55 protein-coding genes (1 of these 55 cut by a window edge) are annotated in these 56,118 nt (G+C 67.0%); 28 read left to right on the top strand and 27 right to left on the bottom strand.

The genetic code is table 11. The features are described 5' to 3' along the window. The first annotated feature begins 356 nt into the window (after window positions 1–356). Complete coding sequence (locus tag E3T23_RS02800; protein WP_198416168.1) at window positions 357–1,100, top strand: hypothetical protein; 744 nt, start codon at window positions 357–359, stop codon at window positions 1,098–1,100. A gap of 256 nt (window positions 1,101–1,356) precedes the next feature. Here E3T23_RS02800 and E3T23_RS02795 read toward each other — a convergent pair whose 3' ends face one another. The 3 genes from E3T23_RS02795 to E3T23_RS15945 form a co-directional block, all read right to left on the bottom strand. Then, the gene (locus E3T23_RS02795) at window positions 1,357–2,169 is read right to left on the bottom strand and encodes a GIY-YIG nuclease family protein (RefSeq protein ID WP_134368881.1); all 813 of its coding nucleotides are present in this window, start codon (window positions 2,167–2,169) and stop codon (window positions 1,357–1,359) included. Between the two features lie 230 nt (window positions 2,170–2,399). Further along, window positions 2,400–2,912, bottom strand: a complete 513-nt coding sequence (locus E3T23_RS02790) for a hypothetical protein (RefSeq protein WP_134368880.1) — start codon at window positions 2,910–2,912, stop codon at window positions 2,400–2,402. Between the two features lie 637 nt (window positions 2,913–3,549). After that, complete coding sequence (locus E3T23_RS15945; RefSeq protein ID WP_166806171.1) at window positions 3,550–4,161, bottom strand: helicase associated domain-containing protein; 612 nt, start codon at window positions 4,159–4,161, stop codon at window positions 3,550–3,552. 330 nt (window positions 4,162–4,491) lie between these two features. On the opposite strand from E3T23_RS15945, the gene E3T23_RS02780 reads away from it, so the two are divergent. The 4 genes from E3T23_RS02780 to E3T23_RS02765 are packed head-to-tail and all read left to right on the top strand — an operon-like array spanning window position 4,492 to window position 6,455. Further along, entirely contained in the window at window positions 4,492–4,797 is a 306-nt protein-coding gene (locus tag E3T23_RS02780; protein ID WP_166806170.1) for a hypothetical protein, read from the top strand. Continuing rightward, complete coding sequence (locus tag E3T23_RS02775; protein WP_134368877.1) at window positions 4,794–5,171, top strand: hypothetical protein; 378 nt, start codon at window positions 4,794–4,796, stop codon at window positions 5,169–5,171. The genes E3T23_RS02780 and E3T23_RS02775 overlap by 4 nt, the downstream gene beginning before the upstream one ends. Continuing rightward, window positions 5,168–6,130 (top strand): metallophosphoesterase family protein, encoded by a 963-nt coding sequence (locus E3T23_RS02770; protein WP_134368876.1) that lies wholly within the window; start codon window positions 5,168–5,170, stop codon window positions 6,128–6,130. Before E3T23_RS02775 ends, E3T23_RS02770 begins: the two co-directional genes overlap by 4 nt. After that, entirely contained in the window at window positions 6,111–6,455 is a 345-nt protein-coding gene (locus E3T23_RS02765; RefSeq protein ID WP_134368875.1) for a hypothetical protein, read from the top strand. Before E3T23_RS02770 ends, E3T23_RS02765 begins: the two co-directional genes overlap by 20 nt. Before the next feature lie 596 nt (window positions 6,456–7,051). Here the strand turns inward: E3T23_RS02765 and E3T23_RS02760 are convergent. Further along, window positions 7,052–7,378, bottom strand: coding sequence for a hypothetical protein (locus E3T23_RS02760; protein ID WP_134368874.1), 327 nt, complete (start codon window positions 7,376–7,378; stop codon window positions 7,052–7,054). An 814-nt stretch (window positions 7,379–8,192) separates the two neighbouring features. Between E3T23_RS02760 and E3T23_RS02755 the strand changes: the two genes are divergently transcribed. The 3 genes from E3T23_RS02755 to E3T23_RS15765 all read left to right on the top strand — a co-directional run bounded on the left by E3T23_RS02755 (window position 8,193) and on the right by E3T23_RS15765 (window position 11,620). Next, complete coding sequence (locus E3T23_RS02755; protein WP_134368873.1) at window positions 8,193–8,891, top strand: GntR family transcriptional regulator; 699 nt, start codon at window positions 8,193–8,195, stop codon at window positions 8,889–8,891. Window positions 8,892–9,929: 1,038 nt separating this feature from the next. After that, entirely contained in the window at window positions 9,930–10,523 is a 594-nt protein-coding gene (locus E3T23_RS02750; RefSeq protein WP_134368872.1) for an HIRAN domain-containing protein, read from the top strand. A 968-nt stretch (window positions 10,524–11,491) separates the two neighbouring features. Then, window positions 11,492–11,620, top strand: a complete 129-nt coding sequence (locus tag E3T23_RS15765; RefSeq protein WP_255570615.1) for a hypothetical protein — start codon at window positions 11,492–11,494, stop codon at window positions 11,618–11,620. 1,564 nt (window positions 11,621–13,184) lie between these two features. Here E3T23_RS15765 and E3T23_RS02745 read toward each other — a convergent pair. Beyond that, the gene (locus tag E3T23_RS02745) at window positions 13,185–14,651 is read right to left on the bottom strand and encodes a S8 family serine peptidase (protein WP_134368871.1); all 1,467 of its coding nucleotides are present in this window, start codon (window positions 14,649–14,651) and stop codon (window positions 13,185–13,187) included. Window positions 14,652–14,743: 92 nt separating this feature from the next. Here E3T23_RS02745 and E3T23_RS02740 point away from each other — a divergent pair, with 92 nt between their 5' ends. Both E3T23_RS02740 and E3T23_RS02735 read left to right on the top strand, forming a co-directional pair. Next, window positions 14,744–15,787, top strand: coding sequence for a hypothetical protein (locus tag E3T23_RS02740; RefSeq protein ID WP_134368870.1), 1,044 nt, complete (start codon window positions 14,744–14,746; stop codon window positions 15,785–15,787). Window positions 15,788–16,103: 316 nt separating this feature from the next. Then, window positions 16,104–16,463, top strand: a complete 360-nt coding sequence (locus E3T23_RS02735) for a hypothetical protein (protein WP_134368869.1) — start codon at window positions 16,104–16,106, stop codon at window positions 16,461–16,463. 279 nt (window positions 16,464–16,742) lie between these two features. On the opposite strand, the gene ychF is transcribed toward E3T23_RS02735, so the two are convergent. Beyond that, window positions 16,743–17,831, bottom strand: a complete 1,089-nt coding sequence (gene ychF, locus E3T23_RS02730) for a redox-regulated ATPase YchF (RefSeq protein WP_134368868.1) — start codon at window positions 17,829–17,831, stop codon at window positions 16,743–16,745. Between the two features lie 84 nt (window positions 17,832–17,915). Here ychF and E3T23_RS02725 point away from each other — a divergent pair, with 84 nt between their 5' ends. Both E3T23_RS02725 and E3T23_RS02720 read left to right on the top strand, forming a co-directional pair. Then, window positions 17,916–18,533, top strand: a complete 618-nt coding sequence (locus E3T23_RS02725; protein WP_134368867.1) for an exonuclease domain-containing protein — start codon at window positions 17,916–17,918, stop codon at window positions 18,531–18,533. Between the two features lie 101 nt (window positions 18,534–18,634). Next, window positions 18,635–20,008: a DNA recombination protein RmuC gene (locus tag E3T23_RS02720; RefSeq protein WP_134368866.1), complete on the top strand. Its 1,374-nt coding sequence runs from the start codon at window positions 18,635–18,637 to the stop codon at window positions 20,006–20,008. A gap of 135 nt (window positions 20,009–20,143) precedes the next feature. On the opposite strand, the gene glpX is transcribed toward E3T23_RS02720, so the two are convergent. Further along, window positions 20,144–21,076, bottom strand: coding sequence for a class II fructose-bisphosphatase (glpX, locus tag E3T23_RS02715; RefSeq protein WP_241977548.1), 933 nt, complete (start codon window positions 21,074–21,076; stop codon window positions 20,144–20,146). 243 nt (window positions 21,077–21,319) lie between these two features. Between glpX and fbaA the strand changes: the two genes are divergently transcribed. Genes fbaA through E3T23_RS02700 form a run of 3 tightly spaced genes read left to right on the top strand, consistent with a single transcriptional unit; the run spans window position 21,320 to window position 23,178 of the window. After that, window positions 21,320–22,345 carry a class II fructose-bisphosphate aldolase gene (gene fbaA / locus E3T23_RS02710; RefSeq protein ID WP_134368864.1) on the top strand — a complete coding sequence of 342 codons (1,026 nt, stop codon included), beginning with the start codon at window positions 21,320–21,322 and terminating at the stop codon, window positions 22,343–22,345. 12 nt (window positions 22,346–22,357) lie between these two features. Next, complete coding sequence (locus E3T23_RS02705; protein WP_134368863.1) at window positions 22,358–22,927, top strand: DUF6264 family protein; 570 nt, start codon at window positions 22,358–22,360, stop codon at window positions 22,925–22,927. 53 nt (window positions 22,928–22,980) lie between these two features. Continuing rightward, window positions 22,981–23,178 (top strand): hypothetical protein, encoded by a 198-nt coding sequence (locus E3T23_RS02700; protein WP_134368862.1) that lies wholly within the window; start codon window positions 22,981–22,983, stop codon window positions 23,176–23,178. A 19-nt stretch (window positions 23,179–23,197) separates the two neighbouring features. Here E3T23_RS02700 and E3T23_RS02695 read toward each other — a convergent pair whose 3' ends face one another. Beyond that, window positions 23,198–24,238, bottom strand: a complete 1,041-nt coding sequence (locus E3T23_RS02695) for a 4-hydroxy-3-methylbut-2-enyl diphosphate reductase (protein ID WP_134368907.1) — start codon at window positions 24,236–24,238, stop codon at window positions 23,198–23,200. 88 nt (window positions 24,239–24,326) lie between these two features. Here E3T23_RS02695 and xseA point away from each other — a divergent pair, with 88 nt between their 5' ends. The 5 genes from xseA (at window position 24,327) to E3T23_RS02670 (ending at window position 28,618) form a co-directional block, all read left to right on the top strand. Beyond that, on the top strand, window positions 24,327–25,580 hold the full coding sequence (gene xseA, locus E3T23_RS02690; protein ID WP_134368861.1) for an exodeoxyribonuclease VII large subunit: 1,254 nt from the start codon (window positions 24,327–24,329) through the stop codon (window positions 25,578–25,580). After that, window positions 25,577–25,810, top strand: a complete 234-nt coding sequence (locus E3T23_RS02685) for an exodeoxyribonuclease VII small subunit (protein ID WP_338145409.1) — start codon at window positions 25,577–25,579, stop codon at window positions 25,808–25,810. The genes xseA and E3T23_RS02685 overlap by 4 nt, the downstream gene beginning before the upstream one ends. Next, entirely contained in the window at window positions 25,807–26,466 is a 660-nt protein-coding gene (locus tag E3T23_RS02680; protein WP_134368859.1) for a DUF4245 domain-containing protein, read from the top strand. Before E3T23_RS02685 ends, E3T23_RS02680 begins: the two co-directional genes overlap by 4 nt. A 6-nt stretch (window positions 26,467–26,472) precedes the next feature. Beyond that, the gene (locus tag E3T23_RS02675) at window positions 26,473–27,114 is read left to right on the top strand and encodes a carbonic anhydrase (RefSeq protein ID WP_134368858.1); all 642 of its coding nucleotides are present in this window, start codon (window positions 26,473–26,475) and stop codon (window positions 27,112–27,114) included. A gap of 91 nt (window positions 27,115–27,205) precedes the next feature. Further along, window positions 27,206–28,618 (top strand): class II fumarate hydratase, encoded by a 1,413-nt coding sequence (locus E3T23_RS02670; RefSeq protein WP_420898296.1) that lies wholly within the window; start codon window positions 27,206–27,208, stop codon window positions 28,616–28,618. Window positions 28,619–28,736: 118 nt separating this feature from the next. Here the strand turns inward: E3T23_RS02670 and E3T23_RS02665 are convergent, their stop codons facing one another. The 3 genes from E3T23_RS02665 to E3T23_RS02655 form a co-directional block, all read right to left on the bottom strand. Beyond that, on the bottom strand, window positions 28,737–30,044 hold the full coding sequence (locus E3T23_RS02665) for a PhoH family protein (protein ID WP_134368906.1): 1,308 nt from the start codon (window positions 30,042–30,044) through the stop codon (window positions 28,737–28,739). 224 nt (window positions 30,045–30,268) lie between these two features. Further along, a complete protein-coding gene (locus tag E3T23_RS02660; RefSeq protein ID WP_134368856.1) occupies window positions 30,269–31,390 on the bottom strand; it encodes an aminotransferase class V-fold PLP-dependent enzyme in 1,122 nt (373 codons plus the stop codon). Between the two features lie 10 nt (window positions 31,391–31,400). Continuing rightward, a complete protein-coding gene (locus tag E3T23_RS02655) occupies window positions 31,401–32,186 on the bottom strand; it encodes an isoprenyl transferase (protein WP_134368855.1) in 786 nt (261 codons plus the stop codon). A 70-nt stretch (window positions 32,187–32,256) separates the two neighbouring features. On the opposite strand from E3T23_RS02655, the gene trhA reads away from it, so the two are divergent. Then, on the top strand, window positions 32,257–32,958 hold the full coding sequence (trhA, locus tag E3T23_RS02650; RefSeq protein ID WP_134368854.1) for a PAQR family membrane homeostasis protein TrhA: 702 nt from the start codon (window positions 32,257–32,259) through the stop codon (window positions 32,956–32,958). Window positions 32,959–32,962: 4 nt separating this feature from the next. Here the strand turns inward: trhA and E3T23_RS02645 are convergent, their stop codons facing one another. Together E3T23_RS02645 and mca are read right to left on the bottom strand one after the other, a co-directional pair. Then, a complete protein-coding gene (locus E3T23_RS02645; protein WP_134368853.1) occupies window positions 32,963–33,223 on the bottom strand; it encodes a hypothetical protein in 261 nt (86 codons plus the stop codon). Continuing rightward, window positions 33,220–34,083, bottom strand: a complete 864-nt coding sequence (gene mca / locus E3T23_RS02640; protein ID WP_174843829.1) for a mycothiol conjugate amidase Mca — start codon at window positions 34,081–34,083, stop codon at window positions 33,220–33,222. The genes E3T23_RS02645 and mca overlap by 4 nt, the downstream gene beginning before the upstream one ends. A gap of 70 nt (window positions 34,084–34,153) precedes the next feature. On the opposite strand from mca, the gene E3T23_RS02635 reads away from it, so the two are divergent. Together E3T23_RS02635 and greA are read left to right on the top strand one after the other, a co-directional pair. Then, complete coding sequence (locus E3T23_RS02635; protein ID WP_134368852.1) at window positions 34,154–34,555, top strand: DUF4307 domain-containing protein; 402 nt, start codon at window positions 34,154–34,156, stop codon at window positions 34,553–34,555. A gap of 106 nt (window positions 34,556–34,661) precedes the next feature. Then, window positions 34,662–35,153 (top strand): transcription elongation factor GreA, encoded by a 492-nt coding sequence (gene greA, locus E3T23_RS02630; RefSeq protein ID WP_134368851.1) that lies wholly within the window; start codon window positions 34,662–34,664, stop codon window positions 35,151–35,153. Between the two features lie 81 nt (window positions 35,154–35,234). Here greA and ilvA read toward each other — a convergent pair whose 3' ends face one another. From ilvA to E3T23_RS02600, 6 genes are all read right to left on the bottom strand, one after another. After that, window positions 35,235–36,470 (bottom strand): threonine ammonia-lyase, encoded by a 1,236-nt coding sequence (gene ilvA, locus E3T23_RS02625; RefSeq protein ID WP_134368850.1) that lies wholly within the window; start codon window positions 36,468–36,470, stop codon window positions 35,235–35,237. Then, on the bottom strand, window positions 36,463–37,734 hold the full coding sequence (locus E3T23_RS02620; protein ID WP_241977538.1) for an AI-2E family transporter: 1,272 nt from the start codon (window positions 37,732–37,734) through the stop codon (window positions 36,463–36,465). The genes ilvA and E3T23_RS02620 overlap by 8 nt, the downstream gene beginning before the upstream one ends. 79 nt (window positions 37,735–37,813) lie before the next feature. Further along, the gene (locus tag E3T23_RS02615) at window positions 37,814–38,914 is read right to left on the bottom strand and encodes an ABC transporter ATP-binding protein (protein ID WP_134368849.1); all 1,101 of its coding nucleotides are present in this window, start codon (window positions 38,912–38,914) and stop codon (window positions 37,814–37,816) included. After that, window positions 38,911–39,747, bottom strand: a complete 837-nt coding sequence (locus E3T23_RS02610; protein ID WP_134368848.1) for an ABC transporter permease — start codon at window positions 39,745–39,747, stop codon at window positions 38,911–38,913. Before E3T23_RS02610 ends, E3T23_RS02615 begins: the two co-directional genes overlap by 4 nt. Continuing rightward, the gene (locus tag E3T23_RS02605; protein ID WP_420898295.1) at window positions 39,744–40,544 is read right to left on the bottom strand and encodes an ABC transporter permease; all 801 of its coding nucleotides are present in this window, start codon (window positions 40,542–40,544) and stop codon (window positions 39,744–39,746) included. The genes E3T23_RS02610 and E3T23_RS02605 overlap by 4 nt, the downstream gene beginning before the upstream one ends. A gap of 49 nt (window positions 40,545–40,593) precedes the next feature. Beyond that, window positions 40,594–41,727, bottom strand: a complete 1,134-nt coding sequence (locus E3T23_RS02600) for an ABC transporter substrate-binding protein (RefSeq protein ID WP_134368847.1) — start codon at window positions 41,725–41,727, stop codon at window positions 40,594–40,596. Window positions 41,728–41,887: 160 nt separating this feature from the next. Here E3T23_RS02600 and E3T23_RS02595 point away from each other — a divergent pair, with 160 nt between their 5' ends. Next, entirely contained in the window at window positions 41,888–43,084 is a 1,197-nt protein-coding gene (locus tag E3T23_RS02595) for a winged helix-turn-helix domain-containing protein (RefSeq protein ID WP_134368846.1), read from the top strand. A 16-nt stretch (window positions 43,085–43,100) separates the two neighbouring features. On the opposite strand, the gene E3T23_RS02590 is transcribed toward E3T23_RS02595, so the two are convergent. The 5 genes from E3T23_RS02590 to E3T23_RS02570 form a co-directional block, all read right to left on the bottom strand. Then, the gene (locus E3T23_RS02590; protein WP_134368845.1) at window positions 43,101–43,988 is read right to left on the bottom strand and encodes a M48 family metallopeptidase; all 888 of its coding nucleotides are present in this window, start codon (window positions 43,986–43,988) and stop codon (window positions 43,101–43,103) included. A 12-nt stretch (window positions 43,989–44,000) separates the two neighbouring features. Beyond that, complete coding sequence (locus tag E3T23_RS02585; RefSeq protein ID WP_134368844.1) at window positions 44,001–44,567, bottom strand: LemA family protein; 567 nt, start codon at window positions 44,565–44,567, stop codon at window positions 44,001–44,003. 130 nt (window positions 44,568–44,697) lie between these two features. Next, window positions 44,698–46,155 carry a glycoside hydrolase family 1 protein gene (locus tag E3T23_RS02580; protein WP_134368843.1) on the bottom strand — a complete coding sequence of 486 codons (1,458 nt, stop codon included), beginning with the start codon at window positions 46,153–46,155 and terminating at the stop codon, window positions 44,698–44,700. After that, complete coding sequence (locus E3T23_RS02575; RefSeq protein ID WP_134368842.1) at window positions 46,152–47,465, bottom strand: D-arabinono-1,4-lactone oxidase; 1,314 nt, start codon at window positions 47,463–47,465, stop codon at window positions 46,152–46,154. Before E3T23_RS02575 ends, E3T23_RS02580 begins: the two co-directional genes overlap by 4 nt. Beyond that, the gene (locus E3T23_RS02570) at window positions 47,462–48,697 is read right to left on the bottom strand and encodes an alanine racemase (protein WP_134368841.1); all 1,236 of its coding nucleotides are present in this window, start codon (window positions 48,695–48,697) and stop codon (window positions 47,462–47,464) included. Before E3T23_RS02570 ends, E3T23_RS02575 begins: the two co-directional genes overlap by 4 nt. A 163-nt stretch (window positions 48,698–48,860) precedes the next feature. Between E3T23_RS02570 and E3T23_RS02565 the strand changes: the two genes are divergently transcribed. Next, window positions 48,861–51,020 carry an Ig-like domain-containing protein gene (locus E3T23_RS02565; protein ID WP_134368840.1) on the top strand — a complete coding sequence of 720 codons (2,160 nt, stop codon included), beginning with the start codon at window positions 48,861–48,863 and terminating at the stop codon, window positions 51,018–51,020. A gap of 49 nt (window positions 51,021–51,069) precedes the next feature. On the opposite strand, the gene E3T23_RS02560 is transcribed toward E3T23_RS02565, so the two are convergent. Further along, complete coding sequence (locus tag E3T23_RS02560; RefSeq protein ID WP_134368839.1) at window positions 51,070–51,699, bottom strand: response regulator; 630 nt, start codon at window positions 51,697–51,699, stop codon at window positions 51,070–51,072. Next, window positions 51,696–52,892, bottom strand: coding sequence for a sensor histidine kinase (locus E3T23_RS02555; RefSeq protein ID WP_134368838.1), 1,197 nt, complete (start codon window positions 52,890–52,892; stop codon window positions 51,696–51,698). The genes E3T23_RS02560 and E3T23_RS02555 overlap by 4 nt, the downstream gene beginning before the upstream one ends. A gap of 177 nt (window positions 52,893–53,069) precedes the next feature. On the opposite strand from E3T23_RS02555, the gene E3T23_RS02550 reads away from it, so the two are divergent. The 3 genes from E3T23_RS02550 to E3T23_RS02540 are packed head-to-tail and all read left to right on the top strand — an operon-like array spanning window position 53,070 to window position 55,801. Further along, on the top strand, window positions 53,070–54,137 hold the full coding sequence (locus tag E3T23_RS02550; protein WP_134368837.1) for an FtsX-like permease family protein: 1,068 nt from the start codon (window positions 53,070–53,072) through the stop codon (window positions 54,135–54,137). Then, on the top strand, window positions 54,134–54,835 hold the full coding sequence (locus E3T23_RS02545) for an ABC transporter ATP-binding protein (protein WP_134368836.1): 702 nt from the start codon (window positions 54,134–54,136) through the stop codon (window positions 54,833–54,835). The genes E3T23_RS02550 and E3T23_RS02545 overlap by 4 nt, the downstream gene beginning before the upstream one ends. Before the next feature lie 39 nt (window positions 54,836–54,874). Beyond that, window positions 54,875–55,801, top strand: coding sequence for a Ppx/GppA family phosphatase (locus E3T23_RS02540; protein WP_134368835.1), 927 nt, complete (start codon window positions 54,875–54,877; stop codon window positions 55,799–55,801). Between the two features lie 79 nt (window positions 55,802–55,880). Here E3T23_RS02540 and E3T23_RS02535 read toward each other — a convergent pair whose 3' ends face one another. Further along, window positions 55,881–56,118 carry the 3' portion of an SHOCT domain-containing protein gene (locus tag E3T23_RS02535; RefSeq protein ID WP_134368834.1) on the bottom strand. The gene runs 152 nt beyond the window's last position, so 238 of the gene's 390 nt are visible here — the last part of the coding sequence; its start codon lies beyond the right edge, outside the window; the stop codon is at window positions 55,881–55,883.

Here is a 56,118-nt window from a genome sequence, read left to right as displayed (position 1 = left end):
GGAGGAAACGTCGGCCACGCAGTAAATCAGGGATCGCTTTTGGTCGCCGGTGAGGGTGGCTGGCTGGCGCAGTAGCAGCTGGGCGTACTCGGCATGCAGCAACTCGACTGGCGTTGGTTCGGACATTGGTGACCTTCCGACCCGCACGGGTGCACGGTGTCACGCCGATAACGTTCTATTACGTCAGCCAACCCGGGGTGATCCCGACTGGCACGCTCGCGGGGAACAGCGCCGGCGACTCTGGATCCAAATCGACATATCTGGCAACGACGCCGGCCGCAGGCGTGGCCAGGCCCCCGCCAAGGGAGGTACACCGTAACCTGACTACAGGTGTATGCAATCAGGGGGTAGCAAGAATGTCGGAATCCGTTCAAGAGCCAAAGACATCGCCCGGTCCGAAATGGGACCGAGACACGCTGGACAAGGTTCGGGCGGCCGTTAAGAATGTCGACGTCCGCGCTGCGGTTCAGGGCGGCCTCAACAAGGCACTTGAGGCTCAGTACCCACCGGCGGTCGCGAACGTCGCGCGGCTCCGACGCGTGCATCCCGGCAAAACTCCCGCACAGCTCATTTCCTACCTGAACACGATCTACCTCAGCGCGGTCACGACCACCGGCGCCGGCGCCGGCGCCGCGGCCATCGTCCCGAACGGATGGGTGCAGGTTCCCGTGGCCCTGGCCGACCTGCTCACGTTCTTGGAGGCGTCGGTCCTCTACACGCTGTCGGTCGCCGAGATCCACGGTCTGGACGTAGAAGACGTCGAGCGCCGCAGATTTCTGGTCACATCCGTCCTCATCGGGAACACCGCCGCGACGACCGCCCTGGAGCCATTGATCGGTCGCACCGCCCCTTACTGGGGGAAGAAGATTGTGGAGTCGATTCCGATGACCGCGATCAACAAAGCCAATAAAATCCTCGGCCCACGATTCGTGACTAAGTACGGCACCAAGCAGGGCGTGTTGGTTCTCGGCAAGCAGATCCCATTCTTCATCGGGGTCGGCATCGGTGCAGCGGGAAACAACGTGTTCGGGTGGTTCGTCATCAAGGCGGCCGGGAAGATTCTTGGCCCGCCTCCCGAGTCCTGGAACGACCCGAGCTGAAACGCCCTTCGGCCGGGTGCGGCGATGGAATGACTGCCAGGAGCAGGCTCCCACCGGGGCGGGCTGAGCGAACTCTTGCACCCGGTAACCGAACCACGCGCAGACTTGCCGCTTGTCGCGGTGCGTGTTTCACGGTCACGCTTTGACTGCCGAAGGTGCGGCGGAGCTTCCGAATCAGGCAGTGGGGGGAGCAGGCCGAAGGACGTAGGCGACCAAAGACCGTTAGGCCTCGTCGGCGCGTATCCCGCGCACGCGTTCAGTTCCCGTTGAGCCCATGCTTGCGGGTGTCCAGGGCGTTCTTGAAATGGTTCTCCGCTTCGTTGATCGAGTGAGCCGGCGTCGCTGGATCGAAAACCCTGAGCAGGGAAAACCGAAAGGTGTTCGGGTCGATTTTCAGTAGCTTGACGTTGCCCCCGTGGCCGTTGGCGGCGTAGACGTTCCAGCGCTGGCGAATGCTCTCTGTACCGTCGGCCTTGCCGACGTACTGACGTCCGTCGAGGGTGTCAGTAATCAGATAGATGCCGACTACCGATGAGAGTGCGGTGCGCCACGAGGCATAGCGGTGCTCGCGCATCACCGCCTGAAGCTGCGCATAGTTCAGAACCAGCCGGTCGAAACCGGGAAACGGCACCGGCTCCGCGTCGGCGATCTCCATAACCGGGTATGCGGCGGCGGTGGGGCCGTTGAGTCTCCACGTGCGCGGTGACCTCCAACCGATCACGAGCCTGTTCCGAAGGGCCGTCATGTGCTCTGAGACGGCAAGATCGAAGGTACGGAGTGTGCCATCATTCGAGAGCTCGCCGCGGTTCTCCACCACCGACCAGAGGCGTGCTCGGTCGCCGCCCTCGCGGACGAAGACAACCCAGATTGGCGGCGGGACGGTCGGGAAAGTTCCCGGTTTCGCGGACTGCTGGCTGGTGTAGCTCAGGATCTCCTGGTCGGAAGAGTCGGCATGGATGCCCTGTAGGCCGGTGTCCTCGTGCTCGCGCACATATGCGTGACGGATTACCTGCGCCTCGTTTGGATCGATACCAGCGCTGAGAAGGATAGGGCCGAGCGTCAATGTCATGGGCAAGCTGGTTTCCTTTGTCACGGGCGGTACAGCAGGTCAGTGCCCATCCTCGCAGGCGGCGCGTAGTCGCCTGCCCCACCTTCCGCATCGATTGTCTTCGAGGCCCCGAGCGAATCGCGCACCGGCACTGCGGTCGGCAGCTGTGCTGAACCTCCTGAGGGTCCTCAGGAGCGACTTCTTGTTGGACAGGCCGGGGGCCTGCTCGAGGTGATGGGGTCTCAACCCCGTCACCACTGGGCCTCGAACTGGGCCTTAGCGGCGGCCAGCACAGAATCAGGATCGTGGAAGTGGTCGACAGGACGATCCTGACCCTCGAACGAGGTCGTCGGCGAGCAGATCCAGAGCAACAAGTCCTTTTCGTGCCAGCCAGTCGCCGCGGCCAGCCTGATGATTTGTGCCATCACCGGAAGAATCGTTCCCTGGGACCGGTCGAACTGGAACGCGGGATAGAGGACCGCATTGCGCCGGACTACGCCGGCGATCTGATGCGCGGCGCGTCTCCTCGATGCCAGCGTACGGTTGGACGGACTCGCTCCCAAGAGTTCGGCGACCTGGCCGCTGGTCAACAGACCGTACTCCGCCGAAATGCTTCGCCACATGTTTTCGGTGGCCTGCAAACTGCGAGCGAGCTGTGGCGAAACCGCGGTCGGGTTCGCCGCCATCGCACGCCTCAGCACCCGAGCACCGTCCTCGGGCACCGCCGTGGTTTTGTGTTCCGCAGGATGCTCTGTCCCCGGCATGGCTCGCCTCTCGGATTGACTGATTGCGACGCAGCCTAACCCGACGGCAGGTGTGCACGTTCGGTCCCGGCCTCTCGGCACGGAGGCCCGGTCGGTCGGCAGATCTCCGCCCCTGTCGAACCGGTCGCCGACGTCGCTGTCATTTATATCTCGATACTGCACCCAGTCTTCGCCGACCCTGCAAAACGGCGCTGCATGCATGCCTGCACGTGGTCCGCGGCGCCTCACCATGCGGCTGCGCGGGTTGCGTGCTCGGCTAGGTAGGTGGGACCGGGAGGGTCGGCAGAAGGCAATCCTCGACTCGCAATGCGGACTTCTCGTGCACGAAAATACTCGCAGGGGCGCTGTGGACCCGTTGCCCCCAACTTAATCTGCCCAGTTTGGCCCAGTCCCTGGCGGTGCATGTGGTGTTATCCACGCGTCGCCGGTCGGTCTCGCGGCACTCGAGCCCGGCCCGAGAGACCTGCCACAAGAAAGGCACCGGCGCTGCTCCACCGGAGGCTGTCCCGTCCGATAGTCGCTGTGCCCTGCATGAGCTGCGCCTGTCGCTGGCGAGGTTGTCCTTTATGGTCTGATCCTGCACCAACCCTCTGTCAGGTGGCGGACAACGGTCGGAAATGTATTCCAGCACGGGAGTTCATTCCCGGAGGTCCCGTGTACCCCAGGTCCAGAAGTCCAGACCGGTCAGAGTCTCCACTCGACTTGGGGACAGTTTGTCGACCCGGTAGGCCAAACGCGTTTTCGCGGCCCACCCGGCGAGGGTCCGTTCGGACGGGTCTGCGCTGCGGAGTTTCGGCGCGTCCCCATGTGTCGCGGTGAACTGGGCGTAGGCGGCGCAGTTCGCCTGCCACTTGTCTTTCAACGGATGGAAGCTGAACTCTGGGATACAGAGCAACCGACGTGCCTGATAGGTGCAGAGGCACCCCGCAGCGAATGCCCTGCGCTGAGCACGGACGCTGTGGGCACGCTGCCTCTCCTCGGTCGAAATCGCGCCGCCGGGGAGACGACGGTTTTCACGGGGCAGCCGACCCTCACTGCGAACAAAGGATTCAAGGGCGAAGAGGTTTCGGACCCAGCCGGCGACGTCCCGAGGGACGTTCGCGGGGCTCTTGCCGGTGCGTAGGGACGCCAATTCAGCATCGAAGAAAGCCAGCGACCTCCTCTGGTCCGGGGTGAGAGCCGAGGGACGCCGGCGGTGAAGCAGCTCGTACTCGGCGTGGAGCAGTTCCACGGGGCTCTGTTCGGGCATGGGTCCCTTCCCGACCCGCACGTCGTGCGGTGTCGGAGAGGACATGCGCGGGACAGGTCTCGCGGCGCACCAAAACGTGTATTCCTGCACGGACCCGCAGACCGGGGAACCCCGGCTAGCGTCCCTATATCGGTCGTTCACCCGACAGTCGAGTTCATGGGGAGGTTCGCGAATGCCCGCTCAAACAGACAAACCTCAGTCCGATCCACGCCCTGGCCCAGCACGCCTGACAGTGACAACCCCGCGCAGCGCCGACATATCGGGTCGTGCTCGCCACGCCCGCCGCCACGGCTCCACGGAGGTCGGCTCATGCTCTCGATGAGCACCCTGATGGATGAGGTCACCGGCCGGTTCAGGATCCAAACCCAGTCCGGATCGATCTACCTACTTGATCTCGACCGACACGAAATGTGCCGGTTTCCAGCGACGGATGATCCCGAGCGGGGCCTCAACCTACGCCGCGACGGTTCCCCGGTGCGGTTGCTGAGGATTGTCGAGTGCTCGATCAATCGTTCCATGCACCTACTCATCGACCTCGCCGTTCCGGGTGTGGACGCCACGACGCGCCGCACCACTCCTGTGACCACGATCGAACGCGTAACCCCCAATCTCGACCACTCCGGGAGTGAAAAATGATCCGCGGGCAGGTGCCGTCGGCTGAGCCGCCGGACTCGTCGCGTATCACCCGGCTGACCACGGAGCACGGAACGATTCTCCTCGTGGACCGCGACCTGCGCGCTTACCGGCGGACCCCGGGCCCTCGGGCACGGGAGCTTCCCGGAGACCAGGAGTGGTTGAGGTTTTCCAATATCGGCCCGATCGAGATCGGCAGCCCCTTGAGAGTCGTGTCCGCCAGCCAGATTGCCGGCCACTACTTCAGCTCTCCCCTCGTGGCCGTCGAACCGGTGTGGCCAGCGCGGGAACTCAGCGCCGCCGAGATTGAAACCGTTCGGTTCGTCGGTGGTTACATCAACCACGGTGTGATCCCCCGCATCCGGTTCGAACCATGAATGCCAGCGAGGCGACCCCGCCGACCATTGATTCGCGCAACGACCTGTCTCCGCTCTTTCAGACGCACCGCCCGGCCCCGAGCGCCTCGTATGCGCCTTACGCCGTGCAGACTCTGTCGACGGTGCGTCGAATCGGAGTCATGGGAGACCTGCATGGGGACATCGAGCACGCCCTCCAAGCGTTCGGGACGTTAGCGGACCGCGGCGTGCACGTGATCTTGCAGCTGGGCGATTGGGGCGTGCTCTGGCCTGGCAGAAACTGGCAGATCGACCTGAATAAGGTCGCGCGCGCCCTGGCCAGACATCAAATGACCATGTTCTTCGTGGAGGGCAATCACGATTGGCACCCCAAGCTCTCGGAGTACCCCCTCGATCCCGACGGCGTCCGGTGGATCACGGCCAACATCGCCCACCTCCCCCGCGGATACCGCACCCAGATCGGCGGACGGTTCACCTTGGCTGCCCTCGGCGGAGCCAACAGTATCGACCGCAAGCTCCGGAAAGAGGGCCTGTCGTGGTGGCCCGAGGAACAGATATCCGGCTCAGATCTCCGCCGTCTCGGCCCCCAACACGCCGATGTCCTCGCTGGCCATGAGGCGCCACTGATGGACGAGGCCGATCTGGACAGACGAGCCCAGGAATTGGGCTTTTCGACCGACGACATCGCCTACGCAACGGAAAGCCGGGTGATGTTTCGTTGTGCAGTTTTGCAGACCCGTCCCCGACTGACCCTCGGAGGGCATTACCACCGGTTCTACGACCAGGTTCTGCCCCTACCCGGGGTGACGCACCATCCCACCCGGGTGGTCGTTCTCGACACGAACGGAAAGAACCGGGTGAACCTCGCGATCCTGGACACCGCCACCCTCGACCTGGAATTCCTCTACCGGAACGGTGCCCCCGCCGAGTCGACATTCTCCGCACCAGAAAGGGCTACTGATGACCGACTCGGAAGTTGAACCGGTCCGCGTGATCGAACTCTCTGGCGATGAAGGTGGCGCGTGGCGCGTCATCACGCGGGACAGCAGCCATTATTTTGACCTCGATCTGGGCACCGTCACCAGGGTGCCTGGCGCCGGCGCCCCACCGACGATTAATGACCTCACCCGTCCCCTACGCACGATTGACACTCTCCGGGTCGGTGCCCGCGGCCGATGGACGATGTTCACCGATGGCTGCGACGACGACGTTGATTTCTTCTGGGCAAGTACCTCGATCGTGTCGTCGATCGAAGCGATACCCCGTGACGAGCTCCCGGGAAGCTCCGCTGGTGAGCCGGAATAACTCCGAGACCATGGACGCCCGGTGCCCGAGGTCCTCCACGCAGACGAGCGGACCCATCCAGCTCTTTAGAGAGGCACACAGCGCCGAGCGGTGCATGTGTTGCTTCCTCCGCTTGGCTAGTGGTCGGTACAGCAACTTCGTGAACCCCACCTCGCAGCCTTCCCACTACAGACGACCGTCACTGCGCCGACGGACGGTCCGATCCCTCACTTTTTCAGAAGCCTGAGCAAACCACCCATTGCTCAGTAGGCTTCGGCCATGCGCACCTCGAAAGTAGTCTTCGGTCGCAAAGCACCTGCTGAAAGGCCGCCGGTGCCGGCTTCCCGCAACGACGATCAGGCGCCGGTCACCAGGTGGCTCGAGAGTCGTTGAGACCTACCCGATGGAGCAGATCCCGAGATGCGGCGTACAAGCTCTAGCTCGAAGCCTGGAAACCGGTGCCGAAGGTCCACGCCACCGACGGGGTCAAGAAAAAGACCGTGGACCTATCGACGCACCACGTCACCGCGTTGGCGCCAAGAGGTAGACACCGGCAACTATTTGGGCGAGCGATTCGGTCCCGACGGCAAAACCAGGTCAATCTCTTCGGTGCGCGTCTAGTTATACCCGAATGCTTCCCGCATCCGAGATCGCCACTCGTAGTAGGCCGTGCGGTCGATTCCAATCTCGGCGAGTGCCGCTGCCTTGGCGTGGCCACGTGCGACCAAGCTGTCGACCTCGATGACTTGTTGAAACCGGCGTGCCTGATTCTTCCGCCGCCCGTTTTCATAGGCTGCCTTGCTTTCCATGCGGCGCAGCTGTGCGCGCGGAGACTGGTAGCTCCCGCCCAATCTTTTTTCAACGATCAGCCCCGAGTCGACCGCCTCCCAACCTGCTATTAGAAGCGGGTGCCCTGGCGCCAGCTCCACAAGCGCGATTGTCAACTTTTCAATCCTTCGCAGAAGGGCGTTGCGTGTAGACCGTTCAATGTTGTTGATCAGCGCCGTCGTGGGGACCAAATGTACGGGGTTGACGCACGTCGGGATCCCGCACACGTGATGGACATGCGGAAAGTCGACAAGCTTCCCGACCCACCCACAGACCGCCCAGGCCACCACTCTGTGCGTCAAGCGATTCGTTCGAGCCCGGCCAATATACGGATAGCCATCCATCCGCTTTGCCCCAAGCCAAATCCAACATATTCCCGCGGGAGTCGAAGCCATTTTGCATCGCGATCGAACAGTCGTGATCAACAGTTCGGTGTCCCGCGTTTGAATTGCACGCTCGAGTGGACCTAGATTGGCGTTCACAGTCACTACGAATCCCTTTCCTCAGCAGCACCTCGGCGCTTGCCTCTCGACGGGCGCCCACCAAGATGTGCTCGCGGCCAGGCGCTAGATGCCAATTGATTTTTTGCGGCTCTCTGCCTTCGTCACTACGCACAACGCCCCTCCACAGTGCGAATCGATAGCGAACACATCTCTTGATAGAAAATGTACTAATCTCGGTCGCGCAAGCGTTCCCGTGCCGGAATACAATCCCGCCTCCATCGGCGTCACGACCTACCAAGTGCAGCCCCAAAGAGGGCCAATACACCCGGAGTCCGGGTCAGACCGCGCCACACCCCTGACCAGGTCTCCGTTAAGCAATTTGCGACAAATGTGCGGCGTCTCCCCTACGTGCTGAAGCAGGCCGCAAGGGCGACAGCCTCCTTTTCAGGTAGCATCACACTGATACGTTCCATGAGGGGATCTAGATTTGAAGGCAACATCAGAGGTGGCTAAAGGGAAGGTGGCTAAAGGGGAGAAGGTTTACTCGACCCTGGCCTCAGCTATTCTCACTGGTCAGCTGCCAGCAGGCACCAAGCTTCCCCCACAGAGAGGCACCTCAGAAGCGCCATCGGGCTCATCCAATACCAGGCGTGCGGCGTACGCGAGACTCCTGGATCAGGGCCTCGTCCGCAGAGATTCCAGATTCTATTTCGTAGGAGATCACTCAACCCTCCCGAACGCGGTCCTCGCCGCCACAAGTGCTCTCATCGAAGTCTCACGTCAACACGGCGTCGAACTCGGAGATACTGTTCTGTCTATTCAGGGTTTGTGGCCGGCAACAGAGGACCAGCGCGAACAGAACCGCGATGACGCCGCCAAGCTAGAGTACGGTTCCAGTCTTGATGATGCGATTGTCGAACGGCCTCAATGGCAACTAAATTCCAGCACCATCGGCGTCTCCGCGAATCGGAGCGCGGACAACGCCAACGCTGGAAGCGACACCAAACTCGGCGACGCCCACGACCCCAGCAGCGCCACGGGCCCGCGACCGATTGACCATGAGCCTTCCGTTCCCTACTGGAAAGCTGACGGCTGGGTCGACCATCCACCAGGATCTCAGGATCGGTCTCGCGAGGTCGCTTCGGCCGAGGACGACACCACGGAAGACTACGCGCCCTACTTCTAGGTCGACGCATTCCAACCACGTGATGCGCGGCGACTTCGAGTCCGATCGGGCTGATGGGCCAGATTTTGTCTCACAGGACTGATACAGCACTGCCACGTGTCATGTGACTGATACGGATTGCACCCCCGTATCACCCGAGTGATACGGGATTTTCTGTATCGCTTCGTTGACACAGGAGGCCCCCGTATCACTTGATTGACACAGTTTTCGGGCGGATCTTCTGGACATTGGGTGACTTGACGGCCACTTCCGGCCCAGATTACCAAGTTACCAGCCGATTACCACGTCTTGGTAACTCATTTTTCCCTGGTCAGAAGACAAATTCAACGCAACATTACCAGATTACCAAAATGTGGAGGGTGCATATATAGATAGAAGAGACATACTTCCCTCTAGACAGAGGTGTCTCTCTCTTTTTCTATATGTATATCTATATCTGGGTAATTTGGTAATTAAAGTTAAAAAGGGGCCTGGTGGCCAGTGTTTATAAGGGATCGGAAGATTACCATTTGCTGGTAATCATTGGTAATCTTGGTAATAAAGAGGGAACCTCATCTTTCGGGATCGTGGGCACCCATGTCTACGCCTCCCCGCCGCGAGGACCATCGCACCTGGAGAAAATGCCAGCCCTCCAAGTCGCCCAGAAAAAATCTGGGCCAGCCATTCGAATCAAGGCAGGGGTGCCGGCGGATTAAGGAGCTGGCAGGAATGTTCAATTTAGATCAATTCACCAGATAACTGAGAGGTGACGGAACCTCGCGCACCACTCACCGGGCACAGAACGGCTTCTAACGACCTCAATAGAAGTTGACTCACTCACTCTCGTCAAGGCCCCTCCAGCTCGTTAGAGAGGCGCACAGCGCCGTAAGCACCTTGTTCAGCCTCCGCGGGATGGCCCACGATCGGTACGGCAACTCCGCCAACGGCCCCTCGTCGACACTCCGCACTACAGACAACCATCGCTTCACGGACAGCCAGTTCACTCGCTCATCTTGTCGATGGACGAGCAAACCTTCCAATCCTCAGTAGGCTCCGGCCATGGGGATCCTGGAATTACTATTCGGTCGCAAACCACCTGCACAACAACCGCCGGTGCAAGCTACGCGCAATACGACGATCAGGCATCGTGCACCTGACGGCTCGATCGTCGTTGAGATGTACACGCCGGAGCAGACCGCGGCCCGCGTTGAGGCCTACCGCCTCGAGCTCGAAGCCAGAGAACCGGCGCCGAAGGGCCGCGCCACCGACGGGGTCAAGAAGAAGACTGTGGACGTATCGACGCTCCGCGTTTTGGACCTGCGGTCGATCCCGGCCACCCAGTACCGCATCGTCGGATCCGCCTTTTCGGTGACGCAGGCTGGGCGCTACGAACACGGCGCCGACCAGTACCTCCTGATCCGCGAGCCACGAAATAAGCACGACCCGAATGCAGTGGCCGTCTACGGAAAGGGGCGTCGGGTCGGATACGCAACCAGGACCAAAGCCGCGATGCTCGCCCTGATACTCGATCCGCTCCCCTACGACGCGTTCTTGGTCAACGGCACCGGGATGGGCGCTGAAAAGCAGATGCAAGTCGGGATCCCCGCCGCCGCGGCGCTGCAGAAATACCTCAGGGTCCTGCCGGCCGAATAGGCAATGGAGCGAAACCCCTCTCGACACGTTGCGGCCGCGGTATCGGCCCTTCTGGTCATTACCGAAGCCGATGGGCTTGTCAGCTTCCGGCGGAGGCGTGCGAATCGCGTTCGATTGTTATCGAGGCGATCCACGCATAGGCAGCCGCACCCGATTCGCGCCTTAAGGACGGCTCCCCGCTCCGGAGTGAGAACGCCAACGCGCGTGAGCTGCCGACGTATGACCCAGTGTTTCCTGTTCGAGGCTCTTGTCAGGTGCCGCCCTCCCTATGACGGTCGGCACGGTCGCGCCGATCTAATGCATGCGCACGCAGGTGGAGCCGGTCGACGTCATTCTCCCCCAGGCTGGCCCGCAAGACGCAAACGGACATCGGGTCAGGGTCCAAAGCACGTGAGGTTGCGCACCTCGCGCTTGGCGCGGGCGGGGCAGGCACGGGCCGGGAACGTGGTGCCCGGGTGGCCGACGAAGGTGATCAAAATCCGACGCAATCAACCACGACATGTCGGAGGCGAGCCTCCGTTCCAGCCGATCTGAGATGTTGCGCATAGACCTTGTATGCACACACCAGCCAAACCCAAGTCCAAACCCGCTCGCACGGCCGAAGAACTCGATGCGTACATCGCCCTTATCGTCTCCGGCGCACCGCCGCTCACCCCCGGACAGCTGGGAAGCCTCAACCTCCTGCTCCGTCCTCTGGGAATGGAGATGGCACCAACCGCTTAACAAACTCTTGCTCCGAGGTAGTTAGACGATGACAGTTACCGCCTGGGATTACAGCAGACCTCGTTTGCTCCCCTCCTCGATCAGGTAAGACACAAACGCCGAGCACGTGACGAGTACGTACTTGGCAAGCGCCTGGTCAGCATCAGCGGCCTCAATCCCGCCATCACCCCCAGTCTGGGGCGTTTGCTAGGCCTTGTGCGAACCCGGATTTATCATAAAACTATCATTTTTCAGAGGAGAAACACATGGCGAGAACGCTCGGCGCGAAGAACCGAACCCCACGCGAGCTCGAAGCGGAAGCCGCGCGCCTCAAAGAGAAGGCTCGCCTCCAACGACGCATTGACGCGCTGAAGACGAAGGCGGCTCGCAAGTAGGTCGACCGGCAGCCTCGTACATCACCTTGAACGCCCGCCGCCGGACGGGACACCACAGGTGCCACCGCCCTCTACTGGACGGCGCGCCGATCAACGGAGCCCGTGCGTCAGCAGGCCAACCTGTGAAGGCAGACACTGAGAGCGACTGAGCTAGTCCGGCGCCGACCCTGCAGTCCGAATCGCCGCAGCCTCAAACTGCCGAAGAAGACGATGCATACATCGCGGTCGCGGCTGACAGCGCACCGCCGCGCAGAAGCCAGTCAACCCCGCACTCAGCCAAACTCAAGACCATTCGAACCTAAAATTCTGATCAGGGCTAAAATCGACTATTTACCCGTTGACAGGATCGTGACGCAACTCCACCACATCGCCGTCCTCATAAGATGCGAGACTTGAGTAATTGCCCCGTCTTGAGTGGAGTCCAGCGCATTAGCCTCCACCGGTCCACCCGTAGGGCAAGCGAGATTCGCTAAACGGGGGGATCCTCCTCAACTTGGGTCGCGAGGGATCCGGCCAGGAGTCCCATGAGGAGCGATACGAGCGCGAAGATCGCGGAGACGGCAACGATTGGAATGGCTGCACCTCCGATGTGCAGACATTCGCCGTATCCGACGATTAGTGTGGGGGTTCCCGAGACCTCATTCAAGACTTTACCCATTTCGAAGGTGCCACACGGAGTGGCCAGGAGATTCTCGACTCCAACACTAGTCAGCAGGCCGATTAATAAGCAGGTAAAGGCCACTGCCATCAGTAGACGGTTTCGGACTTTCCTTTTCAGTTTGAGTGACACTGTCCTGAGGACCAATCGCTCGACATAGCCGCCAGAGTACTCTTCGACACACCCCGCAGTCCATGGTCGAAGGAGACAGGGCCCCGTATCTGGTGGACGTAGCCTCCAGCTTTTCGTGGGATCGTCAGAAACAACTGAATGCATCGCTGTCATCTGCGATCAGCGCGCACACGTGCAATCTTCTACGATCCGGTTTGCCACCCGCGCGCAGCTCCAATGATGCAGGATGCTTGAGCGGTGGGTGGCCGCACTTGGGTAGGACTCCAAGGCTAGAGCTGGGAAGTCAATCTTTCTAGCCATGTGCAGCCCCGTGAGTCCACCTGCAGCAAACGTCGATAAGCAAGGCCTTATCAATTACGAACCAACGAAGTTCGTCATGTTTAGCTGTGACAGTGACAGAACTCCACGACGTCGCCGTCCCGGGTTAACCCTTGCGAATACCCTTGGCGCCAGGACCGGAAAGCGCACGAACATCGTCGGCGACTTCCATCGAGACGCCGACAGCAAATCCGACATGGAGCCGTTAGGACCCGAGCCCGGCGCGACGGGCGCCATGCACCTCGCTGTCGACGACCGAGATATTCGGCTGACTGCAGCCCAACGATCCGTCACCGCGCAAGCGAAATCGTCAGTAGCGTCGCATGCGCCGGCGGTGTCGCCGCTCCCCTGCCTAAAATAGTTGAACGGCGTCAAAAATTAGCTTCGCAGCCTTTTCCGAGAAATGCTTCGCTTGTCGACCGCGGATCTGGACAGACCAGGCAGGACGCGCTCAAATTACTGTAAGTCGAGCGGCCCAGCCGACACTCCTAGCGTGCGCTCAAAGATTGGCAGATCCCGGACATCCTCCGGATGAAGAGGCTGGGCGGCGACACGCTCGCCCCGATAGTCGTATGCGAACTGCGGGCCGGTGACGGAGATTATGCCCGCCAGTTCCCTCAGCTGTCGTGCGTCAAATGGCCGCAGTGCAGCTAGTTCGTTCGCAGCCTCGTGTGTGAGAGAAATACCTGCGCCTCCGAACAGACGCACCACCTGGAGACCGCTTATCTCCGCGAGGCGGTCGAGGACAGCATTTGTGTTGACGAAGCCCGCACCGACCTGGTGAACGTCGTAACCTGGCATCGGCCTGGCCGCCTCGAGCAGCAGTGAGCGGACGATCTTAGGGGTGCCAATCACGTCCAAAACAGCGCCCGCGTGCCTAGCGACCGCGAGGCAAGCAGCGACGGCCGTGGGGTCGATGCCGACCACGGGAAGTGCAGTGATGGGAACGAGCTCACGCGCGTTGGTCCAGATCGAAGATCCGAATCGATCGACAATTCCGTATCCCACGAGGGGAACACCATGAGGGTCCGCGCCCTCCTGCACACGGATTTCGCGACCCAGCTGGCAGATCGCCGCGACTATGACCCTTACGAGGTAGGTCACCTTTGGGGCTGCGAACGACGTTCCCTCAGGGTGAGGTGCTACGTATGAGCGCCCGTCCGCCACAAGGTCCGGTCCAGAATTTGGTTCATCTCGTGTTCCGATCGCGGAGTACGGAGCGAGCTTGGACCCCGTCTCGTCGGCTGTCGCACCAACTGACAGTACCCAAGGGGCACGTGCCCATGCCGACAATGATCCTGCACCTTGCGCGCCGCAGTTCCCTGCAGCCAACACGAACAGAACGTCGTCGACGGAACCTGCCAGCGTCGCGACATTGACGATGTCGTTCGACACGAAGGGGAAAACAGGCGACGCGGGACCGGCACTGAGGTTAATGACGGGCACGAGCGCGGGGGGCGCGGGCCAATCGAGCTCATCATCGAGTTCGATTCCGCGGTCGCGCGTGTGCACCGGATAGCCTTGCGGATCGCCGACGGCGCGCCCCGGGAATAAAAGCCCGTCTCGATCCCTCGAATTCTGCGCTCGCGCGATTTGAAGAAGCACATCGATACCGTTCGCGAACGTGCGCGACTGCTCGAGTGCCCCGAGCGCGGGTATGACCTGCTCAACTCCCGGGAGGCTGCTGATCTGCTTGGCCTGACCGGGGTTCGAGTCGATTTCGAGCACGGGGATAAGGCGATATGGCCTCACCCGCAAGCCGAGGTTGCGAACCGAATTCAGAACTGCAACGTAGTCGTCCGGGGAGGTCAGCACGAGAAATCGCGTGTTGGAAAGAGAGATCGTCTCCGATCGAGGCGCATTCATGCACCCCGTTGCTCCATTGTCAAAGAGCGTAAAGCAATCCTCTTCTTCATTTCCCATTGCTCTGCTACCTTCCCACTACTCGATACATACCCCGAGGCGACCTCGGTAGCAACCACCCCCCTGGACAAGAAAAGCTCGAAGGAGAGGTCATGGAAAATACGGACAACGTCGTGGCTGCGACGGAAAGTTGGCGGTTGAGCGCGGAAAATGTGATCGCATTCGCCGAAATCGCGGCGCCGGTCGGCGAAGGTGAGTTCGCTCCGTTTTCGGCCGAGGGGATCGACGACCCGGACGGTGAACTCGACGCGAGAATCGACCGCTTGCTAAGTGAGGCCGATATTGCCGTCGACGCGGCAGGCGATCGCGGAGGCATCGATATTCTGCTCGGCAATCTCGAGGTCACGAGTGTTCTCCTGACCGCCAGCCAGGAGCCCTCGGTCGTCTTCACGGAAATGGGGGTTGATGACGGCTCCATTTCTTTCGATGAAGCGCGGGTCCAGGTGGCGGTCTTGAAGGGCGCGGCGGACGGCGTCATTGAACCCACGCCAAGGAAGCTGCCCGACTCGGTTCACGGAAAGTTCGACGAACTGCAGAATGCCGGAGGCACAGAGCTCGTCGAGCTCGCGAAGAGCCCTACTGTGCACGCAGCTGTTGTAGGCGGATGGAGAGGCATCGCTGCCGTGGTGGCCGAAAAGGCCAACGAGGCGTTCGAGGCCGTCAAGAGCGCACTCTCATGGCTCAAGAGGGCAGCCGTTCGCATCGTCGAGTGGGTCGTGAACAAGCTGCGCAAGATGATGCCCCATAGCTTTCAAACCAAGTTCGACAAGCTCGTCGAAACGATCCCGGACAAGCTCGCCGACGGTGCCCCTGGTATCGTCGGGGAGCTGCTCGGGGCACTGCTCGGACGACCCGGCGTTGTAGACGCCTGGGGGGCACTGTCGGCGGATCAGGTCGTGGAACTCGAGTCTCGCCTTGACGAGACTACGAAGAGCCAGCTCACACGGATCGGCTTCATCACCAAGGGCCGCAAAACCGTCGACAAGTTCAGCATCGTCGTCGCTGTGCTTGACGGAACTGTCGTAGCTCCGCAAGTCAAGATTGCAGCGCTCGCGCTCATCGTCGCTGTCGTTGGATTCGTCGGCTTCCAGGTATGGGACGGCTTCCACGACCTAGAACGACTAGCGAGGGCGTGACCTGGCGTTAATCAGACCGCCATAGGAGCTACCGGCCGAGGATTGGATTGCCCGGACAGGCGTCATTTCGTCGGGCCAAACTCTGGTCTTCACGCGACGTGAGGTGTGAGCTTCCGGCGGCCCGAGAGGTCGCAACGCCCATCGGGATCTTTGGTTACGTACAAGTAGGCCTTGCAGCACGCGCAGCGCCACACAAATGTCACGCGCTCAATCGAAGATCCGACGCCCGCCGGGACGGTGGCGGCCTAGCAGTTCGGTCGCACCTTCCGCCCGTCCCTCGGCCATGCCATCAGCGCCTCCTGCAGACTGAGCCTTTTTGAACCATGATGAGATTCCCGTCGAGGAGACGAAGGAGAACTACTTCGATCCCAAGAATTCGGAAGCTGTGCCCGGTTGGTTTAGACACCTTGACACGCTGCAGAAGGACCAGGGTGAAGAAGAACGGCTACTTGTCAGCCTCCGCGCTCCGGGGCACAGCAAGCGTGAGCTTGGGCGATGGAAGATTCTCCTCGCGGAGCGCGACCTCGGAACGAAGCTCGCCTATCTCGCCAAGGGGCACACAGACGGCTGGGCAATTGGCCTCAAGATGAAGACACTGCCACGAGAGCGGCTGGAAGAGCTGGCGGCCACTACCGCCGAGATCCTCACCAGCTGGTGTGAAGCTGAGACTAACTAGTTGCTGGAGGTCGTTGGCAATCGTCGGCATCGGCGCAACAAGAGCGCAGCATGAATGCTGTGCGTGCCACGACCGGGATCAGACATGGACCGTGTCCTGATCGTCGACTGCGCCGGTGCCTAGTACGCGGAACCTAACCAGCCTCAAACTGCCGAAGAAGTCGACGCGTACATCACGGTCACGGCTGACAACGCACCGCCGTCCAGGAGTCAGTCAACCCCAAACTCAGCCGAAAACCGGACCACTCAAATCTAAAATCCTGGTCAGAGCAAGAATCGACTATTTACCCGTTGATAGGTTTCCGTGACGGAACTCCACCACGTCGCCGTCCTGCATGATGTATTCCTTGCCCTCGATGCGGGCCTTGCCCTTCGAGCGAGCCTCCGCCACGGAACCGGCCTCCATCAGGTCTTCGAAGGAGAAGATCTCCGCCTTGATGAAGCCCTTCTGGAAGTCGGTATGGATGACTCCGGCGGCCTGAGGTGCGGACCAACCCTTGTGGATGGTCCAGGCCCGTGTTTCCTTCGGGCCGGCCGTCAGGTAGGTCTGCAGGCCCAGGGTGTCGAAGCCGATGCGGGCGAGCTGGTCGAGCCCGCTCTCGGCCTGGCCGGTGGAGGCCAGCATCTCGGCGGCGTCCTCGGCGTCGAGTTCGCTGAGCTCGGATTCGAGCTTCGCGTCGAGGAACACGGCGTTGGCCGGGGCCACCAGGGCGGCCAGAACGGCGAGCTTCTCGGCATCCTGCAGCACGGCCTCGTCCACGTTGAAGACGTAGATGAAGGGCTTCGCGGTGAGCAGCCCGAGTTCCTGGATCGGCTCGATGTCGAGCGTGGCCGACGAGAGCGGCTGGCCGGAGTCGAGGATGGCCTGCGCCTTGAGGGCGGTCTCGAGCACGATGGGGGGAAGTTTGCGTCCCTTGACCTCTTTCTCGAACCGCAGCACGGCCTTTTCGAGGGTCTGCAGGTCGGCGAGGATGAGCTCGGTGTTGATGGTCTCCATGTCGCCGGCGGGGTTCACGGCGCCGTCGACGTGCACCACGTCGGGGTCGGCGAATCCGCGGATGACCTGGGCGATGGCATCCGCTTCGCGGATGTTGGCGAGGAACTTGTTGCCGAGCCCCTCCCCTTCGCTGGCGCCGCGCACGATGCCGGCGATGTCGACGAATGACACCGGCGCCGGCAGCAGGGCCTTGCTGCCGTAGATGGTGGCCAGCTCAGCGAGCCGGTAGTCGGGCAGGTTGACGATGCCGACGTTGGGCTCGATGGTGGCGAACGGGTAGTTCGCCGCGAGCACGTTGTTTTTGGTCAACGCGTTGAAGAGGGTGGACTTGCCGACATTGGGCAGTCCGACGATTGCAATAGTAAGAGCCACGAGAGTCAATCGTACCGCCTGCGGCCCGCGGTCCGGTCGGCCCGGGCGGGCCGCACCGTCGGCGGCCCGTGAAAGGATGAAGCGGTGCCAGTCAACTTCACCGCCATCGACTTCGAGACCGCCAACTCCTCCAGCGCTTCGGCGTGCTCGGTGGGGCTGGTGAAGGTTCGCGACGGCCAAGTGGTGGACCGCGTGGCCTGGTTCATCAAGCCGGCCGTCGGGCACGACATCTTCCTGGCCTGGAACATCAAGATCCACGGCATCCGGCCGACGGATGTCGCGGGCGCAGCCACCTGGGCCGAGCAACTGCCCGACCTGGTCGCCTTCGCCGGCGACGACCACCTGGTGGCCCACAACGCCGGGTTCGACCTCGGTGTGATCAAGACGTCGTCCACCGTCGCCGGTCTGATCGTGCCCGACTTCAACTACGTCTGCAGCCTGCAGGTGGCCCGCCGCACCTACCACCTCGACTCCTACCGGCTCCCGGTCGCCGCGATGGCCGCCGGCTTCGAGGGTTTCGCGCACCACGACGCCCTTGCCGACGCGGAAGCCTGCGCGGCCATCATGATCCACGCGGCCGACCGGCACGGGGCCGGCACCGTCGAGGAGCTGGCGCGGATCACCGGCGTCACGATCGGCGCCATCGGGCCGGTCGCCATGCAGGAGAAGTCCGCCACGCACGGCCCGATGGCGCTCAGCTAAGCGCCCGCCGGTACGACCCCGGGCGCCCGGCGCTGCACCGTGGCGGCAGCCGTGCCGGCACCGGCCCGGGCAATGTCGGTGGCCACTGGCAGAGTGGAACCATGGATTCCTGGTTCAGTCTTTTTCTCGGCCTCGTCGTCGGCGCCCTGCTCGGCACCCTGCTCACGCTGGTCCTCACGGCCCGGGCCGCGGAGCGCCGTAGCCGGGGTGCGTCCGGCACCGACGATCCGCTCGTGACCGAGGCCCGCCATCAACTGGCTCTGGCCGAGGTGCGTGCACGGGAGGCCGGTGTCCAGTCCATCCTGCGCGAAGAGGTGGCCGCGGTTCAGGCCACGGCCGACGCCCTGCGCGGGCAGGTCGCAGATGCGGGGCGGCAGTACCGCGAACTGAGTGACCGTCAGCGTGATGACCAGGAGGCCCGCACCGAGCAGCAGAAGCAGGAGAGCAAGGTTCTCCAGGCCCTCGCACCGGTCAAGGAGAGCCTGCAGGACATGCAGCAGAAGGTCGCCGAACTGGAGGCCCAGCGCAGCCTGCAACACGGCGAGCTCAGCCAGCAGCTGCGGTCGGCCACCGAGTCGGAGGAGCGCCTGCGGAGCACCGCTGAGTCGCTCGCGTCGGCCCTGCGCGCCAACAACACGCGCGGGGTCTGGGGCGAAACCCAGCTGCGCAGCGTGGTCGAGGCGGCCGGCCTGATCGAGCGGGTCGACTTCGACGTGCAGTCGAGCATCACCTCGGACGCCGGCGCGGGCCGCCCCGACATGGTCGTGCACCTGCCCGGCGGCAAGAACATCGCCGTCGACGCGAAGGTGCCGTTCACGGCGTTCCTCGAAGCCAGTCAGATTCCGGTCACCGCCACCGGCGCCCTGGGCGCCCAGCGGGCCGTCTACATGAAGGCGCACGTCAAGGCCGTGCGCGACCACATCACCACCCTGGGCGGCAAGGCCTACTGGCAGGGTCTGGAGGCGTCGCCGGAGATCGTGATCGCCTTCATCCCGAGCGAGTCACTGGTGTCCTCGGCACTGGAGGCCGACCCGTCCATCATGGAGTTCGCGTTCTCGAAGCGGGTGGCGCTCGCCTCTCCGGTGACGCTGTGGTCGGTGCTCAAGACCGTGGCCTTCACCTGGCAGCAAGACGTGCTCACACAGGACGCCAAGGTCCTTTTCGACCTCAGCCGGGAGCTGTACGCGCGCCTGGCCACCACGGCCACCCACATCGAGAAACTGGGTCGGTCGATCGAGCGCACGGTGAAGGACTACAACGGCTTCGTCGGGTCGATGGAACGCCAGGTGCTGCCCACCGCGCGCAAACTCAACGCCCTCGACGAGTCGAAGGTGCTGGCGCCGCTGGCGGGCATCGAAGACACCCCGCGCGAACTGGCGGCGTGGGAATTCGTGTCGGAGTTGGAAACCGCGGCGCTCGAGACCGCAACACTGGAAAGCGCGGCGCTGGCGCCAGCCGCATCCCGCACCGACTGACGCCGAGAATCGCCGTTAACGCCGAGAATCGCCGTCGGAACGGCGATTCTCGGTGTGTCGAGCGATTCTCGGCGGCGACGCGCGGTGGATCAACGCGCCGATCGCACCCCGGGCCCGCGGGCTACAGCCAGCGGGCTACAGCCACTTCGAGGCGAGGTGCTCGCCGATCACGCGACGCGAGGTGCCGGACTTCGAGCGAAGCACGATGCTCTCGGTTCGGATGATCGGACCCTGGCGGCGCACGCCGTCGACGAGTCCGCCATCCGTCACGCCCGTGGCGACGAAGAAGGTGTTATCGCCACTGACCATGTCGTCGAGTTCGAGCAGCTTGTCGACGTCGAGACCGGCCGCGACGGCACCCGCGCGCTCCGCGTCATCCTTCGGGGCGAGACGACCCTGCATGTAGCCGCCGATGGCCTTGAGCGCGCAGGCCGTGGTGATGCCCTCGGGGCTGCCACCCATACCGACGCACATGTCGATGCGCGTTTGCCAGCGGGCCGCGTTGATGCCGCCGGCGACGTCGCCGTCGCTCATCAGCCGGGTGCCGGCTCCGGCGCTGCGGATGGCATCAATCAGTTCGGCGTGACGGGGACGGTCGAGAACGGCGAGGACCATCTCGCCGACCGGCTTGCCGGTCGCCTTGGACAGCTCGCGGATGTTGTCGCCGATCGGCGCGTCCAGGCTGACGACTCCGCGGCCGGCCGCACCCGTGACGATCTTGTCCATGTAGAACACGGATGACGCGTCGAGCATGGTGCCGCGGGAGGAAACCGCGATCACGGACAGGGCGTTCTGGCGTCCGGCGGCGGTGAGGCTGGTGCCATCGATCGGGTCGACCGCGATGTCGCAGGACGGGCCTTTGCCGTTGCCGACGCGCTCACCGTTGAAGAGCATGGGGGCTTCGTCCTTCTCACCCTCGCCGATGACGATGAGTCCGTCGAAGTTGACGGTGCCGAGGAAGACGCGCATGGCATCGACGGCTGCCTTGTCGGCGGCGTTCTTGTCGCCACGGCCGATGAACGGAACCGCTCGAATCGCTGCGGCCTCGGTGGCCCGCACCAATTCCATCGCAAGGTTGCGGTCGGGGTGCGTGAAATTGGGGGCGACTTCGGGGCTGTTCACAGATGGTCCTTCCCGGACGAAGAGTGCGGCAGTGGCAAGACCCATCTTTGGGCCGGCACCGTTGCCGGTGCTGCCTTCTTCAGCCTAGCGCCCGCTCCCCGTCCCGGAGATGCTCGCGCGCTGGCACGCCCGGAGACCCACCTCGGTAGGATGAGAAGACCGAAACGGTTCAATCGAGGAGACTCAACAATGCCCATCGCAACCCCAGACCAGTATGCCGAGATGCTCAACACGGCCAAGACGAAGGGGTTCGCCTACCCGGCGTTCAACGTTTCGTCTTCCCAGAGCATTAATGCCGTCCTTCAAGGCCTGACCGAAGCCGGCTCTGACGGCATCATCCAGGTCACCACCGGTGGCGCGGATTATTTCGCCGGCCACACGGTCAAGAACCGCGCATCCGGTGCGCTCGCGATGGCGCGCTTCGTGCAGTCCGTCGCCGACAATTACCCCATTACCGTTGCACTCCACACGGACCACTGCCCCAAGGGCGCGCTCGAAGACTTCGTCCTCCCGCTCATCTCCGCCTCCGAAGACGAGGTGAAGGCCGGCCGCAACCCGATCTTCCAGTCGCACATGTGGGACGGTTCCGCCATCCCACTGGCCGAGAACCTGGAAATCGCCAAGGACATCCTGAAGCGCACCCAGGCGATCAACGCCATCCTCGAGGTCGAGATCGGCGCCGTCGGCGGCGAAGAAGACGGCGTTGAGGGCGACATCAACGAGAACCTGTACACGACTCTCGACGACGCACTCTCCATGATCGACTCCCTCGGCATGGGCGAGAACGGCCGGTACATGGCTGCCCTCACCTTCGGCAACGTGCACGGCGTCTACAAGCCCGGCAACGTCAAGCTGCGCCCGGAACTCCTCAAGGAGATCCAGGATGGTGTCGCCGCCAAGCTGGGCACCGGCGCGAAGCCGCTCGACCTGGTCTTCCACGGTGGGTCGGGCTCGACCGACGCCGAGATCGCCGAGGCCGTCGCCAACGGTGTCGTCAAGATGAACATCGACACCGACACCCAGTACGCGTTCACCCGCGCGGTCGCCGGCTACATGCTGAGCAACTACGACAGCGTGCTCAAGGTTGACGGCGAAGTCGGCAACAAGAAGGTCTACGACCCGCGCGCCTGGGGCAAGGTTGCCGAGACGGCCATGGCCGCCCGCGTCGCCGACGCCACCCGCCAGCTCGGTTCCGCCGGCCACTCGAACAGCTAGCACCGGATGACGATGGCCGAGAATTCTTCGTCGACTCCCCCGGGAACCCCACCGGAGGATTCCCGGCCCCGTCCCCAGTACGGCGAGCTTGCGCCCGAGGGCTGGAGCTGGACTCCGGCCCCGGATGAGCGCACCCTCGCCACGCCGCCTGCCCCGGGGCGGTCCGCGGTCCCCGAGAAGGCGGTGCGCCCGGTCGGAACCGCTCCCGCCTGGGACCGCCCGGTCACTCTGAGCCTGCTCGTGCTCGGGCTGCTGTCCACGCTCTTCGCGGTCAGCATGCTCAGGGTGATCACCGAGTCCATCCAGATGCTCCATACCCAGCTGGACCTCGGCGCGTACGAGCCGGATCCCTCCGTGGCCTGGCTGGTCACGGCAGGAATCGTCGGTGTGTCCCTGGTCTGGCTGGCCACGGCGACGGGAGCAGTCCTGCTGCTGGTCCGCGGCAAACGCGCGTTCTACCTGCCGCTGATCGGTGCGGTCGTGTCCGTGGTCGTGTTCGTCGCCTTCACTGGCGCCGTCCTGGCCACCGACCCGACACTGCTCAACGACCCGAACCTGATGGACGTCTACGGCCAGCTGTAGACACCGCAACGGCGCCCGGCGGATCAGTTTTCACCTCTGGTCTCCCGGGCGCTTTGTGCACGGTCCCGGTAAAGGCCGGCGCAACCCGGCGGCTCACGGATGCCGGCGCCGCGGTGATCGCCGCGCCGCGGGCGACCCCATGGAAGTCGTTCAATTCCCGTCTCCAGGCTCCGGCGGGCCTGACCGTGACCCCGTTCCAGGAACTGGGGTCGACCGGTGAGCAGGCCTCCGACCCGGTGAAGACGGGCTGACGCAGCGCGTCTGGCTTCCCTATTCGGGGCGGCTGACCCGCCCGCCGAGGGCGCGGGCATCCGTGTTGCCGGCCAGATCCTTGCGCAGTTCCTTGGGTAGCGAGAAGAGCAGGTCCTCCTCGGCCGTCTTGATCTCTTCGACGTCGCCGTAGCCGGCGTCGGCCAGATCGAAGAGCACTTCGTGCACGAGTTCGTCGGGCACGGATGCCCCACTCGTCACGCCCACGGTGGCAACCCCGTCGAGCCATTCCTGCTTGATCTCGCTGGCGAAGTCCACCCGGTAGGCGGCCTGGGCGCCGTACTCCAGTGCCACCTCGACCAGACGCACCGAGTTGGACGAGTTCGCCGAGCCGACCACGATGACGAGGTCGGAATCACGGGCCACCTTCTTGATCGCCACCTGGCGGTTCTGGGTGGCATAGCAGATGTCGTCGCTGGGAGGATCCTGCAGATTCGGGAACCGGGCGCGCAGGCGGCGCACGGTTTCCATGGTCTCGTCCACGCTCAGCGTGGTCTGGGACAGCCAGACCACCTTGTCCGGGTCGCGCACCTCGATCGTGTCGGCGTCGTCGGGGCTGCCGACGAGGGTGGTCTGCTCGGGGGCCTCCCCCGCGGTGCCCTCGACCTCTTCGTGGCCTTCGTGGCCGATCAGCAGAATCTGGAAGTCGTCCCGGGCGAAGCGCACGGCCTCGCGGTGCACCTTGGTGACCAGGGGGCAGGTGGCGTCGATGGCGAGCAGTCCGCGGTCCGCCGCGGCGGTGACGACGGCCGGGGACACGCCGTGGGCGCTGAAAACGATGTGGGATCCGGTGGGCACCTCGTCGACTTCCTCGACGAAGATCGCGCCCTTCTTCTCCAGCTCGGAGACCACGTGGATGTTGTGCACGATCTGCTTGCGCACATAGACGGGGGCGCCGTACAGCTCGAGGGCCTTCTCGACGGCGATCACGGCACGGTCCACACCGGCGCAGTAACCGCGCGGGGCGGCCAGCAGCACCCGTTTGTGTCCGACCACCGGGGTATCCTTGAGCCTGTTGCGTGCCCGGGGAATCCGTGGCATGCCGAGGCCGATCACAGGCGAATCCGTACTGATAGTCACCAACCCAGTCTATGGGGGCCGACTGTGCAGTCCGTGGGAGGAACGATTGATGACGGACGCAGTATCCACCCTCGAGACCCCGTGGCCGGTCGGGTTGCTGGCCAACAAGATCCGCGGCTACATCGAGCGCCTCGGCACCGCCTGGGTCGAGGGCGAGATCACCCAGTGGGGTGCCAGCGGCGGCAACGTGTACGGCAAGCTGAAGGACCTCACCGAAGACGCCACGGTCAGCTTCACGATCTGGTCGTCGGTGCGCGCGAAACTGACCAGCGACTTCAAGCAGGGCGACCGGGTGATCGCCCTCGTCAAACCCAACTACTGGGTCAAGGGCGGAACGCTCACCATGCAGGTGTTCGAGATGCGCCACGTGGGTCTCGGCGACATGCTGGAACGGCTCGAGCGGCTGCGCACACAGCTGGCCGGCGAGGGACTGTTCGACGCGTCACGCAAGAAGCCGCTGCCCTTCCTCCCGCACTGCATCGGACTGGTCACCGGCAAGGACTCCGACGCCGAGAAGGACGTCATCCGCAATGCCCAGCTGCGTTGGCCGGCGGTCACCTTCCACCTGGCCTACGCCGCCGTCCAGGGCGAGCGCATGGTCGCCGAGGTGACCGCGGCCATCCAGCGTCTGGACGCCGACCCGGAGGTCGACGTGATCATCGTTGCCCGCGGCGGCGGCGACTTCCAGAACCTGCTCGGCTTCAGCGACGAGAGACTCATCCGGGCCGCGGCGGCCTGCACGACCCCACTGGTCAGTGCGATCGGCCACGAGGCTGACCGCCCGCTGCTCGACGACGTCGCCGACCTGCGCGCGTCGACGCCGACGGATGCCGCCAAACGCGTCGTCCCGGACGTTTCCGACGAGCTCAACCGGGTGCAGCAGGCCCGCGCCCGCCTCAGCAACCGGCTGACCGGCATCCTCGCTCACGAGGTCGACCGGATCGGCCAGCTTCGCTCGCGTCCGGTGCTCGCCGCCCCCGAGTGGATCATCGATTCCCGGTCCGAAGACCTCACCCGCTTCGTCGCCCGCGGTGCCGAGCTGGTCGACCGGGCGGTGGAGCGGGCCGGATCGGTGATCGTCGAGCTGCGCTCCCGACTGCGCGCCCTCTCGCCCCAGGGCACCCTCGACCGCGGCTACGCGATTGTGCAGCTGGAGGACGGCCAGGTCGTCCGCTCGCCCGCCGAGGCCCCGCCGCAGACGACACTCCTGATCACGCTCGCCGAGGGGGCCCTGGTGGCCACCACCGATGCGGCAACCTCAGACCCGACACCGTCGAATGAGAAATTAGAATGGACACCATGACCTCGGCAGCAGACGAAATCAACGCCCTGAGCTACGAACAGGCCCGGGATGAGCTCGTACGCGTGGTGAACGCCCTCGAGCAGGGGGCCTCATCACTGGAAGAATCGCTGGCGCTGTGGGAACGCGGCGAGGCCCTCGCGCGCCGCTGCGAAGAGTGGCTGATCGGCGCGAAAGCCAGGCTGGATGCCGCCCGGGCAGGCCAGGTCGACTCCGCCGCGACAGCCGGATGAGCGCCGCCAAGCGCGCGCCCCGCGTCGTCGCCGAGCTGGGGCGCCCGGAAACTCCGGACGAAACGCGCACCCGGCTGGCCGAGAACTCACGCAAGTACCGCTCCCACAAGACCGTGAACAACCTGGTCCTGTCGCTGCTGGCCACGCTGGGCACGGTACTCGTGCTCGTGCTGCTGGTGCCGCGCAGCGACGCCCCCCAGAACCGCGACGTCGATTTCCAATCCGTGGCCGCGCAGGTGCAGACCGGCATCACTGATCCCCTGCTGGTTCCGGAGCTGCCGGCCGGGTGGACCGCCAACGCCGCGCAGTGGCGCCTGGGCGGAAGCGACAAGATCCCGTCCTGGTACATCGGCCTGATCACGGCAAAGACGGAGTTCATCGGACTCACCCAGGCCCTCGGCGCCAACCCGAGCTGGCTCGCTGACGAGCTCGAGGATGCCCCCATCGCCGGCACCGTCACGATCGCCGGCATCACCTGGGATGTCTACCGCAACACCGCGCCGGAGGATGACCGCGGCAACTTCGAGTCCGCACTCGTCACCACGGCCGGCGACAGCACCTACCTCCTCGTCGGCACCGCCGACGACGAGGAACTCGCCGTTCTGGCCGAGGTGCTGGCCGAACAGATCAGCTCGAACAACACCGAAGGACAGTGAACATCAATGGGTGAGGGAGCAACACCGGCGTCGGTCTGGACCGACCTGCGGCGCGGCAACGACCGGTTCGTGGGCGGCGAGCCGCTGCATCCGCGCCAGGATGTGGACCGCCGGGCCGAACTCGCCTTCGTGCAGACTCCGGACGCGGCCCTGTTCGGCTGCAGTGACTCCCGGCTGGCCGCCGAGATCATCTTCGACAAGGGCCTCGGCGACCTGTTCGTGGTGCGCAACGCCGGGCAGGTCATTTCCGATTCGGTGCTCGGCTCACTCGAATACGCCGTCGCCGTGTTGCGGGTGCCGCTGATCCTGGTGCTCGGCCACGACGGCTGCGGCGCCGTGCGCGCGGCCATCGATTCCCAGGCCGCGGACGCGGCGCCTCTGCCCGCGCACATCAACCGGATCATCGAGAAGATCGTGCCGGCCGTTCGCCGGGTGGCGGGGTCGACCGATGCGACGCCGATCGATCCCGAGCAGGTCGACGCCCTCGCCGTCGGCCGCGAACACCTCCGCGACACGGTGTCCGAACTGGTCGAGCGCTCCGAGGTGATCAGCGCGGCCGTGGCAGAAGGTACATTGGCTATCGTCGGGGCGAACTACCGGCTGCTCGAAGGCCGTGCCGTGCCCGACATCGTTGTCGGCGTGGTTTAGCCGAGCAGCCCGCCTGCGACGCGCCGTCCAGGCCGTCGCCGCACAGTCCCGAACCAAAGAGATTCCCAACCGAAAGGTAATACACACCGTGGTGGACAAGACCGCTGAAGCCGAGTACCGGATCGAACACGACACGATGGGCGAGGTCCGGGTTCCGGTCGCCGCCCTCTACGGGGCGCAGACACAGCGGGCCGTCGAGAATTTCCCCATCTCCGGCTCGGTACTCGAGCCCGCCCAGATCGCCGCGCTGGCCCGGATCAAGAAGTCCGCGGCCCTGGCGAATGCGAAGCTCGGCGTGCTCGACGTCGACATCGCGAACGCGATCGCCGCCGCGGCCGACGAGGTCACCACCGGACGCTACGACTCCGAGTTCCCGATCGACGTCTACCAGACGGGCAGCGGAACCTCCTCGAACATGAATATGAACGAGGTCCTCGCGACCCTGGCGAGCCAGAGCCTCGGCCGCCCGGTTCACCCGAACGACCACGTGAACGCGTCCCAGTCCTCCAACGACGTTTTCCCGACATCCGTGCACCTCGCCGTCACCAGTGCACTCATCGACGAGCTCATCCCCGCGCTCGACCACCTGTCGGTGGCGTTCGAGGCCAAGGCCGAGCTGTGGGCCGGCGCGGTCAAGGCCGGCCGCACCCACCTGATGGATGCCACCCCGGTCACCCTCGGCCAGGAGTTCGGCGGCTATGCGCGCCAGATGCGCCTCGGCATCGAGCGCGTGCGCACCGCGCTCCCCCGCGTCGCGGAGGTCCCCCTCGGAGGCACCGCGGTCGGCACCGGAATCAACACGCCCGCCGGGTTCCCGCAGCTCGTGATCGAGCTGCTCGTCGAGGAGACGGAACTCCCGGTCACCGAGGCGCGCGACCACTTCGAGGCGCAGGCCAACCGGGACGGCCTGGTGGACGCATCCGGCGCCCTCCGCACCATCGCGGTCAGCCTCACCAAGATCTGCAACGACCTGCGCTGGATGGGCTCGGGCCCGAACACGGGCTTCGGCGAGTTGAACATCCCCGACCTGCAGCCGGGCTCCTCGATCATGCCGGGCAAGGTGAACCCGGTGATCCCGGAAGCCGTGCTGATGGTCTGCTCCCGGGTGATCGGCAACGACGCCACCATCGCCTGGTCCGGCGCGTCGGGCTCGTTCGAGCTCAACGTCGCCATCCCGGTGATGGGCACCGCCCTGCTCGAGTCGATCCGCCTGCTCTCCAACGCTTCCCGGGTGCTCGCCGACAAGACCGTCGACGGCCTCACGGCGAACATCGAGCGCGCCCGCGCGCTGGCCGAGTCCTCCCCCGCCATCGTCACCCCGCTGAACCGGGTCATCGGCTATGAGGCCGCGGCCAAGGTGGCCAAGCACTCGGTCGCCGAGGGTGTGACCGTGCGCGAGTCCGTCATCGCCCTCGGCTTCGTCGAGCGCGGTGAGGTCTCCCTCGAGCTGCTCGACACCGCCCTCGACGTGCTGAGCATGACCCGCCCGCCCCAGGCGAAGTAGCCTCGGCTCCTCGCCCGCGCGGCGCTCACCAATTCGACGGAGATTTTGCTCCCGAAGGCCTGTTTTCGGTCCGAAAGCGGCTTCTTGGGCAAAATCTCCGTCGAATTCGTTCGGGGCGTCAGCGCACCTCGTTGCCTTCGAGCATCTCGGTCACGAGGGCGGCGATCGCGCTCCGCTCCGACCGGGTGAGCGTCATGTGGGCGAACAGCGGATGTCCCTTGAGCGTCTCGATCACCGACGCCACCCCGTCGAAGCGGCCGACCCGCAGGTTGTCCCGCTGGGCCACATCGTGGGTCAGGACCACGCGCGAGTTCTGCCCGATCCGGCTGAGCACCGTGAGCAGCACATTGCGTTCAAGCGACTGGGCCTCGTCCACGATCACGAAGGCGTCGTGCAGCGACCGGCCCCGGATGTGCGTGAGCGGCAGGACCTCGAGGATGCCGCGCTCGATGACCTCCTCGAGCACATTCTCGGAGACGATGGCCCCAAGCGTGTCGAACACCGCCTGGGCCCACGGGCTCATCTTCTCGGCGGCGTCACCCGGCAGGTATCCCAGTTCCTGCCCGCCGACCGCGTAGAGCGGCCGGAAGACCATGATCTTGCGGTGCTGCTGGCGTTCCAGCACGGCCTCGAGGCCGGCGCAGAGGGCGAGCGCCGACTTCCCCGTTCCGGCCCGGCCTCCCAGCGACAGAATGCCGATCTCCGGGTCGAGCAGCAGGTCGATGGCGAGTCTTTGTTCCGCGGATCGGCCCTTCAGCCCGAAAACGTCCCGGTCGCCGCGCACCAGCTTCATCGCGCCGTTGCCCGTCACCCGGCCGAGCGCGGAGCCGCGGTCAGAGTGGATGACCAGTCCCGTGTTCACGGGCATGTCCTGCACGAGCCGGGTGTGCACGACCTCCTTGTCGTAAAGCTCATCGATCAGGTTCGAGCCCAGGGTGATCTCGTCCATGCCGGTCCAGCCGGAGTCCACGGCGAGTTCGTGGCGGTACTCCTCCGCCGTCAGGCCGAGGGACGCCGCCTTGACCCGCAGGGGCAGGTCCTTGGTGACGACGGTCACGTTCAGGCCGTCGTTGGCGAGGTTGAGGGCCACGGCGAGAATGCGGGAGTCATTGTCGCCGAGTTGCAGGCCCGAGGGCAGCACGGACATGTTCGAGTGGTTGAGCTCCACCCGCAGGCTGCCGCCGTCGCCGACCGGGATCGGGAAGTCCAGCCGTTCGTGCTTCACCCGCAGTTCGTCGAGGAGCCGCAGCGACTGCCGGGCGAAGTATCCGATCTCCGGGTCGTTGCGCTTGGCCTCGAGTTCCGCGATCACCACGACGGGAAGCACGACGGCGTGCTCGGCGAAACGGAAAATCGCCTTGGGATCGGAGAGCAGTACGGAGGTGTCCAGTACGTACGTGCATTCGGCCTGGTCGGCCGCCTTCATTTGATCAGAACCCTTGTTGTCGATCTGTCGAGCGGTCACAATCACTCCCACCCCGTGCCCCGTGAGGCACAGATTGTGTCGGCGAGCGGCCACAGGGTTCTCGAGCCGTACGTGTGTGGCCGTCTCGTTCAGGCGCCATACCTGATGAGCATGACGCTACTTACCCGCGCGCGTCAGGGGAAGAGCGACACGCCCATTCGAAACAGACGTTCACCGGGCCGTCGTCAATAGGTCACGGCGGTCGCAAACGAGGTGAACGCACCGCGCAGCATGTCGACCGTGTCCGGGCTGAGCGCCGCGTGGGTGCTGAGCCGCACGGTGCCGTTCCTGGGCGTCGCCGTCACCCCGTGGTTGTGCAGCGCAATGCTCAGCAGAGTCAGCTGATTCGCCGGCGGTTCGAGCACCAGGATGCCCGCCCGCTCCCGGTCGTCCCGGGACGAGACCACGGGCACGGCGAACTCGTCCGCCAGGTCGATCAGGAGCGACACGTTCACGGTGATCGCGTCCTCGACGGCGCGGATGCCGACAGCGGCCACCTCCTCGAGGGCGGCCGCGAACCTGGCCTGGGCGGTGGCGTCGCCGTTGCTCACCCGAAACGCGTTGGCGCTGCGGCTCGGCGGCAACACCTCGTCCCACGGCTCGGCGACGTCGGTGCCGGCGAAGCCGGAGAACACGGGGACCAGGCGTTCGACCGCGCGGTCGCTGAGGGCCAGGAACCCGGTGCCCCAGCCGGCCCGGGACCATTTCTGCCCGCCCGATGCGACAACATCCGCCACCTCATAGGGGACATCCACTGCGCCGAAACCCTGAATGGCGTCGACGATGAGCAGGCGGTCGCCGATGACCTGACGGATGCCCTCGAGGTCGACGCGATGGCCGGTGCGGGAATCGACGAGGCAGACCGCCACGGCGGCCGTCGCCGGGGTGAGTTGCTCCCGGATCTGCCCGGGGGTGACCCGGCCGTGGTCGGTCTCCAGCCAGATCGGGGCGACCACCCGCAGCGCCTCCGCCGCGCGCACGGCCGCGAACGGGACCGTGGGGAAGTCGCCCGGAGACAGCAGTACCGCCCCGGTCAGGCCGAACATGGCCTGCATGATGCCGGTGGTGGTGTTGGGTTCGGCCACGATCTGGTCGGCGCGGAAGCCGGTGGCCTGGGCCACGGCGGTGCGCAGCCGCTCGTCCTGCGTCTGGAGATGGTCCAGGCTGCCGAAGCGGGCCCGCGAGAGCACCTCGGTCTGGCCCAGGGTCTCGGCGACCACGCCCGCCGACAGCGGACCGATCCGGGCGTAGTCGAGGTAACCGGGTTCCGCGATGAACCCCTCGAGGAACCGTTCGAGAGCCGTCATGGGGATGCTCCTACCCGCCGAAACGGCGCTGGCGCCTCGCGAAGTCGCGCAGGGCACGCAGGAAGTCGACCTGGCGGAGGTCCGGCCCGAGCGCTTCCACGAAGTAGAACTCGCTGTGCGCGCTCTGCCAGAGCATGAAGTCGCTGATGCGCTGCTCCCCCGACGTGCGGATGACCAGGTCCGGGTCCGGCTGACCGCTGGTATAGAGGTGCGCCCCGATCAGGTCCGGGGTCAGCGTCTCGGCGAGGTCTTCGAGCCTGCCGCCGCTGGCGAGGTGGGCTCCCACGATGCTGCGCATCGCGTCGGTGATCTCGGTGCGCCCGCCGTAGCCGACGGCGAGGTTGATGTGCAACCCCTTCTTGCGAGCCGTGCGCGCTTCGGCGGCGTTCAACGCGGCCACCAGCGGTTCGGGCAGCCCGGCCTTCGAGCCGACCTGCTGCACCCGCCAGTCGCGGTACCGGGACAGCTCCTCCGCGAGCTTCGCGATGATCTTGGTCAGCTCCGCGAGTTCTTCGGTGGGCCGGTTGGTGAGGTTGTCGGAGGACAGCAGGTACAGCGTGACGACGGAAATACCCAGGTCGTCACACCATTTGAGGAACTCCCGCATCTTGGCGGCACCGGCCCGGTGCCCGTGGGCGGCGGAGTCGAAACCGAGCTGTCTGGCCCAGCGCCGGTTGCCGTCGATGATCATGGCGACGTGGTGCGGAAGCACATCCGGCGTCAGTCCACGACGAAGGCGACGCTGGTACACCCCGTAGAGGATGCCGCGCGCCCAAGGAACTTCCCGTTTCTGCACATATTGACGCTAGCCCACTCGAGAGCGTCGCGTGCCGCGAGCGGCATGCACCCTGTCGTATTCTGGCAGCATGGCCCCAACGGATGACATCCCCAACCTGCCGTTGTTCGAGGACGATCTGCCCGTGCAGGTGGACGCCAAGCCCACCTGGCGCGGCTGGATCCACGCCGGCACGTTCCCGGTCACGATCGTCGCCGGCATCGTGCTGCTTCTGTCGGCGGAGGGCAGCGCGGCCCGATGGAGTTCGCTCGTGTTCGTGCTCAGCTCGATGCTGCTGTTCGGCAATTCGGCCCTGTATCACCGGTTCGACTGGAGTCCGCGTACGAAGGTCATCCTGAAACGGATCGACCACGCCAACATTTTCCTGCTGATCGCGGGCTCCTACACGCCCATCGCCGTGCTGGCCCTGCCACCGGCCAAGTCCACGCTGCTGCTGTCGCTGGTCTGGGGTGGTGCCATCCTGGGAATCGGGTTCCGGGTGTTCTGGATCCACGCCCCGCGCTGGCTCTACGTCCCGCTGTACCTGGCCCTCGGCTGGGGAGCGGTGATGTTCATCGTGGACTTCTTCCAGGCCAACGCCGCGATGATGACGCTGATCGTGATCGGCGGGCTCTGCTACTCCGTCGGCGCCGTCATCTACGGTATGAAGCGGCCGAACCCCGTGCCGGGCGTGTTCGGATTCCACGAGATCTTCCACACCCTGACCGTGGTGGCCTTCCTCTGCCACTGGGCGGCGATCATGATCATCGCGACGAACCCGATCTACCCGTAGCCCGCTAGTCCCTGTCGGCGCCGTCGGCCTCGGCGGCCTTCTGCGCGGCCACCTCCGCCGCGAGGCGTTCCTGGATCTCGGCGCGGTACGTGTTGCGACGCACGCGGCGGGCCATGTCCATCGCCAGCAGCACCGCCCCCACGGCGACCAGGGCGATCGCCACGAAGCCCTCCGGGCCGGGCGTCACCGTGTTCGGGTCGAACTCGGGCGAGGGCGTCGCGGCCAGGACGATGCTCACGAGGGGAGCCAGGATCAGGCCGCTCATGAGTCGTCCCGTACCCCGGCGAAGAGGTCGGATTCAGGTGTCACGGTGTCAACTTTCGATTCGACGAGCTGGAAGTCTTCATAGGGCCACGCCTCGCGGATGAGATCGTTCGGCCAGAAGAAGAAACTACTGGTGGGGGAAACCTGGCTGGCGTGGGCCCGGAGCGCCGCGTCTCGCACCTCGAGGAAGTCCCCGATGGGAACGTGGGTGGTCGCCAGCTTCGGGTAGTCCTTCATCCATTCCCGGGCCGCTCCGAGCGGCTCGAGCAGGGGCGAGTCGGGCTCCGTGACGCTCAGTTCGAGGAACATGGCGTCCACGCGTTCGAGGTTGAAAATCCGGTCATAGTAGAGCTTGCCGACCTGCCAGGGCTCACCGGCATCCGGGTACCGGGTCGGGTCGGAGGCTGCCCGGTAGGCCTCCAGCGACACGTCGTGGCAGCGGATGTGATCGGGATGCGGGTAGCCGCCCTTCTCGTCGTAGGTCACCAGGACCTGCGGACGGAATTCGCGGATCAGCCGCACGACCGGTTCGGCGGAGATCTCCACCGGGATGTCCGCGAACGAGTCCGGTGGGACCGAACCGTCCTCGTTCATCCCGGAGTCCTGGTAGCCGAGCCACCGATGCTGCACACCGAGGACCCGCTGCGCCTCGGCCATCTCCAGGCGGCGCAGTCCCGAGAGGTCACGGTCGGCCAGTGGGTGCTCGAGCAGGGCCTCGTTCAGGATGCTCCCCCGCTCGCCGCCCGTGCAGCTCAGGATCATCACCTCGGCGCCGAGGCTCCGGTAGTAGGCATAGGTCGCAGCGCCCTTGCTCGACTCGTCGTCGGGATGGGCGTGCACCGCCAAGAGTCGCAGCGTCATGAAACTCCTCAGAAATGCCAGATAACCTTGGTACTAAGACTAATCGTTGATCCGTGAGTGTGGAGTCTGAGTGGCCCTGAGCAGCAACCTCGACACCCGGTACGGTCGCGCCCCGAACCGCGACACGAGAGACCGGCGCATTCTGTTCGTCACAGCCGGCTCCCTCGCGGCCCTCCTCCTGGGTTTCGTGGTCTGGGTGGGACTGGGCGCGTCCGAGCCCCTGATCGAAACCCGGGACATCCGTCACAGCATCATCGACGAGAACACCGTGAGTGTCACGTTCGAGGCGTCCATCCCGGTCGGTCGCACCGCCAGCTGCGCGGTCCAGGCGCTCAATCAGAGTTTCACGGTGGTCGGCTGGAAGGTCGTCGACCTGCCCGCGAGCACCGTGTATTCGCGGTCTACGACGACGGATGTGCGCACCACCGAGCAGAGCAACACCGGATTGATTTACCGCTGCTGGCTGACCTAGACTGGTCACTTCGCCCTGACGTGATCGTCGGGGCGTCCGTTGTATATCTGCGGATTCACCCGCACGGGCATTGAACGAGCACGAACAAGCGTGAGGAGATTCCACCATGACTACCGAAACCACGGTTACCTGGCTGACGCAGGAGGCCTACGACCGCCTCGCCGCGGAGCTGGAAACGCTCAGCACCGTCGGCCGCGTCGAGATCGCCAAGAAGATCGAATCGGCTCGTGAAGAGGGCGACCTCAAGGAGAACTCGGGCTACCACGCGGCCAAAGACGAGCAGGGCAAGATGGAGGCCCGCATCCGCACCCTCGTTCTGCTGCTGCGCAACGCCGAGGTCGGCCACGCGCCCGAGAGCCGGGGCGTCGTCGAGCCGGGTACCGTGATCACCGCCACGATCGCCGGCGAGGAGAACCGCTTCCTGATCGGCAGCCGGGAGATCGCCGGCGACAGCGACCTCGACGTGTACAGCGAGCAGAGCCCGCTCGGCACCGCGATCATCGGTCTGATGGTCGGCGCGAAAACGTCCTACGTCACCCCCACGGGCAAGGAAATCACCGTTGAGATCTTCCTCGTGGAGACGTGGACCGGCAACTGACGTGGACCGGCAACTGACGTGGACCGGCACTTGACCTGACCGGCGACTGACCAGGACCGGCGACCAGGGTTCAGAGCCCGGTCAGTCGAACTGCGGGTCGTACCCGGCCGCGCGCAGTACGTCCACGACGAGCTGGCGGTGGTCGGGCCCCCGGGTCTCGACACTGACGTTGAGTTCGACCTCGCTGATCTGGAGCCCGACGCCGTGCCGGGTGTGCAGAACCTCGATCACGTTGGCGTGCGCCTCGGCGAGCAGTTCCGAGATGCGGGCCAGCTGGCCGGGACGGTCGGGCAGCATGATGCGCAGCGTGAGATAGCGGCCGGAAGCCGACAGGCCGTGGCTGATCACACGCTGCATCAGCAACGGGTCGATGTTTCCGCCGCTGAGGATCGCGACGGTCGGACCGGTCGCGGCGACCTTGCCCGCCAGGATCGCCGCCACGGCGACCGCACCGGCCGGTTCGACCACGAGCTTGGCGCGCTCGAGCAGCATCAGGAGGGCGCGGGCCGTGTCGTCCTCGCTGACGGTGACGACCTCGTCGACGGCGTCGCGCACGATCTCGAAGTTGAGCAGGCCCGGCTTGGCGACCGCGATCCCGTCGGCGATGGTCGGCGTGATCTGGATTTCCAGCGCCCGCCCGGCGTCGAGTGAGGGTGGGTAGGCGGCCGCGTTGGCGGCCTGCACCCCGATCACCCGGATCTTTCGGCCGTCCCGGAGCGCGCGCTGCTTGAGTACGCTGGCGACGCCGGAGATGAGTCCGCCGCCGCCGATGGGCACGATCACGGTGGCCAGGTCGGGAACCTGGTCGAGGATCTCCAGGCCGACGGTGCCCTGACCGGTGACGACATCCGCGTGGTCGAATGGCGGGATCAGGACGGCACCGGTCTCCGCGGCCCATTCCGCGGCCGCGAGCAGCGGCTCGGCCACGGTGTTGCCGCGCAGGATGACGTGCGCGCCGTAGTCGCGGGTCGCCTGCAGCTTGGGCAGGGCCACGCCCACGGGCATGAAGATCGTGGCCTGGATGCCGAGCTCCCGCGCCGCGAAGGCGACGCCCTGAGCGTGGTTGCCGGCGGAGGCGGCCACGACGCCGCGGGTCTTCTCCTCGTCGGTGAGCTTGGACATCCGGTTGTAGGCACCCCGGATCTTGTAGGACCCGGTGCGCTGCAGGTTCTCGCATTTGAGAAGGACCGGCGAGCCGAGGAGTTCCGACAGGTAGCGGGAGGATTCCATCGGGGTGACGGCGGCGACCCGCCCCACCACGTTCCGGGCGGACTCGAAGTCGGCCAGGGTCGGTCCGACGAGGGCGACGTTAGTCATGGGCGGCACTTTTCTCGAGGCGGTATTCCGTGCGACGGAAACCGGGGCGTTGCGGGACGGTCTGCCACAAGGTGGAGACGAACACGGGTGCCGAGTCGACTTGCTCGGAGCGCCACGCCCCGCTGTTGATGTAGCTGATCATCACGTTGAGCACGGCGGCGATCGGCACCGCGAACAGGGCGCCGGCGATGCCCGCCAGCAGGGCGCCGGCGGCCACGACGAGCACCACACCCAGCGGGTGCACCTTGACCGCTGTGCCCATGATCAGAGGCTGCAGCACGTGGCCCTCAATCTGCTGCACCAGCAGCACGACGCCGAGCATCAGCAGAGCCACCACCCAGTCGTTGAAGATCAGGGCGATCACGACGGCCACGGCTCCCGTGGCCACGGCGCCGACGATGGGGATGAAGGAGCCGAGGAAGACGAGCACACCGATTGGGACGGCAAGCGGAACCCCGAGCAGGGCCGCCCCGACCCCGATGCCGATCGCGTCGATGGAGGCCACCAGGATCTGCACCTTCGCGAAGTTGCCCAGCGTGGTCCAGCCGGCCACACCGGCGCCGTCGATGGCCGCGCGTGCCCGTCGCGGGAACAGCCGCACGATCCACGCCCAGATGCCCTTGCCGTCGATCAGGATGAACAGCAGGCTGAACAGCGCCAGCAGGGCCCCCGTCACCAGATGCCCGAGCGAGGACCCCACGGACAGCGCCCCGGACACGAAGACCTGGCTGTCCGCTTGGATGGCGTCCCAGACCTGGCCGAGGAACGCGTTGAGCTCCGGCTCGGTCAGCTGCAGCGGCGACGCCAGGAGCACGGCCTTCAGGTTGGCATAGGACGCGCCAAGCCGGTCGTTCAGACCGACCGTGCCACTGGCGATCTGGGTCACGGCCAGCGTGATGAGTCCGCCGATGACCGCGAACGTGCCGACCAGGGCCAGGCCGACCGCGAGGGCCCTGGGCCACCGGTGCCGCACCAGGAATCCGACCAGGGGCACGAGCAGAGCCGACACCAGCACGGCCACGAGCAGCGGGATGACGATGAACCGGAGCTGGATCACGATGAAGATGAGGACCGCGAGGGCCCCGGCGACGGCGAGCAGGCGCCAGGACCAGGCGGCGGCGAGCCGGATGCCGGGCGGCAGGTTCTCGTCGACCCCGTTCCCGCGCTCGGGGGGAACCTCGACCAGGATCGGGGGGTCGGTGCGGCGGCGTCCGAACGCGCCGAAGAAGCCGCTACGGGCGGACTTTCCGTCGGTTTCTTTCACGGGATCATTCTAGGCAATCCCACGTGCCGGCTCCGGCATGTGGTCGGCCGTGGTCGCTGACGGAGGTTCCGGGGCGGCGCTACGCCGGGGCCGAGATTGGGTCGACCGAGACGGGCGCGCCCGTGAACCGCACCGTGACCCGTTCGCCGGCCGACGGATGCAGCCGTGCACCATGCTGCACGACGAGCGCTGTGCCATCGCCCAGGCGTACCTTCGTGCGCCGGAGCGAGCCGTGGAAACTCGACGAGAGCACGACCCCCGGCGCGCCGGCAGCGCTGAATTCGAGGTCTTCCGGCCGCACGGAGACGGACACCGGGCCATCCGCCTGCGAGGGATCGACGAGGGGCAGGGCGACACCCTGCACTTGCGCGAACCCGTGACGCACCACACCGACCAGTCGATTGCTGAGCCCCACGAAATCGGCGATGAAGGACGAGGCCGGCCGCGTGTAGAGCTCTTCCGGGGCGCCGATCTGCTCGATCGACCCGTCCCGCATCACGGCGACGCGGTCGGCCACGGCGAGCGCCTCGTCCTGGTCGTGCGTGACGAACAGGGTCGTGATGCCCAGCTCGGTCTGGATGCGCCGGATTTCTTCCCGCAACGCCACCCGCACCTGGGCGTCGAGGGCCGACAGGGGCTCGTCGAGCAGGAGCACGCGGGGCTCGGTGACGAGCGCGCGCGCCAGCGCCACCCGTTGCTGCTGGCCACCGGAGAGCTGGTGCGCGAACCGGTCGTAGTGGGCGTCCAGCCCGACCAGGGCGAGGGCGGCGGCCGCGCGGGCCCGCCGTTCCTCGCCGCGGACCTTCCGCATCCGCAGGCCGAACTCAACGTTCTCGCCGGCGCTGAGGTGCGGGAACAGCGAGTAGGACTGGAACACCATGCCCAGGTCGCGCCGGCTCGTCGGCAGGGTCGACACGTCGGTTCCGTCGATCCGGATGGTACCGGCATCCGTCGACTCGAGCCCCGCCAGCACCCGCAGTGCCGTCGTCTTGCCGCTTCCGCTCGGGCCGAGCAGGGCGACGAACTCGCCCGCGTGCAGCGTGAGGTCGAAGTCGGCCAGCGCACGGTGGCCCGCGAAATCCTTGACGACGCCCTCGAAACGCACCGAGGCTCCCGCCCGGATGGGCGCCACCGCCGCGTTCGGGTTCTCGAGCCGGTTCTGGAGCTGGTTCTGGATCATGGCTGACCTCCGGTGGTGGGCCGTCGCCGACTGCCGGTGCGAACCGTGCCGAGACGCCCGATGACGAGCAGGAGCAGGAATGCGAAGGTGAGGGCGAGCAGCGACAGGATGACGACCGTGTAGGGATCGGCCTTGCTGACGACCACGAGCGAGGTCTGCAGGGTGTTGCGGTTGAGCAGGGACGCGATCGTGAATTCGCCGAGCACGACCGCGACCGAGATGAACGCGCCGGCGAGGATGCCGCGGCGCAGGTTCGGGATCAGCACCCGCAGGAGCACGCTCACCCAGCCGGCGCCGAGGGTGCGGGCGGCCTCGCTGAGCGTGCGCACGTCGACCCCGTCGAGGTTGGCCTGGATGGCCCGGTAGGCGAACGGGAGCACCGTGATGCCGTACGCGAAGGCGAGGGTCCAGACGCCGCTGCCGAGCAGTCGACCGAGCACCGAGTACACCGGCGCCAGCCCGACCACGAGCACGATGGCCGGGATGCTGATCGGCAGGATGCAGACGAACTCCATCAGGCGGCGCAGGCGGGGAAACCGCAGGTGCACCAGCAGCAGGGTCGGCACCAGCAGCAGGAGCACGAGCACGACCGTGCCCACGGCCAGCCCGACCGAGTTGCCGAGGGCGACGAGCACCGCCCGGTAGGGGCCGGCGAAGCCGCCCTGGAACAGGGCCGTCCAGCGGGAGAAGTCGTGGCCGCCGGCGAGGCCGCTGCGCAGGGTGAACTCGACCATGGCGACGATCGGGATCGCGAAGACGAGGCCGATGCTGCCCAGGATGAGCCCGCGCACCAGCCGGGTAGGCGCGTGCGCCACCGGCGCCACCGGCGTCATCGCTGCCACCGTGCCGCCCGTGCCTGCAGCACCGAGTAGCCGGACATGACGACGCCCATCACCAGGATCATGCCGAGCGCAAGCGCACCGGCCAGGTTCTCCCGTCCGAGCAGGGTTTCGCTGGTCAGGGCCGAACGAATCTGCAACGGCACGATCTGGGACCCCTGGCTGGTGAGCGCCGCGGCGGTCGCGTAGGAGGAGAACGCGTTGGCGAAAAGCAGCAGCAGGCTCCCCAGGAACGACGGGGCGAGCACGGGAAACGCGATCCGGAACCAGTAGGTCGCCCGGTTGCCGCCCAGCGTCGCGTTGGCCTCGGCCCAGTGCGGGTTCAGCGCCTGCAGCGCCGGCAGGAAGGTGATGATCATCAGCGGGACCTGAAAGTAGATGTAGGGCAGCACCAGGCCGGGCAGCTCGTAGAGCCACACCCCGTCGGCGAAGATATCGACGCCGAAGGTGTCACGCAGGACCACGGTGACCAGACCCTGGATGCCGATGGTCGCGACGAACGCGAAGGCGAGCATCACCCCTCCGAACTGGGCGAGCACGCCGCTGAGGGAGTCGACGACGGCACGTAGCGGGCCGTGCTCTCTGGCCCCGAGCAGTCCGTAGCAGGCGACGGCGCCGACGATCGCGCCCACGACGGCGGTGAGTGCGGACAGCCCGAACGAGTTGGCGAAGGCGTCCACTACGACGGGGTTTCCCAGGGCTGCGACGGTGTCCCACGTGAACGCCCCGGTCTCGTCGACGAAGCCGGTGCCCACGGCGATCAGGGTGGGAACGAGCAGGAAAAGCAGCACATACGCCGCGAACGGCAGCAGCGCGCAGGCCGCTGCCGTTCCGCGCCGGCTACTGGACAGCTGCGGCCCACTTCTCGCCGAGCAGCGCGGCTCCCGCGGCGCTCTCCGCCTCGGTCGGGACGACGGTCTCGTCCGGGGCCGCCGGGAGGGCGGCGAGGAGGTCCCCGTCGATGGTGCCGGCCGCCTCCATGGCCTCGGCCCGCACCGGGCGTGCGCCCCCGGCGAGCCAGAGGTTCTGGCCCTCGTCGCTGTAGAGGAACTCCTGCCAGAGCCTGGCCGCGGCCGGGTGCGGGGCATCCTTGTTCACGGCCTGGTTGTAGTAGCCGGCGTACCCGGTTCCGGGGAAGACGACGACCTCCCAGTTGCGCTCACCGGCGAGACTCGTTCCGTAGCCCACGTTGAGGTAGTCCCAGTCGAAGACCACCGGGGTCTCCCCCGACGCGATGGTCGCCGGGGTGGGGTCGATCTTGACGAAGTTGCCGGCCTGTTCGAGGTCGTCGAAGAAGTCGACCCCGGCCTGGAAGTCGTCCACGGCACCCCCGCTCGCCACGGCGGCCAGGCCGACGGCGGCGAAGGCCGCCCCGGCCTGGGTCGGGTCGCCGTTGATCGCGACCTTGCCCTTGTACTCGGCGCCGAGCAGGTCGCTCAGCTCGGCCGGCGCGGGCACGGCGTCGGGGTCGTAGCCGACAGCCATGTAGCCGCCGTAGTCGCCCGTGTAGAGGCCGGAGGCCTCTTTGAGCGCATCCGGGATATCGGCCCAGCCGGCCACCTGGTACGGCGCGAAGTTGTCCGTGCTGGACAGCGCCACGGCGAGGCCCAGGTCGAACACGTCGGGGGCGGTGTCCTGCCCGGCGAGGTTGTCGGCGGCCAGGATCTCCTCGGCGCTGGACGCGTCGGGCGAGGCCTCGGTGATGGTGATCTCCGGGTACTTCTCGGTGAAGGCGTCGAGCACGGCGCCGTAGTTGGCCCAGTCCCGCGGCAGGGCGATCACGTTCAGGGCGCCTTCGGCCCTGGCCGCGTCCTCGAGGGCGGCCAGGTCGCCGAACGCGGCCAGGCTGGTCGCGGTGGCGGCGTCGACCGCCGGGGTGCCGGAGCCGGCATCCGCGGCTCCGGAGCAGGCGGCCAGGCTCAGGGCGAGGGTGGTGGCCGCGGCCAGGGTGGCCAGGGTGCGGGTGGTGAACACGTTTCCTCCGTCGGACCGGTGCCGGCCGCCGCGCGGGAACGCGGACGTGTGGAGCCGGGTAGCCGGTCAGGGAGAGGCTAGGAGCGTCCGTCGACCGTCAGGGGGTGCGCCGCTGAACATCGGGTGAATGCCGCCTGAAGCGTGCCGCTAGGGTCGGAGGGTGGCCCAGACGATGTCCCCCGCCCTTGCCCGCCGGATCGCGCTCGGCGCGCAGGGCTTCGGCCGCCCGTCGACGGTGGCGCCGGGCATCCGTCAACTGGATGCCCTGGTGAACCGGCTCGGGCTGCTGCAGATCGATTCCGTGAACGTGTTCGAGCGCAGCCACTACATGCCGGCGTTCAGCCGCCTCGGCGCGTACGACAAGGCGCAGCTGGACCGGCTCACCTCGGGCCGCGAGTCGCGGTTCACCGAGTACTGGGCGCACGAGGCGTCGTTCCTGCCGCGCGAGGCCTGGCCGCTGTTCGGCTGGCGGATGCGGGATTTCCGGGACCGGTCGAGGACCGAGGCGTGGGCGCAGGGTAACCGGCCACTGCTCGACTGGCTGCTCGCCGAGCTGGCCGCCAATGGTCCCCTGCGTGCGAGCGCCATCGAGCACGACGCGAACCGGAGCCGCGGCCCGTGGTGGGGCTGGTCGGACGTGAAGACCGGGCTGGAGACCCTGTTCCGTTGGGGCGACGTGGCGATCGCGGGTCGGGAACGCTTCGAGCGGGTCTACGGACTGCCGGAGCAGGTGTTCCCGCGGGAGCTGCTCGGCCGCACGGTCAGCCGGGACGATGCGCACCGGGACCTGGTGAGCCGCGCGGCGCGGGCGCACGGCATCGGCACGGTGAAGGACTTCGCCGATTACTTCCGGCTGCGGGGCCCGGCGACCCGGGCGGCCATCCGCGACCTCGAGGATGCCGGCGAGCTGATCCCGGTCGAGGTTCCCGGCTGGGGCGGCGGCGCAGCCGGGGCGGTCTGGCTGCACCGCGACGCGCGGCTGCCGCGCCGGGTGGATGCCGCGACTTTGCTGTCCCCCTTCGATCCGGTGGTCTGGGATCGCCCGCGCGCCCTGCGGGTGTTCGGCTTCCACTACCGGATCGAGATCTATACGCCTGCACCGAAGCGGGTGTTCGGGTATTACTCGCTGCCCGTGCTGATCGGCGACACGATCGTGGGCCGGGTCGATCTCAAGAACGACCGCCAGGCGCAGGTGCTGCGGGTGCGCGCCGCGTGGGCGGAGCCCGGCGCGCCGACGGACACGGCCGGGCGCCTGGCATCCGTGCTGCGGGAGGCCGCAGCCTGGCAGGGCCTGCCCGAGATCGAGCTGGAGCCCCGCGGCAATCTCGCCGAGGCGCTGGCCGCCGAGTTGCGTTAGAGGCCGTCAGAGGGCTCTAGAACTTGCGGCCCATCGTGTGCAAACGCTCGACCCGTTCGGCGATCGGCGGGTGCGTGGCGAAGAGCTTGTCCATGACGCCGGGTTTGAGCGGGTCGGCGATCCAAAGGTGGGCCATCGACGTGTTCTGCTTCCGCATCGGGCGCCCGTAGGCCTCCAGCTTGCCGAGCGCGCTGGCCAGGGCGTCCGGATGCCGCGTGGTCAGGGCGGCCGTGGCATCCGCCAGGTACTCGCGCTGCCTCGACACGGCCAGCTGCACAACCGTGGCGATCAGGGGCGCCACGAGCATGGCGACGAGACCGACCACCATGATCACGGGGCTGCCGCTGTTCTTGCTGTTGCGGCCGAAGAACGCCATCCGCAGGAAGATGTCCGAGATGAACCCGACGGCCACGACGAGACCGAAGACGACCATCGACAGGCGGATGTCGTAGTTGCGCACGTGGCCGAGCTCGTGCGCCATGACGCCCTCCAGCTCGGAGTCGGTCATGATCTCCAGCAGGCCGGTGGTGGCCGCCACGATCGCGTGCGCGGGGTCTCGCCCGGTCGCGAACGCGTTCGGCGCCGGGTCGTCGATCACATAGATCGCGGGCATCGGCGTACCGGTGGTGATCGACAGGTTCTCGACGATATTCCAGAGCCGCGGATGCTCCGACTGGCTGTTGATGCGGATGCCTCCGCTCATCGCGATCGCCTGGCGCCCGGCCACGAAGTACTGCACCAGGGCGTACCCGGTGGCGAAAACGACCGTGAGGATCAGGATGCTGTAGTTGCCGGGCGTGCTGTAGACCGCGTTCGCGAGCCAGCCGAGACCCGCGATGACGACGATGAACAGGATGATGATGAAGACGGTGTTGCGCTTGTTGCGCGCAATGGCGCTGTACATGGCCGCCTGCCTCTAGAACTGGACGCGAGGCGGCTCCGCGATGGCTGCGGAGTCGGACACCTCGAAGAAGTCACGTTGGGTGAACCCGAGGTTGCGGGCGATGAGGTTGTTGGGGAAGACCTGGACCTTCGTGTTCAGTTCCCGAACGCCGCCGTTGTAGAACCGGCGCGAGGCCTGGATCTTGTCCTCGGTGTCGACGAGCTCGCCCTGCAACTGCAGGTAGTTCTGGCTGGCCTGCAGCTGCGGGTAGGCCTCCGCCACGGCGAAGATGCTGCGCAGGGCGGTCTGCATGTGGTTCTCCGCGGCGGCGGCTTCGGCCGGACCCTGCGCATTGAGCGACTCGGCCCTGGCCTTGGTGACGTTCTCGAAGACGGACCGCTCGTGGGCCGCATAGCCCTTGACCGTCTCGATCAGGTTCGGGATCAGGTCGGCCCGGCGCTTCATCTGAACGGTGATATCACTCCACGCCTCATCCACGCGAACCTTGAGCGTGACGAGGGAGTTGTATGTGGCCCAGAGGTAGATCCCGATGATGGCGACGAGGGCAACGATGATGAGGACCGGGATGAGCCATTCCATGGCAGCTTCTCCTTGTGATGGGTCGGGGCGAGCGAGCAGGCCGCGGCGGCGTTTCTACGACGCAGAACCATCCTAACCGCGCGCCCTGATGCTCAGATGCGCTTCCCGACACACTCCAAGAATCTCCTCATCAGCGGGCGGAGAGCACCGTCTGCAGCCAGCGGTAGGAGGTCTTGGGTGTGCGGGTGCGGGTGCCGTCCTGGAAGTCGACGTGCACGAGGCCGAACCGCTGGGTGTAGCCGGCCGTCCACTCGAAGCTGTCCAGCAGGGACCAGACCAGGTAGCCCTGCAGGGTGACCCCGTCGGCGATCCCGCCGGGGGCCACCGCGGCGAGCGCGGCGGTGATGTGCTCGGCCAGGTAGTCGATCCGGGCCGGGTCGTGCACGGCACCCCACTTGTCGGCGACGTCGGGGAAGCTCGATCCCCCGGCCGTGATGCAGACCGGCGGCAGCTTGTCCGCGTAGCGGTCCCGCAGTTCGCCGAGGGCCACTCCGAGGTATTCGGGGGCGATGGCGGTGCCTGCATTGGTCACCGGGAACTCCCGGAACGGGGTGACGTGGTAGGGGAACGCGACGACCTTTTCCGGCGGCCCGCTCGCCGGGGGTCCGTTCGGGGTCTTCGGGGCCGCGGAGCCGGCCTTGATCCGGCTCGGCTGGAAGTAGCCCAGCCCGTAGAAGTCCAGCGGCTGGTGGATGGTGCGCAGGTCGTCCGGATCGGTTTCCAGGAGCATCCGCATGGCCACCTGGTAGGGCTCGGGCGGGTCCGGGTAGCGGCCGAGCAGCGCCGCGTCGGCGTATACGCGGTTGTGCAGCACGTCGAAGAGCTGTGCGGCGACTTCGTCGGCTTCGCGGCCGCTGGCGGCCTGCACGGGCGAATGCGTGGTGGCGATCCCGATCCGGCCGCGCACATCGGCGGCGCGCAGCCCCTGCACGGCGAGGCCGTGAGCAAGCAGCTGGTGGTGCGCCGCCGGCAGGGCGCCGAAGAGCCTCGCCTCCCCCGGGGCGTCCGTGCCGAGGGCGTAGCCGTTGAGGGTCACCGTGGCGGGGTCGTTCAGGGTCAGCCAGGAGTCGATCCGGTCCCCGAACGCCTCGCCGACCTGGTGCGCGTAGTCGCCGAAGCGCATCGCGGTGTCCCGGTTCAGCCAGCCGCCGCGCAACCGCAGCGGGGTGTCCCAGTGGAACAGGGTCGCCATCGGGCTGATCCCGGCGACCAGGAGCCCGTCGAGCAGGCGGTCGTAGAAGGCCAGCCCGGCCCGGCTGAGCGAGCCGCGGCCATCCGGCTGCAGCCGGGACCAGGCCAGGGAGAACCGGTACACGTCGACGCCCAGTTCACGCAGCAGCGTGACGTCCTCGTCGAGCCGGTTGAAGTGATCGGTCGAAACGGATGCGTTGGAGCCGTCACGGATGCGCCCGGCGGTGGCCGTGAACGGGTCCCAGCACGATTCGCCGCGACCGCCTTCCCGGGCGCCTCCCTCGATCTGGAACGCGGAGGTGGCCACGCCCAGGGTGAAGCCGTCGGGCAGCCGGTCGCCCAGCTCCCCCGCCCGGTGTTCCCAGGCGCGTGCGGCGGGGGTATTGCTGGTGCTCATCGACCCAGGACTCTTTCCAGATAGCTGTTGCTGAAGCGTCGCTCCGGGTCAAGCCTGTCACGCACCAGGAGGAAGTCGTCGAAGTGCGGGTACTCGGTGCGGAGCGACGCCGCATCCCGGTCGTGCATCTTGCCCCAGTGCGGGCGCCCGCCATGGGCTCGCATGATGGCCTCGACCGCCTGGAAATACTCGGCCGGGTCCTCCCGGTAGTACCGGTGCACGGCGATGTACCCGGTGTCCCGGCCCGTGGCGGTGGACAGCCAGACGTCGTCGGCCGCGGCCGAGCGCACCTCGATCGGGAACGAGATGCGCCAGCCGCGCGCCTCGATCAGCGCCCGCACCTCGCGCAGCGCGTCCGGCACCACGGCCCGCGGCAGGGCATATTCCATTTCTCGAAAACGCACCGTGCGGTTGGTCACGAACACGCGGTGCGAGACATCCGTGAATTCGCGTTTCCCGCTCCGCCGGGATGCCAGCCGGTTGAATCCCGGCACCGTCGCCGGCAGCGCGGCACCCAGGCCGCAGATCCCCCGGTAGACGCCGTTCGCGAGCAGTTCGTCGTCGACCCACCGGGAGACCCGTCCGCGCGGCGACCGGCCGGACTCCAGGGGCTGCCGGGTGTTGGTCTTGGTCAGGGCCGTTTCGGTGTGCGGGAACCAGAAGAACTCGAAGTGGTCGCTGCGCTCGGTCCGGTCGAGGTAGCCCTCGAGCACCTCCTCCAGCGGCTCGGCGGCCTCCACCGCGTGCAGCAGGAAGGCAGGCACGCACTGCAGGGTCACGTCCACCACGATTCCGAGCGCGCCGAGCCCGAGCCGGACCGCCGGCAGCAGCTCCGGGTTCTCCGTGGCGCTCACCCGCAACAGGGTGCCGTCGCCGGCCACCAGGGTCAGGGCCACGATCTGGGTGGCGAGACCGCCGAACCCGCCGCCGGTGCCGTGGGTCCCGGTGGACGTGGCGCCGGTGATCGTCTGCCGGTCCACGTCGCCCAGGTTCGGGAGGGCCAGGCCGTAGGGCCGCAGCAGCCGGGGCAGTTCGAACAGGCGGGTCCCGGCGGCCAGCGTGACCTGCCCGGCCACGGTGTCCACGCCGATCAGCCCGGCGAGGTCCAGCAGGTCGAGCTGCACCCCGGGCGCCAGCGCGATGCCGGAAAAACTGTGCCCGGAGCCCACGGCCTTGACCCGCAGTCCCACCTTGCCGGCCGCCACCACGGCGCGCTGCACGGCGGCGACACTCGACGGTCGCTCCACCCGCACGGGCGTCACAGCCTGGTTCCGGGCCCAGTTGCGCCAGAGGGCTCCACTCGCGGTCATAAGAAGGCCTTCCCTTCGCCCCGGTAGGTCGGCAGCATGTCGACCACCTTCCCATTCTCGACCAGCGCGAACTCGTTCACGTGCTCGCTCAGCTCCCCCGATTTGGTGTGCCGCGCCCAGACGCGGTCACCCACGCGAAGCCGGGCCGCACCGGACCCGGTCAGCGGCGTCTGCACCTCGCCCGCCATCTCCCGCGGCACCAGACGGAGGCCCTCCGGCCAGACCAGCCGCGGCACCCGGTCGACCCCCGGCACGCCGGAGGCGATCCAGCCGCCGCCGAGCAGCGCGGCGGTGGCGGGGCTGGGCTTGCGCACCACGGAGAGGGCGACGGCGGCCGCCGGGGCAGGCCGGAAACTCGCGTAGTTGTCGAAGAGGTGACCGCCGAAGAATCCGCTGCCGACGGCGATGTCGGTGACGGATGCGTCCGCGCGGGTGCTCTCAATCGATCCGGTTCCGCCCCCGTTCACGAACTCGAGGGGCGCCACCTCCCGTACCGCGGCGACCGCCGCGCTGCGCCGCTCCGTGAGCTCACCGATGGACCGGTGCCGCATCCAGCGGGTGGCCACGCCCCGGAGCGGTTTCCCGACCGGTTTGTCGCCGATGCCGGCCACCTGCGCCTCATAGGACATCACGCCGACGAGGGAGAAGCCGGGGCGGGCGACGACGACGGCGGCGAGTCCGCGCGCCTGGTCGGGCGTGTGCACGGGTGACCGCCAGACGCCCACGTGGCCGAGCACGGGTGCATCCCAGGCCGCGTCGAGCTCCAGGCAGACCCGGATCGGCTCCCGGCCGCGGGGAGGGAGCACGGAGTCGATGAGGTCGAGGTGCGCGATCGAGTCGACCATCAGGGTGACCGCCCCGGCCAGCTCCGGTGAGCGGCCCAGCCGCCGGATCGCGGCCCGGTCGGCCGTGGGGTAGCCGACGAGGACATCCGTCACCGTCTCCGCCAGCCAGAGCGCCTCGGCCAGGGTGTAGGCCAGCACGCCCCGATAGCCGGGTAGGGCCAGGACGGCCTCGAGCACGCCGCGCACCCGGATCGACTTCGACGCGACCCGGAGCGGGATGCCGGCCGCGCGATCCAACAGGTCGTGCGCATTGTGGCGCAGCGCGCCCAGGTGCAGGGCGGCGATCGGGGCGTCCAGGTGCGCCGTCGCGGCCGTGAGAGCCGGCCAGAACAGCTCCGGGGTCTGCCACGGCCGGTCCGCGGGGCGGTGGGACAGGTCGAGCGCCACGGAACGCCCTTCACTCTTCAGCGGGAAAGCAGCGGCACGGATGGCCCCGCGCCAGTATGCCCTATCGCCCCCGCCGATCACGAATGGGTTGCATCGCCGTCATAGTGTGTGTCGAACGTTGACTTTCCCGGCCCTGGCCCGTGAAATGGTTACAGGGGTGATCATGTTCGGGACAGGCGAGACGGGTGCGGGCGGGACGCCTGGGCGCCGTCGCCGCCGAACGTGGCCCGGCCGTCTGCCGCTGCTCGTCGCCCTGGTCGGCCTGCTGTTGCTCGGCGCCCCGGCCGCCGCGTTCGCCGAGCCGGCTCCGCTGCCGACTCCCGCTCCGACACCCGCCGACGAGCGGGAGTCCGGGGCGACGCCGGTGACCGTGCCGACCATCGACAGCCCGCAGCCGGGAAGCTTCGTGGGCAGCGGCACCACCACCGTCTCCGGCACCGGCGAAGCCGGCCAGGAGATCCAGTTGCTCTCGCCCGTCGACGGCCACGATCCGCTCTGCTTCGCCATGGTCGACGACACCGGCGCGTGGAGTTGCGCCGCGGTTTCCCTGCCGAGCGGGCCATCGGTGCCGCTCCGCGTCGTCGTGACCGGCGCCTCCGGCCTGACCGACGAGCACACGATCGCCGTGCTGGCCGCCCCCCGGGTGACGGGCGGTCCCACCGGCGGGAGCCTGACCAACGGCACGGTGCGCGGTACCGGCTTTCCCGGGGCCTCCGTCGTCGTCACGGTGAGCCGCGGACCTCGGTGCACGGCCACCATCGATGCAGCGGGTGTCTGGTCGTGCACGTTCGCCGGAGGCCTCACCGGCGGGCAGGCCGAGGTGTCCGCCGGCCAGCAGACGAGCTACAGCAGTCCCTCGTGGTCCAACCAGAGTGCCTCGGTCGTTCTCCTCTTCGACCTCGATCGGCCGGCGTCGCCCACGCTGACCACGCCCACGAGCGGCGCCCAACTGCCGCTCACCGGCGCCGGCTATGCGGGCACCGGTGAGGACGGCGCAACGGTGACCGTCTTCGCCGGGCCGTACTCGGTCTGCAGCGCCGTCGTCGCGTCCGGGTCGTGGAGCTGCTCGGCCGGCGGAGTGGCCGCCGGTTCCTACCGGGTGATCGCGGTGCAGCTCGACCCGGCCGGCAACCTCAGTCCGGGCAGCACCGGGGCGGACGTGCGCTACGGCGTCCCGGTCCCGGCCGGCTCCGCCGACCCCGAATCGTCCGCACCTCCCGCCGATGCGCCGGCCGTCCCGCCGTCGGCCTCGGCGGTGGCCCCGGAGGCGACCCCACCGGGTACGCCGGCCCCGGCGTCGCCGGAACCGCGGGCAGACCGCTCGACCGTGAGCCTGGCCATCCCCCTGCCGAGCGGCTGGAACGACCCCACCCGGTTCGCCACCGCCGTGCTCCCGCCGTGGTCCACCTCCATCCCCTCCTGGCTCCTGGCGGCGCTGCTGGCCCTCGGCGCCCTGCTGCTGCTGTGCGTTCCCGCGCGCCTCCTCGGCGGAACGGTGTCTCGGGCCCGTGACGGCCGCCCGCTCTGGCAGACCCTGCCGATCGCGGGCCGCAACCGGCCGCGCGACGAATTCGAGACCGCTCCCGAACTGCCCCTGAACCGGTGGCTGGTGGCCGGTGCCGCCGTGCTCGCCGCGGCCACGCTGGTCATGCTGTCCGGCCCGGTCACCAGCCAGCCGGCCTACCTGCGGCTGCTCCTCGCCGTCACGCTGGCCCTCGTCGTCGTCAACGCGGTCGGAGCGCTCGTGCCGCTCTGGTGGAGCTCCCGCGTGTGGCGGGCGAAGGCATCCGTCACCTTTCTGCCCCGTTACCTGCTGCTGGTCGCTCTGACCGCTCTGGCCTCCCGTACCCTTGACGTGCACCCGGCGCTGGTCTTCGGGCTGCTCGGCAGCGTCACCGTGGCTCCCGAGGTGCTGACGCCGCGGCGCGGCCCACTCGCGGCCGTGCGGGCCGGCAGCCTGATCGGGTTGGCCGTGCTCGGCTGGCTGACCCTCGGCCTGTTGCCGACGGCGGACGGCTTCCTCAGCTCGCTCGCGGCCGAGATCGTCAACAGTGTGGTGTTGGCCGCGATCGGCTCGGCCGCTCTCGTGCTGATCCCGATCGGACGCACCAGCGGACGGAGCATCCTCGCCTGGTCACCGCCGATCTGGGCGTGCCTGTCCGTGCTCGCCTTCACGATCATGTTCGGGGTACTGTCCCCGGCGGTGGAACACTGGCACGAGGGCGGCAGCCTCAACCTCTGGTGGGTGGCCAGCACCCTGTTCGCCGCCCTCAGCGTGGGCGCCTGGGCCTGGCAGCGGTTCGTCACACCCGCCCGGCCCTGAGCCTCGACCGCGCCCGACGGATCAGGCCCGACGGATCAGGCCCGCCGGATCAGGCCCGCCGGATCAGGCCGGACTGCCGGGCGGCCGCGACGGCCGCCGTGCGCGAGGACACCCCGAGCTTCGGGTAGATGTGCGCAAGGTGGGACTTGACCGTGGTCTCGCTGAGATGCAGGTGGCGGGCCACCTCGGTGTTGCTCCGTCCCTCGGCGACGAGCGTGAGCACCTCCAGTTCCCGGGCGCTGAGGGCACGGCTGGACTGACGCACCCGGGACAGCAACCGGCTGGCGACGGCGGGAGCGAGCGCGGACTGTCCGGCGGCCGCGGCCGCGATCGCCGCGAGGAGATCGTCGGGCGAGGTGTCCTTGAGCAGGTATCCGGCCGCGCCGCCCTCGATCGCCGTGATGATGTCGCGGTCGGTGTCGTAGTTGGTGAGGATGAGCACGGCGGGCGGGTCGGGCACGGCACGGATGCTGCGGGTCGCGTCCGCCCCCCGGAACTCGCCGTTGAACTGCAGGTCCATCAGAACCACGTCCGGCCGCAGCCGCGCGGCCTCCGAGACGGCCTGCTCGGGTGTGCCGACCGCCCCGACGACCGTGATCGACGGCTCCGTCTCGAACAGGGCCTGCAGCCCCGTGCGCATGATCGGATGATCGTCGGCGATCAGCACGCGCACGGTCATTCGGGCACCTGGAAGGCGGCCACGATGCTCGTTCCCCGGCCGGGCTCGCTCTCCACGGTGAGCGACCCGCCCAATTGCGCGACCCGTTCCCGCATGGCGTGCAGCCCGAACGCGGTGCGCGTGCCGGTCACCTGCGCCCGGTGCGGCGCGGTGGGGGTGAAGCCGATCCCGTCGTCGACGACGTCGAGAATCACCTCGGAGTCGAGCATGCTCAGGGTGAGGTCGATGCGGGTGGCCTCGGCGTGCTGCACGGCGTTCGCGAGGGCCCCCTGCGCGATCCGGAGCAGCGCCGTCTCCACCGGCGTGGGCAGCGCTTCGACAACACCTGCGATCGTGACGCCCACCGGGATGCCGCTGCTGTCGCCGGTCTGGACCGCCAGCCGTTTCAGCGCCTCGACCAGCGTCGCCTCCCGCAGAGCCGGCGGGGACAGTTCGTCGATGAACTGCCTGGTTTCGGCGAGCGCCTGGGAGGCGGCGTCCCGCGCCTGATGCACACGCCCCAGCCCGGTTCCGGTGATACCGGACCGGTCCGCGGCGTGGAGCAGCATGATGATGCTCGACAGTGACTGGGACACCGTGTCGTGGATTTCCCGGGCCAGGCGGCCGCGTTCGGCCTGCACCCCCGCGGCCCGTTCGACCGCGGCCAGCTGCGTGCGCGTGGCCCGCAACTCGGCGATCAGTCGCTCACGCTCCGCCGCTTCCCGGGCCAGGGACCGGTAGGCCAACCCGATCGCCACGGCCACGGCCGCGCCGATCAGCGGACCGATCGCGCCCGCCACCCCGAATCCCCGGTGCATCCCGAACAGGGCAATGGCCGTCAGGGTCGCAACGGCGACCGCTGCGGGGCCGCGCCAGCCGCGCAGAAAATGCAGGACGAGGAAGAAGAGCGGGAAGACCAGGTAGATCGCTTCCGCGCTGACCGAGGCCAGGGCCAGCCATTCAAGGCTGAGCGCGCCCACCCAGGCCGCGCCGAGACGGGGGCGCATCCCCTCGAGGTTGCGGCCGAGCAGGGACCCGGCCGCGTAGGTGCCGAGGAACACGGCCGCCAGGCAGACGATCACCGCCGCGACCGGCATCTCGGCCGACCCGGCCGTGGCGACGACCAGGGCCACCAGGCCCACGACGAGGCCGTGCAGCCCGATCCGGAGCCCGACGAAGACGGGGTTGAGGGCGGAGCCCGTGGGCCCGGTCACGCGATGATCACCTCCTCAGGCTATCCGCCCGCGGAACGGCCGTCATCCTTCGAAAGGTGGAAAGGATGCTCCGCATTAGGTGTGCCGGAGATGGTCAGCCCGCACGATGACCGACCGGGGTTCACCGGCGAATGTTGAAAGTGCATAACCAATCCGACCCAACCGAGGAGCTTCACAGTGTTCGTTGCATGGCGCGATCTGAAATTTGCCCGGGGGCGATTCGTGCTGATCGGCACCGTCGTGGCCCTCATCACCCTGCTGGTGGGATTCCTTTCCGGCCTGACCATGGGTCTGGCCGACCAGAACGTGTCGGGCCTGACCGGGCTCCGCGCCGACCGGATCGTCTTCACGGCTCCGGCCGACGGCGAGTCGCAGAGCTATGCGGACTCGGCCGTGACCGGCGCCGACGCGGATGCCTGGCGCGCCCGGCCCGGCGTCGACCGGGTCAGCCCGCTCGGGATCAGCCAGCTGCGGCTGGGTGCCGGCGAGAAGCAGACCAGCGTCGCCCTCTTCGGTGCCGAGGCCGGCTTCGGCGACGCGCCGTCCCGGGCCGGGCACCTGACCCTGCCGGAGAAGGCCGCCGCGGACCTCGGCGCCCGAGCCGGCGACACCGTCGACCTGGCCGGGAGGTCCTTCACGGTCGACTCCGTCACCGCCGACTCCTGGTACTCGCACACGCCGGTGGTGTGGCTGCCGCTACCCGACTGGCAGAACGCCGCCGCCGCAGCCGGGCGGCCGGAAATCTACGCGAGCGTCCTGGCCGTCCGCGGGACCGCCGCCGACTTCGCCGCCGCCGACCGTGCCGCGGGCACCTCCTCCACCGGCGTGCTCGAGTCGCTGACCGCCCTGGAGGCGTTCCGCTCGGAGATCGGGTCACTGCTCCTGATGGTGGCGATGCTGTTCGGCATCTCCGCCCTGGTCGTCGGCGCGTTCTTCACGGTCTGGAGCATCCAGCGCCAGCCGGACGTGGCCGTGCTGAAGGCCCTCGGCGCCTCCAGTCGCATGCTGGTCGTGGATGCGCTCGGCCAGGCGGCCATCGTTCTCGTCGTGGGCGTCGGGATCGGCATCGGGTTGACCGCCCTGCTGGGAGCCCTGGCCGGCTCCGTGCTGCCCTTCGTGCTCAGCCCGCTCACGACCCTGCTGCCGGCCGCGGCCATGTTCGCCCTCGGCCTCGCCGGCGCCGCCTTCGCCCTCCGTTCCGTCACCTCCGCCGACCCCCTCACCGCCCTCGGGAGCAACCGATGATCCAGCTCGACCGCATCACCCTCACCTTCCCCGACGGCGTCGGGAACATCACCGCCGTCGACGACGTCAGCCTCCGGGTCGACCGGGGCACCATCGTCGGAATCACCGGTCCCTCCGGCTCCGGCAAGTCCAGCCTGCTGGCCGTGGCGTCCACGCTGATCACGCCCGACAGCGGGTCCGTGCGGATCGGCGACGTCGACGCGACCCAGCTGTCCCTGGCCGAGAAGGCGGAGCTGCGCCGGGACCGGCTCGGCATCGTCTTCCAACAGTCGAACCTGCTGCCGGCGCTGACGGCCCGGGAACAGCTCATGGTGATGGGCGAACTCGGCGGGGGGCGACGGGGGCGGCGCGCCCGACGCGCGGCGGGCATCCGTGCCGACGACCTGCTGGATGCCGTGGGTCTTCGGGGCCAGGCCGGCAAACGGCCCGCGCAGCTCTCCGGCGGTCAGCGCCAGCGGGTCAATATCGCCCGGGCGCTGATGAACGACCCCACCGTGCTGGTCGTCGACGAGCCCACGAGCGCACTGGACCAGGAGCGCGGTTCCAGCATCCTGGAGCTGCTCCTGCGGCTCACGGTCGAGCACGACACGGCCACGCTACTGGTCACCCACGACCAGCGGCTCCTGCCGCTGATGGACTCCGTGCACACCATGGTGGACGGCACCCTGTCGAGGAGCCGGCACACCGTGGCGGCGTAGCGGCCCGCGCCCCTCGCCCCGCACGCTATCGTCGAAAGCGTGCGCCTTGGAGTCCTTGATGTCGGTTCGAACACCGTCCACCTGCTGGTCGTCGACGCGCACGCGGGCGCCCAACCGGTGCCCATGGCCTCCGACAAGGCCGTGCTGCGCCTGATGCGGTACCTCACCCCCGAGGGTGCCATCACCGACGAGGGGTGCACGGCGGTGCTCGAGTCGGTGCGGAACGCGGCCGAAGTGGCCCGGCGCCACCACGTCGACGACCTCCTGCCGTTCGCCACCTCCGCCCTCCGCGAGGCCCTGAACGGGCCCGAACTGCTCGCCCGGATCGAACGGGAAACCGGGGTCGCCCTGCAGGTCCTGTCGGGTGAGGACGAGGCCCGCCTGACGTTCCTGGCCGTGCGGCGCTGGTACGGCTGGTCGGCCAGGGACATCCTGCTGTTCGACATCGGTGGCGGCTCCCTGGAGATCGCCGCCGGCGCGAACGAGGTGCCCGCGGTGGCGCTGTCGCTGCCGCTGGGTGCGGGCCGCTCCACCATCGGGTTCCTGCACGACGACCCGCCGCTGCCCGCTCAGGTGTCCGCCCTCCGCGAGCATGCGGCCGCCGTACTCGCGGAGGCCCTGGCCGCGTTCGCGGGGCTCCCGGCGCCGCACCACGTCGTCGGTTCGTCCAAGACCATCCGTTCCCTGGCCAAACTGGCCGGATCCACCGCGGAGGGGTTCGGGTCAGGCGAACGGATGCAGCTGACGCGCTCCCAGCTGGCCGACTGGGTCCCCCGGCTGGCCCGCATCCCGGCCGAGGCGCGTCCGGCGCTGCCCGGCATCACCGCCGACCGCACCTTCCAGATCGTGGCCGGTGGCATCGTGCTCAGCGCAGCGATGGCCGCGTTCGACGTCACCGAGCTGGAAGTGTCGCCGTGGGCGTTGCGCGAGGGCATCATCCTGAGGTACCTGGACCACCTGGAGTAGGTCCCCGACGAATTCGACAGAGCGACGCCCTGTGCGGAAGGGCTCAGGGCGTCGGATGGTGCGGCGGGTGCGGCCCAGTTCAGCGCAGCGCCTTGGCTTTGAGGGCCGCGTACTCGTCGGCGGTGATGGTGCCGCTGTCGAGCAGCGCCTTCGCCTTGGTGATCTCCTCGGCCGAGGAGCCGGACCCGGCGAGAGAGCGCACGTACTGCTCCGTCGCTGCCTGGTTCTGCTGCGCCGCGCGCATCTGCCGCTCGGCCATGCCCTTGCCCCGGGCGATCAGGTAGACCAGGGACGTCAGGAACGGCACAAAGACGAGG

Origin of the sequence: Cryobacterium cheniae (genome assembly GCF_004403395.1) — a bacterium.
Taxonomy (GTDB): domain Bacteria; phylum Actinomycetota; class Actinomycetes; order Actinomycetales; family Microbacteriaceae; genus Cryobacterium; species Cryobacterium cheniae.
Note: the sequence above shows the minus strand (reverse complement) of the source record. Positions and strands in the feature narration are given on the sequence as shown.

Bases quoted from the DNA above. Each gene is read 5' to 3' on its own strand.
- E3T23_RS02800 (WP_198416168.1), top strand. From the start codon at position 357: ATGTCGGAATCCGTTCAAGAGCCAAAGACATCGCCCGGTCCGAAATGG.
- E3T23_RS02795 (WP_134368881.1), bottom strand. From the start codon at position 2,169: ATGACATTGACGCTCGGCCCTATCCTTCTCAGCGCTGGTATCGATCCA.
- E3T23_RS02790 (WP_134368880.1), bottom strand. From the start codon at position 2,912: ATGCCGGGGACAGAGCATCCTGCGGAACACAAAACCACGGCGGTGCCC.
- E3T23_RS15945 (WP_166806171.1), bottom strand. From the start codon at position 4,161: ATGCCCGAACAGAGCCCCGTGGAACTGCTCCACGCCGAGTACGAGCTG.
- E3T23_RS02780 (WP_166806170.1), top strand. From the start codon at position 4,492: ATGGATGAGGTCACCGGCCGGTTCAGGATCCAAACCCAGTCCGGATCG.
- E3T23_RS02775 (WP_134368877.1), top strand. From the start codon at position 4,794: ATGATCCGCGGGCAGGTGCCGTCGGCTGAGCCGCCGGACTCGTCGCGT.
- E3T23_RS02770 (WP_134368876.1), top strand. From the start codon at position 5,168: ATGAATGCCAGCGAGGCGACCCCGCCGACCATTGATTCGCGCAACGAC.
- E3T23_RS02765 (WP_134368875.1), top strand. From the start codon at position 6,111: ATGACCGACTCGGAAGTTGAACCGGTCCGCGTGATCGAACTCTCTGGC.
- E3T23_RS02750 (WP_134368872.1), top strand. From the start codon at position 9,930: ATGGGGATCCTGGAATTACTATTCGGTCGCAAACCACCTGCACAACAA.
- E3T23_RS15765 (WP_255570615.1), top strand. From the start codon at position 11,492: ATGGCGAGAACGCTCGGCGCGAAGAACCGAACCCCACGCGAGCTCGAA.
- E3T23_RS02745 (WP_134368871.1), bottom strand. From the start codon at position 14,651: ATGGGAAATGAAGAAGAGGATTGCTTTACGCTCTTTGACAATGGAGCA.
- E3T23_RS02740 (WP_134368870.1), top strand. From the start codon at position 14,744: ATGGAAAATACGGACAACGTCGTGGCTGCGACGGAAAGTTGGCGGTTG.
- E3T23_RS02720 (WP_134368866.1), top strand. From the start codon at position 18,635: ATGGATTCCTGGTTCAGTCTTTTTCTCGGCCTCGTCGTCGGCGCCCTG.
- glpX (WP_241977548.1), bottom strand. From the start codon at position 21,076: ATGGAATTGGTGCGGGCCACCGAGGCCGCAGCGATTCGAGCGGTTCCG.
- fbaA (WP_134368864.1), top strand. From the start codon at position 21,320: ATGCCCATCGCAACCCCAGACCAGTATGCCGAGATGCTCAACACGGCC.
- E3T23_RS02705 (WP_134368863.1), top strand. From the start codon at position 22,358: ATGGCCGAGAATTCTTCGTCGACTCCCCCGGGAACCCCACCGGAGGAT.
- E3T23_RS02695 (WP_134368907.1), bottom strand. From the start codon at position 24,238: ATGCCACGGATTCCCCGGGCACGCAACAGGCTCAAGGATACCCCGGTG.
- xseA (WP_134368861.1), top strand. From the start codon at position 24,327: ATGACGGACGCAGTATCCACCCTCGAGACCCCGTGGCCGGTCGGGTTG.
- E3T23_RS02685 (WP_338145409.1), top strand. From the start codon at position 25,577: ATGACCTCGGCAGCAGACGAAATCAACGCCCTGAGCTACGAACAGGCC.
- E3T23_RS02680 (WP_134368859.1), top strand. From the start codon at position 25,807: ATGAGCGCCGCCAAGCGCGCGCCCCGCGTCGTCGCCGAGCTGGGGCGC.
- E3T23_RS02675 (WP_134368858.1), top strand. From the start codon at position 26,473: ATGGGTGAGGGAGCAACACCGGCGTCGGTCTGGACCGACCTGCGGCGC.
- E3T23_RS02665 (WP_134368906.1), bottom strand. From the start codon at position 30,044: ATGAAGGCGGCCGACCAGGCCGAATGCACGTACGTACTGGACACCTCC.
- E3T23_RS02660 (WP_134368856.1), bottom strand. From the start codon at position 31,390: ATGACGGCTCTCGAACGGTTCCTCGAGGGGTTCATCGCGGAACCCGGT.
- trhA (WP_134368854.1), top strand. From the start codon at position 32,257: ATGGCCCCAACGGATGACATCCCCAACCTGCCGTTGTTCGAGGACGAT.
- E3T23_RS02645 (WP_134368853.1), bottom strand. From the start codon at position 33,223: ATGAGCGGCCTGATCCTGGCTCCCCTCGTGAGCATCGTCCTGGCCGCG.
- mca (WP_174843829.1), bottom strand. From the start codon at position 34,083: ATGACGCTGCGACTCTTGGCGGTGCACGCCCATCCCGACGACGAGTCG.
- greA (WP_134368851.1), top strand. From the start codon at position 34,662: ATGACTACCGAAACCACGGTTACCTGGCTGACGCAGGAGGCCTACGAC.
- ilvA (WP_134368850.1), bottom strand. From the start codon at position 36,470: ATGACTAACGTCGCCCTCGTCGGACCGACCCTGGCCGACTTCGAGTCC.
- E3T23_RS02615 (WP_134368849.1), bottom strand. From the start codon at position 38,914: ATGATCCAGAACCAGCTCCAGAACCGGCTCGAGAACCCGAACGCGGCG.
- E3T23_RS02610 (WP_134368848.1), bottom strand. From the start codon at position 39,747: ATGACGCCGGTGGCGCCGGTGGCGCACGCGCCTACCCGGCTGGTGCGC.
- E3T23_RS02590 (WP_134368845.1), bottom strand. From the start codon at position 43,988: ATGTACAGCGCCATTGCGCGCAACAAGCGCAACACCGTCTTCATCATC.
- E3T23_RS02585 (WP_134368844.1), bottom strand. From the start codon at position 44,567: ATGGAATGGCTCATCCCGGTCCTCATCATCGTTGCCCTCGTCGCCATC.
- E3T23_RS02580 (WP_134368843.1), bottom strand. From the start codon at position 46,155: ATGAGCACCAGCAATACCCCCGCCGCACGCGCCTGGGAACACCGGGCG.
- E3T23_RS02575 (WP_134368842.1), bottom strand. From the start codon at position 47,465: ATGACCGCGAGTGGAGCCCTCTGGCGCAACTGGGCCCGGAACCAGGCT.
- E3T23_RS02565 (WP_134368840.1), top strand. From the start codon at position 48,861: ATGTTCGGGACAGGCGAGACGGGTGCGGGCGGGACGCCTGGGCGCCGT.
- E3T23_RS02560 (WP_134368839.1), bottom strand. From the start codon at position 51,699: ATGACCGTGCGCGTGCTGATCGCCGACGATCATCCGATCATGCGCACG.
- E3T23_RS02545 (WP_134368836.1), top strand. From the start codon at position 54,134: ATGATCCAGCTCGACCGCATCACCCTCACCTTCCCCGACGGCGTCGGG.